Origin of the sequence: Neomesorhizobium albiziae, from assembly GCF_900114255.1 — a bacterium.
GTDB lineage: Bacteria > Pseudomonadota > Alphaproteobacteria > Rhizobiales > Rhizobiaceae > Neomesorhizobium > Neomesorhizobium albiziae.
Genome location: NZ_FOSL01000027.1, coordinates 1 through 56,138, shown reverse-complemented (window position 1 = coordinate 56,138; position 56,138 = coordinate 1). Strand labels below are relative to the sequence as shown.

Sequence of the window (56,138 nt, the reverse complement as noted above, 5' to 3'; positions counted from 1 at the left end):
GGTCCCGGCCAGCAGAACGACATGGCGCCGGCTTGCGGCCTCGTCACCGGGCTTGCCTCCGGCAAAGTCATCGCCGACCGCGCCTATGACGCCGACAGCCTCCACGACACCATCCTCGACGAAGGCGGCCAGCCCGTCATCCCGCCACGCCGCCATCGCAAATACCAGCACAGCTACGACAAGATCGCCTACCGGCAGCGCTGGGGGATCGAGGGATTCTTCGCCAAACTCAAGCAGTGGCGCCGCATCGCAACCCGCTACGACAAACTCGCCGCCACATTCCTCGGCTTCGTAAAGCTCGTCAGCATCATGCTCTGGCTCAAATAATTAAATCGTCACTACAACCTAGGACTCTTCCCGCGCGATAGAATGACCGATGGGCAAATAAAGAACTGAATAGCGTGACAGGAGCATGACTCCTCAGGTGCTCAACCATGCATTACGCAGAGATTTGTTAGAACATTGCTAATCGGACAAACTGTATTTTACCATCACTGGAACTGATATCCGCGGCGCAGGTTGTTGAAGTCCGGAAGCAACAATTCCGGTAAGGCGTCCCGGCTGATGGCGATACTCTCCCGCCACTCAGGCAACAAGCCGGGGCGTTTTTTGGGGTCACCGCCGCTCGATAGCTGGACGACGAGTTCCCATTCCGCGGGGAGATCGCGGTTGGCGCGATCAAGTTGACGGGCCAACGCTATACATGCGGGGCCGCTTTAATCGGGCGCGGGCAGGTTAGGGCGCCAGAAGCCCCAATCGAGGCTACTTGACCGATGGTTCCTGAAACTGAATACGCCGAAACCGTCGCTTTTTATGCTGCGGCGCTGCGCATGGTCCGAGAGGCCATCGAAGAACTGTTTGGCTCGATGGCAAACCTGGAAAACGAGGAAGCCGTTCTTTTGGGCGGGCCAGAACCGCAGCACCGAGCCGAAGCGATGATCGTAGCTCTCCATTATGTTTCGCACCATAGGCATGACTTCGCCAATGTCTGGAGAAACGTGAAAAGCGCCCCAAAGGACGGTCGCACATTCTTCATCGGCATCGGCGATCGCGTAATTTCCGACTACTGCAACAAGGATGGCGATTTTTGCTCTGCCTTGGACGGCGGCCCGATCCAAACGGATCGAGAAACTCTATGGCATCCTTACCCTTCCTCCCCACAGCGGAGGGAAGAGTCGGCCCGTTAACAATCTTCGGCAGAATTACTGGGCCAGCTTCCTTGTGGAGGCCCGGATCTGCACATGAGCGCCTCCCATGTCGTCATCGTCGGCGTTTTTCGCCATGTACAGAACATGCTCGACTGTCAGCGTTTGCTGCTCACCGCGTTGCGCTATCTGGATGCTGTCCCCGACACGCGGAACGGTCGCGAACGTGTGGAGATTCGCCGGTTGGGCCGTCTATAAAGACCAGGCAAGTGACGCCCATATCAAAATCTCCTGTTGGCTCCATCTCACGCCGCCGACCGGACCGCATTGCCATTTCAATCAGCCCTGTGGGTGATGTCGTCGAAGATAGAGCCGCTTTCGTGAGCTTGCGCAGTACTGCGGGCACCTGCACGTCACCCATCTTGTCACCCCAACTGTTCTGAATCACCAAGACTTCGAGGTTGTTGGCACCATATTGATATCCGCAAGATTCATCTCCGTTTTGATCTGTTCTCGGCGATCGAGGGGAAACGGGATGATGTCGTCGTCGCTCGTTGCCCAACAACAATAGCGCATCGTAATAGTTCCATGGCGCTAAAGGTCGTGTCGCGGTCCAGCTAAAGATAACGCTGGGCTGAGGCGGATTGTTTGGAACGGGCTGGCCGTAACACGATACTCTAGCATGTCGCAGGCGTAGCGACATCAAACGCCCGCCGACATTGCTTCGATCGGTTGCAAGCTGCTGGCTTGGCTAATACCGGGCCCGCCTGGAGGACGACACCAGATACCCCAAGGCAAGCGACATGGCAGCAAATGCAATGCCAGCGCAAATCACGCCGGCTGGCGTGATCCTGGCACTGCCCTGCAAGGAAATGTATTTCCCCACACGCAGGTCGAACACGGACTTGATTTCCTCGGGATGCGAGGGGACGTCCGGGAGGGTGGATGGTACATCGGGCAAGACTTCGGATGGGGCTTCTTCGTGAACAACTGACATTTCGTGCTCCTGTGGCGAACTTCTCTGGTTGGCTGCATGAACGGGGAAGCTGGAGGTAGTGGTTATGGCGTGTTCACTCCGCTTGAACGTGCGTGCGCCCGGTGTCGGAGAGCAAAACCGGGGTTCTCAGCGAGGAGGTGTGCCACGGCGATCTCCCATTGGCGGCCAATTTCCTCGCGAATAACGCGTCGGTTCTCGAAAGAGATCATGATGTCAGTAGCCATCGTCAGTAGCCATCGTCAGTCTGCCCTTTCGGGAGGGTATCGCCGATCTGGTTGATCTTGCGTAAGGCCGTTAGCACCTGCCGGTCGTCCATGGTGCCATGCCACTTGGCGGCTATAGCCATTATCTCGACGTTGTGCCCGAACCGCGCGACCGCACGGTGAATTTCAAGCTCGATTGCAACTCGGACATCCAAGGGAAATGGGATGATGTTGTCGCCACGCATGATCCACAACATTAGCCAAACGTAATTGTTCCGAGGCAACGGAATCCCACTTCGCGCATTTTCTCCGTCGTTGTTGGAGTTCCAGTATGCGTTTAGATGATTTGTCCAAGCCGCCGCCCGATACATCGTTTGAGAAGCCGGTAATGATCGAGCTGGTGCCGGGGAAGCCGCAGAAAATTCGTAATGCCCGCGATGCTATGGATGCGCTAGACGAGTTCAGGCCCAGCGCCACGGAGCCAGGCACGAAGCACATGATGGCTCGCCGTGCCTGTATGAACGCGCTGCTTGGTCTGCGGAAGTCAGCCATGGCTCGGAAGGCTTTCGAAGAGGCAGCATGGGAAAGCGACGTGCTGGTTGACGAAGATTAGCGTGGAGCCTGCCAGTCATGACGATCCCAGAATTAGTCGTCCGGAAAATCTCCGCAGACCGCTACGTCGTGGAAATGACTAATGAACTGGGTTCCATCGCCGTGTACGTGTCACTCGCAAAAATATATGACGACCGCGAATACAGCGAGGCAGAGCGGGAAACGCTGGCGTGCCTCCGCGCGCAAGAGCTTGCCTTGGATTTCGCCGAAGCAGCTGAGAGTAAGAGTACCCTGAGCTGACTTCGCCGCCGGGAACTACCCTCTTGCGCGAGCGTTGCGTAAGGGTCGGCTGTTGCGGCCCCATCCAATGTAACGCCGACAACCTGACCCAACTAAAGGCCGGTGCCCCCGGCCTTCTTTTTGTGGGAACAAGTACACAACGCGAGCGTTCGTTAAGGTCGGCGGTTTCGGCCCCTCACTGGACGCCGGCAGTTCTTGCCAGGAACGGGAAGGGCCGGCTGTAATGGCCGGCTCTTCTTTTTTGACCGGAATTTAGTCGACGGGGCGGTCATTGATTTAGTCGAATATCGTGCCTCGTCGAGGTGGAGTGCAGCCAGAAGCCTGTCGAGTGTCGGTAATGGTCATATGGTATCTGAGGGTTGCTGGCCGAGGCTGGCTGTGATCTTGTCCTCGTCCGTGATGCCTTGCTGGAAGATTGTGACTATAAGTGTGGCGATGGCCCGGCACCGTCGGAAGCATCCAGCATGCCGAAACGGCCGTGCCTTTCACACTGTTCGAGGCAATCAAATGACCCAGAATATGGAATCCGATCCCTTCAACGTCTCCTTGCGCAGGTTCCTCAAACAGGTCGGCGTGACCTCGCAGCAGGCGATCGAGAAAGCCGTGGAGCAGAGAGAGCTGAGAGGGCAGGGACGACTGGTGGTGAGGGCTGTGATAGCGTCCGAGGAAGCCGGGCTTCATCATGTTGTAGAAGGCGAAATTGATCTCGGATGAAATTGGCTGTGTCGATTTTCATCATCATCATTGAAATTCTGAGCAGCCCGAAGATGCTAATCTAATCCCCAAGCTTGCCGCTCACTGTATCATGGGCGAGGTTCGGCGTTGGCAAGGGCGCGCTTCGCAACGGAGAGGCATGGTGGAGGCGCTTCGGCAATTGAAGCTGAAGCGCTTCCAGCGGGCCTCCCTGAGTCAAGGACCGGGCAGCCCGAAGCGAGAAGCCGATCGCCGGTGTCGCGCCGCCTCGACATCAAATGTTCCGCTAGAACAATCTCACCGGCAGGCGGATCGCCCTACGGCTGCCAATCCGCCATTCGCGGATATGGGATAGAGACGGGGTGAGCCCATGTCGCGTTTACAACGCGAATGTCATTCCCAGGCGGGAGGCGTCCCAATTGTTTCACGCGACACATTGCTGATCTAGGCGCTTTTCCCAAAAGCGTGCGGTCAAGCGTTGGGTGAAGCCAAACGCCCCTCGTCGGCTCTCAGGAGCCGGCATACGGGAAATATCGGTTAATTTGGTGAACTGCTTCACATCGAGGGACCGTGGACAGGCGCACTTTCAGTCACAAGCAAGCTGTGTGAGACACGAATGATGTCGAAGCTTGTCGAAACCAATGGAGTATTCGACAACATGAAACGCCTTCTTTCGACCGTTCTTTTCACCATGATCCTCGCCACCCCAACGCTGGCGCAGACCACGACGACGGGTGGCGGTGCTAGTCTGCCCGTCCAAAATTCCAAGGGCAGCGGAACACTTAAGGATACGACATCGCATACTACGCACAGCAATGGCGTGGTGGTCTCGACATCAACCGGCAGTGATGGCCAACCGAACGGCGGTAGCGGTGGCGGCGGTAACGGTGGCGGCGGTGCGAATGGTGGAACCGCTGGTGGCGGCGCTGGCGATAGCAAAGAGGGCCATTAGAAATTAGATTCTTTTCTCCGAAATGCGGCCGGCGATGGCAATCGCCAGGTCCGCACCGCGACCTGACAGCGTGACGCGGACAGCCTCGCCGCCATGTGTCACCTGCTGCCGCGATTATCGAGCAGGCTTACGGCCACAGTGGCACCAAGGACGCCACCGAGGCGGCCTATCGGCGGCGCAAGGCGCTAAAGAAGGCGCGGCTGATCTTTGCCGACTGGACCTCCTACGCCAGCAATATCGTGCCGTTGCCTGCGTCAGAGGCGGCATAGCCGACACTTTTCGGCTCACCAGCGCGCGTACGTCGCGGCTTAGGGCAGATGCCCGGCCAAGCGCCCAGCACGCTGGAGAGCCCCCTGACTGAAAGACGTAAGAGATTTCGCGAAAGGCCGGATGGGCAACCCGCCAGCCATGACGCAAGCTCGGCCCGTTGCCGCTGCTTTTAGCTCAAGGCCCCCTCCCGGCGCGGCAACGCTCGGCGAGTCGGTTGCTCGGCTCGTCGGGTTTCCGGGCCCGCGCATTTATCGGGAATTGCCGCAGCCGATTCCGGGCATTCACCGGATAGCAGAGCGGTCGGAGAAACGTCAGTATCGTGCTACTGCCGCGCCACTGAATGGCCCCCCATGCCTCCTGTCCGGCAGAAAATGGCCCGGCACGGATCCCCATTGGCCCGCCGGGCCGCCTTCTAAAAAAGACCCGTCCTGGCGAGCCCCGGCTGACGGCAAGGCCGCTAGAATTTTTGCGACCTGCCCAACCTTTCCTTAACCATGCGCGGGCACGATCAGCGGATCGGGCACTGTAAGCGTGTATCGTCCGATCGAGCGGGCCGGCTGAAAACCCGGAGGCCGGCCCGCTTACCGTTGAACACGCGTGCTTGCGCCGGACCTCCTCAGTTAACGGACGCTGGTTCCAATAAAAGCCCTGCCTTACTCGCGCCGTCGCGCAACGTTGCAAGTGCTGCCGGCGCTGTTACCGGTCAGGTTCGAATGTAGCTTTCGAGAGAGAAATCCGGAAACTCGCGTCGGATGCGCGCAGCGAGCGAGGCGGCCTTTTCGTTTCTATCCTGAAGGAATCCGGGTTGGATTTTCATATTGCGTGCACGAGCGAAAGCGTCGCCGGTGTGCGTGCCGCGATCGCGTCGGGGATCGCCGTTGGTGTTCTCCCTGAAAGCTCGCTCACTCCCGACCTGCGCATTCTTTCCGAGCTGCCCGATCTCGGTTCTTCCCACCTTGTGCTTGGGGTGTCGCCTTCGGCACCGGACAGATTGGCAAAAGCGATGGCCGCCCCATTTCGGCAGCTCTCCAAGGCGTAGGTTGAGGACCGAAGCGCGTCTGCCGGCTCGCAATTTTTGCGACTCGCCAGGTGCCTTTGCATTCGTTGTGCTGTTCGGCTTGGGCTCAGGCCTTACAAGCATCGTTGGCGGCACGCTTCCGCTGTAGTTGTTCGGCCGAAAGGGCTATGGCGCGCGCCTCGGATGGGTCCCAGCGCTGCCCGCCAATTTACTTCTGCATTCGCACCGTTTGCGCTTGCCATGATGATTGCTAGAACCTCCGTGACGAGTGCGCTGTGGGTTCTCGCCGTGGTGAGCATGACGGGCGTCATTGCGTTTGTCTCGATTTCGCTCATCCGACGGTGTGAGCGCCTTTCCAGAGAGGTTATGAAACACGAGGAAGTATCCCCCATCGAGCGACACCAGGAAGAAGCCGAAGCAATCTAGCGGCAGCGCAAGGCACTGCCAGCATCTGGCGCAGTCTTCGCGAAAAATCGGACGAACGAACCAGCGTCTCGGTGCCGAAGACAAATGCCATGCAGTCGCTGCCTTCACCTATCGCGAGTCGCGCCGCCGGCCTGGCCCTTAGGGAATTTGCTCAAATGAAGATCGTGCCATTCTGTTCAAAGTTTCGATAGAAATCCGGACGTACTCCAGTAATTATTGCTGGAGCAAAGTACTGGCACCTGGCTCTAGCACATCCACGCCTCTAATCTGTAAAGGTCTGTTCACGCGCAAGATTTCAACGGATATTGTGGAGTAATGTTGCCAACCGGTTGTTTCATCACAAGGGGAACGATCATTTCATGGCGCAAGTCGTTGGACAAACTAAGCTTCATCCCAAGCTCCGCATGATTGGCAATGGCGATGAAGTCGTAAATTGCCTCCGGGCCGAGCAGTCGCAAAACTTGGTGTCGACCGCTCCACTCGACACCTTATTCACGGACACCAAGCTCGCCACGGTCGCGGCTACTACTGGCTTCTTACCCCTTGGTCTCGATACCGCAGACTTCTCGACAAGCGCCGCGCCGGCGGCGCGAAAGAAGTTGACGCCAGCTAACCGCGCCAGCCATGCATATGTCGGCGTCTTTATCGAAGTCCACCGCGATCGGCAGGTCGCGGGACCGGCCGGCACCGCCAGCGATGTCGAGTCGGTCAAGGACAAGATCGCCAAGTCGCTTGCGCCTGTTACCGAGATTGACCGCTGTGTTCTCTCAAAACGGAATTTCATTGCCGCTACCGTTCGCGTCTCTGACCTGCCAGCACTCGCCGCGGACGAACGCGTCGCTTTCATCCATCCCGCAGAGGCGCTCGCCTTGGACGTGCCTCGCCCCCGACGCGGCGTCGATAAGCTGAAGCCAACCGACCGGTCCGTTGCGGGTAAACACAATGGCGGGGCGGGCGTAATCATCGGTATCATCGACGTCGGGGGATATGATTTCTCGCATCGTGATTTCATCGCGAACGGCAAATCGCGCTTCCTCTCGATATGGGATCAAGGAGGTAAGCGCCGGTCACCGCCGTCGAAGCGGAGCGGCGCCGATTTCGCGCCCTTCGACTTCGGCTCTGAAATCCTTCAGGCCGATCTGGATAAGGCCCTTGCCGTTGAGCGCGCGGGCGGTCTGGCAGCAACTGCCCTCGAGCCCCAGTCGCAACAATCCCGATCCTCACATGCGACCCATGTCACGAGCATAGCAGCGGGCAACAGCGGGGTTTGTCCCAAAGCCGACATCGCGGCCGTTCTACTCAACGTTCCGTTCGATCCCGAGGACCTGAAAGCACGTCGGGAGACTTTCTCCGACAGCACGCGGCTCGTTCTCGCAATCGAATATCTGCTGGAGATCGCCAAGCGCGAAGACAAGCCGATCTCCATTAATATTAGCCTCGGCACCAATGGCGGCGCCCATGACGGCTCCGGCGGAGTCTCCCGATGGTTTGACGCGTTGCTCGCCACTGAGGGGCGATCAATCACAATCGCGGCGGGCAACGCTGGCCAAGAGGCAGCCACAGAAGAAAACCCGAACGGATGGATGATGGGCCGCATTCACGCGAGCGGTCGCATTGCCGCGCGCGGTTTGGTCGTCGATCTCGACTGGACCGTCGTCGGCGACCAAATCGTGGACCTGTCGGAAAATGAACTTGAGCTCTGGCATTCGCCGCAGGACCGCATCCGCATCGCCGTGCGACCGCCCGGCTCGAACAGCTGGATCGAGGTCGGACCGCGCCAGTATATCGAGAACAAGCGCCTCGCTTCCGGCACGTTCCTGTCAGTGTATAACGAACTCTACAACCCGGTGAATGGTGCAAACTGTTGCGCGGTGTACCTATCGCCCGACCTTCGTCCGGGATCGCTTACCGGCGTCGCGGCGGGGACCTGGACGATCCGCCTAATCGGCGAAGAAGTGCGCAACGGTGAGTTCCACTGCTGGATCGAACGCGATGACCCGTATCGGTATGGTCCTGGCGTTGGCGGTCAGCTCATGCGCATGCCGTCCTTCTTCTCCGCGGCATCGAACGTCGACTCCCATTCGATTAACTCGCTCGCTTGCGGACACAGGGTCATTGCCGTCGCCAATCTGGACGATCGGCGGCAGCGAATTGCCGCGACAAGCAGCCAAGGACCCACGAGGGACGCCCGGATGAAGCCCGACATCGCGGCGCCGGGCACGGGCATCGTTGCGGCCAATGGCTTGCTGAAGACCACGAACCCTGGGTCGCGATGAGCGGCACCAGCATGGCCAGCCCCTATGTGGCCGGGCTCGCCGGCCTAATGCTGTCGATCAACCGCAAGCTTACATCAGCGCAATGCTCCAGCATTCTGCAGCGAACCTCCTGGCCGCTGCCTGGAGGTTCGTACGAGTGGAAGAATGATGCGGGGTTTGGTGCCATCGACGCGGCAGCCGCGCTGGCCGAAGCTGCCTCGTTCGACGAGCGCACGGATATCGGGAAGGAAACCCAGGCATGAAGATCGAGATCTTTCAATCGTCGCATGGCGACTGCATGCTGCTCGAAAGCGCTGATGGAAAGCTTATGCTCTGCGACGGCGGCATGAGCTCCAGCATGATTGAATATGTCGCGCCCGAACTCGCGGAACGCCGCGAGCAAGAGCCGGACCGCCCCGTTGACCTCGTCTATGTCAGCCACATCGACGCCGACCACATCGGTGGCGTGCTGAAGCTTATCCAGGATCTGGTTGACTGGGAGGTGTGGGATCATCATCAGCGGGAAGACGACGACTTCGCGGAACCCGAGAGCGCGCGGCCGCCGAAAGTTTCCGCGATATGGCACAACGCCTTCCATGACCAGGTGCCTGAAAATGTGGGCCGGATCGAGGACATGCTGGCTGCGGCAGCCCCAGTCATGTTCGCGACGCAGGTGCCTGCTGGCATTCGTGCGGGCTTCGAGATGCAGAATGTCGCGCTTGGTGTTGACCATGCGATCCAGATGACGAAGCTGATCCGAGCCGGCTTACCAGGCGTGGCCGTCAATCGCTTGCCGGGCTCGCGCCGCGCCGAGAAGCTGCTGATGGCGCGCGCGCGCCAGCGGCCGATTGCTCTCGGGAGTTTCGAAATCAGGATCATCGGGCCAACCGCAAAGGAGCTCCAGCAGCTTCGCGAGGGCTGGAACAACTGGCTTCGCCGCAGCGAAGTGCGGGTGGCGGAGATCGAACGCCAAGTGCGCCGACGGGTCGAGGCGTTCGCGAGCGGGGAGGGGCCGGAGCTGCGCGAATGGGAGGGCATCGAAGACTTCAGGGGCGTGACGATCCCCAACGTCGCCTCGTTAGTACTGCTCGTACAGGAAGGCGACAAGCGCATCCTGCTCACTGGCGACGCGCAGCACGACATACTCCTTGAGCAGCTCGGCGAGGCGGGTCTGCTGCAAGGTGGCGCACTTCACCTCGACGTGCTTAAGATTCAACATCACGGGTCTGAGAACAATATGAGCCCCCAGTTCGCCCAGGCCGTCACGGCAGATCACTATCTTTTCTGTGGCGACGGCCAGAGCGGCAATCCAGAGCCCGAGGTAGTCGAGCAAATCTACGCCTCAAGGATGAGCAGAGATCGCGCAATCCGCGGAAGGGCACCCGAGGCGGCCGGCAGTCGTCCGTTCCACTTCTGGTTCAGCACGTCCACTGCAACGCCTTCACACGGCACCGCGGCGACCAATTTCAAGGAGGTTGCGCGCTTTGTCGACCGGCTCGCCGGTCGCTCGAACGGAAGGCTGACGGCACACTTCAACGCGGGCCGGTCAATCAACTTCTATCCGGACGATTTCAACTTCGAAGACGGTTAGGCGTGAGCGCGTGGCGACGTGATGCTCGAGTCCAATGCCGATGATGTCGGCGCACATGTCCCACTGATCGACGAAGTCAATCCCACTTCGAGAAGCGTCGCGAGGGGCGGCAGGTCCGTGGTACGCAACCCTGACATCGCTCTAGCTTGGCAGCCGAAGTGTCCACGGGATCGATCAACGAGGCTATTGACCGGGCCCCGTCAACCTTGATCCTTAGGTTCGCCGGACCATACGAGATCATACGAGGGAAATGGGTTTGCGAACCAGCCGCTAACATTTCTTGTAAAAGACGTTGTCCTCACGCGACTGACATAATCGTCATTAGGATCGGCTTCATCAAACGCATTTGGTATCTTATGCCGAAAGGCAGCTTCGCGCCGCAAGGCAGTCGTTCGGGCCAGAGGCACAGTTTCCCAAAAGCGGACGCTCAAACAGCAGCCACGTTTTTGCTGGCATTCTCTTGGCAATGCGCGCGCACGCGGGCGAGCCAACTGGCGAACCAGACCCATGTGTTCTTATGGTCGCCGGCCTTGCCGAACCCCTTTGTCGGGTCCTTGGCATCCAGTTCCTTCCAAAGTCTAGTGTGCGCGGCTTGGTTGAACTTCGGATATCCTTCGGCGCGCATCGCATCGATCACCTGCCCGGCGGTATGGCGAGCCTTGTCGACCTCCTTGAGCAGCACCGCATTGATCGCCCGCGCTTCAACTGAATTCGGCTTGATGAATTCGACGGCGGTGTCTGACCTGCTCGCTTTGCTGCCGACCTTCGGCACGAACGCGACGCGATAGGTGAAACGCAGGATCCTTGAGTTCGTCGTCGCTCATTTTCGCCTGGAAGGCATCCATCATCGACGCGATCGTTGGAGAAGGGAAAGGTGCCTTCTTGATGGTTTGGAACATTGAGGAGGCGCACACAACCGAGAAGTGAAAATTGACGTTGTTTGTTGCCCTGACATTGCCGGGCTTTCGCCCGCCACCAAGCGCCGATGTCAGCCAATGATAACTGAAAAGATGTTCGGCAGTTCGAATCTTGTGCTGTGATTTGGTGCACCGGTCGAGATGAAACCGGATCAAGACCCGAAGCTGGGCATCCCTTAACAACCCTGATTTGAACCGTTACGATGCGCTGTGAAGCGCAACAAAGATCACCAAGAAGCAGGCATAGGGTCTTTAACCCATCGAAGGAGTCATCCACAATGCATGCAATTCGCAAACTTCGTGAGTCAGGCCATGCCACCATAGCTGACTACGAAAAAATTCTTGCTGCAAATGTTGTTTTTCACAGTCCAGTATTGATACGAACCATAGAAGGTCGTGCGGTAGTCGCAAAGATATTCGCGACCTCGACCGAGCTGCGAGAAGGTGCTTATGCGGGTGAGTGGAAGCTGGACGACCGAAGAACCTTATTGAGATGGAAGGGAAAAATTCAGGGTCACGAACTAGAAAGTTTCGATATTATCGAGGAAGACGACGAGGGACTGGTCGTCGATCGCACAGTGGCTTTTCGTCCAATGCCCGCAGCGAGGCTTTTTCGGGATGCCATGCGGTCTGCCATCGGAACCTCTATTCCAGACGATTTCTGGGAATATTCGAATTAGAACCTCAGCGAATCGGCGATGCCGTCCGCTGCGATGTCGGTCGGGAAGCCGCATTCCAAATCGCACCACCCTCACCCATCATCGGCTTGGTGTAGGTCGTGGTCGTGAGCCGGGTCCTCCCGTCCCAAAGTCCTGCGGCACGCGCTGAATAGTGATGTTCGCGCTACCCCAGAAGGAAGGAGCTTTCGATGAACTTTGACTATGACGTCGTTGTTATCGGCTCTGGATTTGGCGGAAGCGTTGCCGCGCTCCGCGCCGCGGAGAAGGGATACCGCGTTGGCGTCATGGAGGCCGGCAGACGTTGGAGGGACGAGGACATTCCGAAGACCAACTGGGATCTGAAGGACTACGTGTGGTTCCCGGCGGCAGAGCTGTACGGAATCCAAAGGATCGAGTACCTCGATGATGTGCTCGTCCTCTGCGGCGCCGGCGTGGGCGGCGGCTCCCATGTCTATGGCAATACGCTCTATGTCCCTCCGAAACAGTTCTTCGATGCGCCCGGATGGGCGGGCATCACCGATTGGGCCGAGGAACTTGCACCTTGTTACGACCAGGCAAGGCGGATGCTCGGCGTCGTTCGCTACCCCTACATGCCTACTGACGTCGATCGGCATATGCATCAGGTCGCGCTCGACATGGGGAAGGGTGAAACCTTCAACAAGGCCCCGGTCGGAGTCTATTTCGGACAGCCGGGCGTCGAAGCCGAAGATCCATACTTCGGCGGAGTCGGACCCCGACGCACTGGATGCATTTCATGCGGCAACTGCCAGGTCGGCTGCGGCCGTAATGCCAAGAACAAGGTGACCACGAACTATCTCTACCTGGCGGAAAAGCTCGGCGTGGACGTCCATGAGCTACACGAGGTGCACGCCCTCGTGCAGCTCGATGGAGGCGGGTTCGAGGTGCACGCGCGGCATCCTGGTTGGGCGCAGAGGGCGGTGCATCTCCACCGTCACAAATACACTGCTGAGCATGTGATCGTTGCTGCCCACGCATACGGCTCATCGAAACTCCTTCATCACATGCAGCACCAGGGCAGCCTGACGGGCCTATCGAGTGAACTGGGGAAGAGAGCACGGACGAATTCCGAACAGCTTCTCGTAATCGACCGCCCCCACGAAAAGTGGGAGCGTGATCCGCAAAAGATTCACATCTCGCCGGGATCGGTCGCGATCACTTGCGGCGTTTGGCCGGATGCGGCAACGAGCATCGAGCCCGTGTACTATGGGGTCGGGAGCTCACTATTTGCGCTGCTATTCACCTATCATCAGCATGGCGAGCAGAAGCATCCCACCCTGTCCTGGCTCAAGGAACTGGCCAAACACCCGATCGACGTGCTTGGCATTAGTGATCCGCGTCACTGGTCCGAGCGGGCGGCCATCATGCTATGCATGCAGACAACCGACACCTCAATCGAGCTGTATTGGAATAACGGCCTGCTGAGAAGCCGACACGGCTCCGGCACACCTCCCTCGGTGCACATCCCGATCGTGGAGGAGTTCGCCGACCGGCTCGCCAAGAGGATGGACAGTAGCGAAGGCGCGCTGGCAACTGAAATCATCAACCGCACCGCGACAGCCCATTTCACGGGTGGGATCCCTATCGGCGAAAGCAGCAAGAACGGTGCCGTGGATCCCTACCAGCGGGTATTCGGGCGGCCGGGACTTCACGTCATGGATGGAAGCGTAATGCCGGCGAACCCGGGAGTGAACCCTTCACTGACCATTACAGCCCTGGCGGAGCGCGCAATGTCACTCTGGCCGAACAAGGGAGACGCGGACACCAGGCCACCTTTGGGCCTCGGCTACGAGCGGATCGCCCCAATCATGCCGCATCGTCCAGTTGTGCCGGCAGGTGCTCCAGGTGAGCTCCGGCTAGACGCGAAGAAGTCCGACATCATCCCTGATTACCCTTACTGAATCGACGCAATGAGAGGAGAGATCGATGAGCGGGCTTGCTACGAAAAACTTCCTCACGGTCGGTCCGGGCGACGCAATTCCCAACGACTTCGTTGTCCCATACTACCTGGATAATCTCAAACTGCGGATCTCGGTAGCGCGGGTCGGCGGCCATTTCTACGCGTTCGACGACCTGTGCACCTGCGCCGATGAAGCATGCCCGCTCTCCGGCGGCCTGCTCACAGGTACAACAATCATGTGCCAATGCCATGGCTCCCGGTTCGACATCACGACCGGAGCCGTGGTCAACGGCCCAGCAACTAGGTCAATCAAAATCTACGAAGCGAAGGAGGTCGAGGGCAGCATTCACATCCGCCCTGCCGGTTGATCGACCAAGTAAACAGGGATATGTCGAAGCCGTCGACTGATGGGAGGAAAGTTGCGAGGCGGGTGCCGAAAAGTCGTCGGCAAACTGAGTGCCGGCCGAGCGAACTCCGCCCTCAGCGAAAGAGGCTACGCCTGCTGGTGTGGGCCCGAATAGGCGATCTCCTGTGATAGTCAGCGGCGGCCTTGCTGAACTCTAATCAAAGGGATTGTCAGCATCATGAAGTTCATCAATTTTGCCAAATACAGAGACTTGGACCAGATCGCCGGGGCCCGTCCGGCCCACTTCGCATACGCGGATCGACTGCGGGCACAAGGCAAGCTGGCAATCGGCGGCCCCCTCCTGGATGATCAGGGACGTCGTATCGGGTTGCTGTTCGTCTAAGAAGCCGTCTCGCGGGACGAAGCGCTGGCCTTTGCGCAGGAAGACCCCCTTCACCATTGCAAACGCATTGAGCGGTTACGAGATCACCGAATGGCGTCTTCGCGAAGCGAATATCGATCTCCTCATCGAAGCAAATCGAGCGGTCCACCAGAGCGGCGACGAAAATATCCCACGTCGGTTGTTCGCGAACTACGCGAAATACTCCGCCGACAAATCGCGACTCGCGACCGTTCGCCCGATGCATTGGGAGTATAATCAAACTCTTGAGAACGCTGGCAAATTGGCCCTGGCGGGCACCTTCGCGGACGACGAGGGAGAGCTCTTTGTCTACAACGCGGTCCGCAGAGGGGAAGCAATGTCCAATCTCAAGCAAGATCCATTCGCTCTAGCAGGCGTGTTCGCAGCTTGCGAACTCCTCGAATGGCTTATTGAGGGCCTCAATCCTGATTTGCTCGCCACGAATCTCTCCCTGGGAACGAGTAAGGGTGCCTTCCGAAAGATGTCCGCCATTGGCACCGCGACATCTCGCGGCGAAGAGACAATTCGGTCGCTTTCGGATTGAAGCCGATCGTCAGCGAGTCACGCAGAGATGTAATGGAGCTGGTGACAGGTTCCAGCCTCAAATCTGGGTTGACATTGACTACTTTTGACCCGGCACCTTTCGACCTATACTTTGAGGTTACACAAACTTTGCATTGGATAATCAAAACGTCCTTTCTTGCTTATCCAGGTCTTGGAAGCTGCCGGTCTGTTTCCGGCCAAAGCCAAGCAGCAACGAATTGGGCATCGTTTAATTTAGCGAGGCGACGCCTGTATGTCGGTGGCCAGGCCGGGATTGATTTGTTCCGGATCCGGGGTCGCTTGTGCTTCCCATGCCGGGACCGATTGCCCCGGCTCGCTGTCGATCACCGGGGAGATGCAGTCAGGGTTCGCCGGGGGACTGCCCAGCACGTTGAAAAGGCTCGCGCGCGCGCTGAACAACCAGGAGTGATCGGCGGCTGAGTTGTCCCGGACAGTCACGGTTGCGGTCATGCCGGACACTAGCGGCACGCCGGGCGGCACTTCATCGATGGCGATGCGGACTGGAACGCGTTGGGCCAAACGCACCCACGTATAGATCGGATCCACGTTCGGAAGTCCTTGCGCGCCGGCAGCTGCGTTGGAAACGCTGAGGCCGCGGGTGATCGTATTGACATGCCCGACGATCGGCGCGGAATAGCCCATCAACTTTGCCTCGACCCGGGCTCCAGTGCATACGTGGGACATCTTGGTCTCTTCAAAATATCCGTCGATCCAGAAACTGTCGGTATCGATGATCGAAACATTGGTGACACCCTGGCGAGCATAGTCTCCAGCACGCAGCAGCAGGTTCGTCACATATCCATTCACCGGGCTGCGAACCTCAGTACGCTTCAGGTTTATTTCGGCCAGAGCGACCTGGTACTGCGCGGCTTCGAACGCGGCCTCGGCCTGGATCGCGTTGCCGGCGTATATCTGCTGCTGCTCAGGAGTAGTGGCGACGCTGGACAACTTCCGCTGTCGTTCGGATTGTCGCTCCTTCACCTGCAGGTCGGCCGCTCTTTGCTGCAGCATCGCCTTGCTGCCGTGCAGGGCGAGGTTAAAGTCGAACGGATCGATCACGAATAGCACATCGCCCTTGCGCACGAACTGGTTGTCGGCCACGCGCAGATCCTTGATCCTGCCTGAGATTTCGGGAGCTACGCTTGCGACCTGAACGCGGACGCGCCCGTCGCGGGTCCACGGAGCGGTCAGATAGCTGTCCCAGGCGAGGAGGGAGATCAACACTGCAACGAGCGCAAGGACCAGAGTGGTCAGCCTCTTCGCCGTCGCCAGCAGCACCTGTGGCACGAAGCGCCGCGGCCGGATCGATTGGCCCTGGGATAAAACAGCAACCTGATCGCGGTCTTGCAATGCGACCGGCGCAGGAAGCGTGGGGTTCGCCTCCTGCGCTGCCCCGTCCGCCGTTTGTGTCGATGGAGGATTAAGCGGTTCCGTCGCCGAGACCGGCGACGCCTCCCGAACAAGCTCTTCCTTGAGCGCTTCCATAGACTGTCTCCTTAGGCGAGAAGCACGAGGCTGCTCAGCACGACCACGTACAGGCTGAATTCGGCGATCGACACGTGGCTGAAGATCGTTGCGAAACCGATGAGGCGCAGGATCGGCCGAAGCACCAGGATGATGGCGAGCGCCGAAGCCGCGTAGGTGACGAACGGGGCAAACAGGACTCCGCCGATTATGAACTCATGGAAATCGTGCGTCATGACTCGCGTCCATGCGTTTGAGCGGCTCCGAAGCGGATCGCCGCGGCTTGATCGAAATACGCCAGCGCTTGCTCGACGGAAGTGCGGTACTCCGCGTCGTTGGGGCCAGCGCCTGCGATCTGCCCGACCCGCACGGCATCGCGAAATGCTGCCTCCTCGGGCGCGTAGCGTCGATCGGTGCGTTCCGCCAGCACGCGAAGGTCATGTCGAGCCGATGCGAGCAGCCAGCGTCTGCGTTGGCCGTCTGACACGGGAGGAATGAGGTACTGGGTTGCCAGCAGCACGCCCGCCGCGAGACAGACGAACAACGACGTGAAAAGAAATGACTGCGGATTGTAGGTTTGCGGATTGCTCGCTGCGAACAGGGCCGAAATGAAAATCAGGTTGACCTTCCCGAGACCCGACAAGACCGGGTTTGGCAGGGTCGCCACCAATGCCGCCCCGATCAGGAATGGAGCAAGGCCAATCGCCAGCAGCGGAAAGTCGGAGACGCCATTGAGAACGAAGAATTCGAGGATGCCCGTGAGAGCGACCGCAATCGGCGCCCCGACAAGACCGAGCGCCGTGAATGCCCGCGGCGCAGGTGTCGTCGCACCCAGTGCAAGGACGACCGCAACCAGCGAAAGCGATGAGCTCGCGCTCGGCCAGCCCGCCAGAACGAAAAAGAGCGAAGCTGCCGCAACGCACGCGGCCGCCCGGACACCGTTTTCGATTGCAATACGCTGCGAGTGGTAGAGTGGCGCCCGCCATGACCGCGATGGGCGCACGACCGACTTCAGCGCGGAAAGATGAAGGCGAACCTCTGCATCCCGCCGCAGCAGTTCGCGCAGCGCCCGCCCAAGTGATGTTGACGCGGCGCCGGGCAAGTCGACGTCATCGTCGCGGGACGAGGTTTGCAAAGACTGTTCGGTGCCCAAATGGAACAAGGATCCTTCGCGCAGTGCCTGATCGGTAATTGCGGGAAACGCGGCCAGGGCGCGCGCCGCCTGCAGCTCCGCCACGAGCGCCACCATCGCACTGCGAGCCGCCGCACTTCTCACCGGACCGCTGCTCGATTCGGCGGCGAGGCTCGAGATGTCCGGGCGGAGCGCAACGATCTCCCTGATCAGGGTCGCGACTGCCACCGTATCGGTGGCCTCGTGGCGAATGACCGCGCGAGCATAGTTTCGCACGCGGTGGTGAAGGGCTGCGAGCTGCGCACCAAGCCGCGGATGGCGATCGGGAGCAAACAGCAGATCGTTTACGAGCGTGATTGCCATTACGCCCACCGCAATAGCAGCACCGCGCTCCATCGCTACTTGAAAGACAAACTGCGGATTGTCGATTTGCTGGATGGCGATCAATGCGACGGTATAGCCCGATAGGACCGCCGCGTAGGCGCGGTAGCCATCAAGCAGTCCGCACGCATAGACGCATAGGCCCATCCATGCCGCGAAGGCCACGAGAAACAAGTCTCTCGTTTGGGACAGCGATCCCACGATTGCAATCGAGGCGAGCACCCCCAGGGCGGTCGCGATCAGACGATAGCCGGCCTTTTCCCGTACCTGCCCGCGGGTCGGCTCCGCTAGTATCATGACGGTGAGCATGGCCGAGGACGGCGCCTCGAGTTGGAGCCAGAAACTCGCCAACAAGGCGACCACCGCAGCCATCCAGATGCGAACCGCAAATGCCCAGGACTGCAGGGGGAAGCCTGCGATTTCGAAAGGCGACTGTTTCGCGGTTGGGGAATGCGCAATCATCAAACTTGCTCCGGCACCTCGTTTACGTGTCTGGTGTTGGCGGCGGCTCCTGGCTGGTCCTGGTTCGGACTGCGGGATGGCCGCCATATTTCGGCGCAGACCCCCTTCACGAAATTCCGCCTGCAGCGCTGAGTAGTGGCTCGAGGCCAGCGCGAGGGCCCGACGGGATCAGCCAGGGGTGCCATCGCGTGTTGCGCTCGCGCCGCCAGTTCGATGGACTTTGGCCAAAGGCTTGCCTGAAAAGCTTGCTCAAATGCGCCTGGTCGGAAAACCCGACGCTTAGGGCGATTTCGCTCAGCGGAGCCGTGCTGGTCAGCATAAGGTGACAGGCTTCCTCGAGCCGCCGCCTCACGATGTAGGCGTGCGGCGGTTCTCCGAACGCTTGTTTGAACGAGCGCGAAAAATGCGCCGTGCTCCGCCGCGCAACGGCGCTGAGGTCACTCGCGTGAATGGTCCGGTCCAGATTCCGGTCGATGAAGGAGCGGACACGCGCTATCTGCCAACCCGCCAATCCACCCGTTCTCGAGGCTTTAGCGCCTGAACGGCGCTCGACCTCCGATTGGAGGATGGATGACGCAGTGGCCAGCGATGTCCTAGCCGCTTCCCGATCATGCTCGAGATCGCTCTTGGCTGCTTCAAGGAGCAACACGAGGCTGTTTGCCAAGGAGCCAAACTCGAGATCGATTTGAGACGAAGCGTCTGCCGCCTCGCTGTATGGCCTTTCCATATCGAAACCTCACAACATCCTGTGCCAGCCGGGACGAATTACATACGGGCGTCGGCCGTGATGGGATGCAGTTTGATGATTTCGAATGCTGCGATCTATTGCGCTCAGGTATCGGCGAATAGCCTCATGGTTCACCGGGCTGAACTTTAGATTACATGGAAGGTCGGTCGATTTCGGGTTGGCAAACCGTCACTCATATAGCTTCGGCACCAAGTTCCTGGCGGCATGAATGTTAAATCATGCGCGAAACGTCAAAGGCGCGATCGCTTTGTCGAAGGCGGCAACCCCTTTCCATGATTAAGCGATCGTTCGTGATCGGCACCCGGAATTGAGACCCCGAGGCACGAACCTGCCTCCATGTTTGCGTCGATCCGTGCGGCACCTGGGGTGTTGAACAATAGGAGGCTCTCCATCCCATGATTGACTACGATCATCTATCCGATTTCATCGCGAGCCCCATCGTCCAGATTGGCATGCTGGCCGCGGGTGCATTGGTTACCCGCATTCTGCTCCGCGGCCGCCCGACGCTTCGCCTGGTCGGTCAACTGGCGTTCTTTTTGGTGCTAACGGCGCTGCTGCTCCATCACGGGATCATCCCCTATCAACTCGGCCCTGCCGGCATCTCCACATTGCAGCGCATATTGATCGGCATCGCCAAGGTGATCTGGTGGATCAATGCTGCATGGTCTTTGATCGGCGTGGTCCGCGTGTTCCTCATCCTCGAACGCCAGCCCCGTGAGGGACGGCTTCTTCAGGATCTCGTTGTGGGATTCATCTATGTCGGGGCGGCGCTATCCATCATCGCCTATGTGTTCAACGCCCCGGTCGGAACACTGATAGCCACGTCCGGCGCGGTCGCCATCGTCCTGGGCCTTGCACTGCAAAGTACACTCGGGGACCTCTTTTCAGGGATAGCTCTAAACCTCGCCAGGCCTTACGGAATTGGGGACTGGCTTGTGCTGAGCAACGGCATCGAAGGCAAGGTGGTCGAGATGAATTGGCGCGCCACCCATCTTCTCACAGATGCAAACGATCTGGTGATTGTTCCCAACAGCGACCTCGCGAAGGCAAGGCTGACAAACCTCAGCAGCCCCGAGAGGAGCCACGGTGTGTCGCTGACGGTCCGCTTTCGATCAAGCACCGCGCCGTCCGCGATGGTCGATGTGATGCGCTCGGTATTCTTGAGCAGCAATTCGATACTGGCGCAACCGGAGCCGAGTGTACAAATACTGTCGCTGGATGGAGGCGCCGTGGAGTTGCAGCTCGCTTTCAGAGTGGCAGAGATAGCCGTCGCCAGCAGGGCAAGAAGCGAGATCTTCGACCTGATCTACCGTCATTCAAAGGCGGCCGGACTCTCTCTCGCTGCGCCCGCCGAAGCCGTTAGCCCGGCATTCCCGAAAGTTGACGAGGTGCGGTTTGGCTTTCACACCACGCCGCGCCGACTTCTGGATTCGATCCCCCTTTTCGCCTCGCTGACCGAGGACGAGCGGGAATCTCTCGCCTCCACGATGGTGCGCCGAACCTTTCCAAAAGGCGAGGTCCTCGCCGCCCAGGGCGAGGTGTTGAAGTCGCTTATGATTGTACGTAGCGGCGTCGTATCCGTAAATCGCCGCGACGGCACGCGCGAGACGGAACTCGGCCGTCTGGCGCCTGGAGACTTCTTCGGCGACGGCGGTCTTCTCACTGGGGACGGTGAGTTTGGCAGCATCAAGGCGCTAACCTTTGTGGTCGTCTACGAGATTATACAGGAAGGCCTGGCCCCCTTGATGCGAGATCGCCCTGCCATTGTCGATGAGCTGGCCTCGCTTCTTTCGAAGCGGAGTGCATCGGAGCTGCTTCGGGTTGGGCAAGGCGAGGGGGTTGCGCCCGCAACGACGTTAAGGACCTTGCGGGCGCGTATCAGAGATTTGTTCAACCTCTGATCCAAATGACCCAGTTCTCCATCGCTGGCCTCGCGTCAGAACCCAAGCTCACGTTTCGAGCTTGAAACGCGAGCGTTCGATGGCAGGCACGCTGCCATCCTTGAAGGTCAGCCATCCGACCGATTGTCAGGATTAGGGAATCTTGTGTCGCGACTTGGCCGCTTGAGCGCGGACGCCTTCGGCTGTCGCGGCGCGATGCCACCGGCACGTTGAAGGCCTGGCGGGGCAATTATTCGTCACGCTGATTTCCGATCCCGTTGGTGTGCCGACACCTACGCCGAAGACAGCAAGAAATCGGGCACGTGCATCCTACCCGCGGCAGAGTTCTCCAAGAATAAAGCGCCGGCTGAGGCCATATTGCTGCGTACACACTTCATTCCAAGAGATCAGGATCGAGCAGGAGAAAGATGATGGCAATTGCAACCATCGCAATCAGGGAAGACAAGAAGTCGAAAGCGCTGCCGGCACCCAACGGCGACTTCTACCAAATCGAGCAGACATTGAGCGCCGATGAACAGGCGGTCCTCAACAAGGTGTGCGATTTCATGGAGACCAGGGTCGCGCCCATCATCAACGATTACTGGGTCAGAGACGCTTTCCCGTTCGAGCTGATCCCAGCCTTGAAGGAGCTCAACATCGGCGACCTCAACGTCGGAAGTTACAGCTCGAAGCTGAAGGGCATGGTGGCGATGGAGATGTCTCGCGTCGATCCGTCGTTCACCACTTTCTTTGGGGTTCACACCGGTCTTGCCATGGGGACGATCGCCCTGTTGGGCTCTGAGGAGCAGAAGCAGAAATGGCTTCCGCCCATGGCGCGTTGGGAGATGATAGGTTGCTTCGGCCTGACCGAACCGCTGGTCGGCTCGGGCACGGGCGGAGGGCTCCTCACGACCGCGAAACGCCAAGGCGATACGTGGGTCATCAACGGCGAGAAAAAGTGGATCGGCAACGCACCCTGGTGCGACGTGTCGATCATCTGGGCGCGCGACGTGGCCGATAACCAGGTCAAGGGCTTCATCGTCGAGAACAAGACGACGCCCGGCTTCAGCGTGGAGAAAATCCAGAACAAGATGGCTCTCAAGGTGGTTCAGAACGGCCTGATCACCATGAAGGAATGCCGGGTTCCGGAAGCCAACCGCCTGCAGAATGCCAATTCCTTCCGCGACACCGCGCACGTGCTGCGCGAGACGCGGTCCGGCGTCGGCTGGATGGCTACCGGAGTGCAGATGGGCGCCTACGAAGCCGCGGTGAAATATACGCAGCAGCGGCTGCAGTTCGGCAAGCCGATCGCTTCGTTCCAGCTCATGCAGGATCTCATCGCCCGAATGCTCGCAAATGTGACGGCGAGCCAGGCATTGATGCTGCGCCTCGAGCAACTCCACGAAGAGGGCAAGCTTTTGGACCAGCACGCCTCTCTGGCTAAGGCGTTCACGACCGCGAGAATGCGCGAGACCGTCGCCTGGGCACGCGAGGTGCACGGCGCCAACGGCATCATCGTCGACAACAATGTTGGACGCTTGTTCGCCGATGCCGAGGCGCTCTACTCGTACGAGGGCACCTTCCAGATGCAGAACCTCATCGTCGGCAAGGCTGCGACCGGGTTCAGCGCCTTCGTTTGAGCGCTGATCTGCCGGAACGGCCAAGTCCCCTTCATCCAGATCGAAACTCAGGAGACGATCCATGAGCTCGCCAGCTGCCGCCCATACACTTGAATACGACATGAGCTTGCCAGTCGGCGAGCTGAACACCGGACCGCGGCTCCGCAATGTCCTCTACGAAAAACGGAACGCAATCGCCTATGTGACGATCAATCGCCCGAAGGTGCTCAACGCGCTCAACCGGTCCACCTGGCTCGACCTTCGCTCGGCCTTCGAGGATGCGCGCGACGACGCCAGTGTGCGCGGCGTTATTCTTACCGGTGCGGGCGACAAGGCGTTTGTCGCTGGCGCCGATATCAGCGAGTTGGCGCATGTAAGTTCGGTCGAGGCAGAGGCATCGAGCCGCTTCGGACAGGCGGTGCTTTATCTGATCGAGGATCTCGGCAAGCCGGTCATCGCTGCCATCAACGGCTTTGCCCTGGGCGGCGGGTGCGAGGCGGCGATGGCCTGCACTATCCGAATCGCGGTCCCTCAGGCCAAGTTCGGCCAGCCTGAAGTGAAGCTGGGGTTGGTTCCCGGCGGCGGCGGCACCCAGCGGTTGCCCCGACTGATCGGCAAGGGTCGAGCGCTTCAGCTTATTTTGACCGGCGGCCTGATCAGCGCTGAGGAAGCGCACCGCATCGGACTTGTCAACGAAATCGTGCCAGCCACGGAGCTGATTCCGCGCGCGGAAGCGATCCTCCGCGAGATCGCCGCCAACGGACCCATAGCCGTGCGGTATGCGCTCGAAGCCACGAACAAGGGCATGGAAACGAGCCAGAGCGAAGGCCTCGCCCTCGAAGCCTCCTACTTCGGCCTGTGCGCCGGAACGGAGGACAAGAATGAGGGCACGTTGGCATTCCTCGAGAAGCGCGCACCCCAGTTCCACGGGCGCTGAACCGCTCGCCCGCAACATCAAGGATCAAACCAAATGGAAACCGAAAATATCTTCTCCGGACTGAAGGTGGCGGACTTCTCAAGCTTCGTCGCCGGCCCCAGCGCCGCCGTCATCCTATCGGACTTCGGCGCCGACGTCATCAAGATCGAGCCGCCGAGCGGCGACCCATGGAGACATGGGAACCGGGTCGCCCCGCAGCCGCTCGCGGAGGAGCCCTATCAGTGGCATCTCGCCAACCGCAACAAGCGAAGCATCACGCTCGATCTCAAATCGCCCGACGCTGAGCAGGTGCTCCAGAAGCTCGTCACCTGGGCCGACGTGCTCGTCGTCAATACGCCGCACCACGCCCGCCGCAAGCTGAAGCTTGAGTACAGCGATGTCGTGCAATGGAATCCGCGGTTGATCTATGCAGATCTCACTGGCTTCGGCGAGAAGGGCCCGGATGCCGATCTGCCCGGCTTCGACATCACCTCGTACTGGGCGCGCAGCGGTCTGCTGTCGATGACGCGCGACGCCGGCTCGCCGCCAACCTGGCCGGTCGGCGGAAGCGGTGACAACGCGACAGCCATGGGCCTCTACTCGGCCATCGTTACGGCGCTCTATCGCCGTGAACGTACCGGCGAGGGAGCGTATGTCACCACCTCGCTGCTTGCGGAAGGCGTCTGGTCGGCAAGCGTCTCGATCCAGGGCGCATTGGCCGGCGCGACGTTTGCCGCCCCCCATGATCGCAAGAATCCAGCGAATGCAGCGCTCAACGTCTATCGCGCCTCCGACGGAACCTGGTTCGTGCTCATCATCGCGCCCGACAGGTTCGTTGCCGTGGCGCAAGCCATCGGGCGCGAGGACCTCCTGACAGACCCGCGGTTCTCCGATCGCGCAAAGCTCGCGGCAAATCGGCCGCAGCTCACTGCAATTCTCGACGAAGTGTTCGGCGGCCAGCCGATGGCGCACTGGCATGAGGTTTTCAGCGGCGTCAACGTCACGTTCGGAGCCGTGCGCGGGCCGGAAGAGGTGATCAAGGATCCGCAGCTGACGCTCAACGAGATCGTCGTTCCGCTCGAGGGCGCTGGCGGCAAGCTCACCGAGACGATCAGCAGTCCGATCCAGGTGCATGGCGTCAAGAAAGTTCCTGCCCGGCGCGCGCCCGATCTTGGTGAACATACCGAAGAAGTACTGCAAGAGCTGGGGTTTGACGCCCGGGGCATCGAGGGGCTGCGCAGAGGCGGCGCCGCGCCGATGGCAAAGGAACGCGCGGCCTAGCGGACCGAAACGAACACACGGGAGTCAAGCAATGAACGACATCATCACCGAGCGTTCCGGCGGCATCCTGCGGATCGAGTTCAATCGGCCCGAGAAGAAGAACGCGATGACGAAAGCCATGTACACGCGCCTGGCGGAAATTTTCAACGAAGCCGCCGACGACGAAGAAACCGATGTCGTCCTCTGGCACAGCGCTGGAGACGCCTTCTGCGCCGGCAACGACGCCGCCGATTTCCTGAAGCCCCCGCCCGCGTCGGGGAAACCTCCGCAGGCCCAGCTGATGGAAGCATTCATCAAGTTCGAAAAGCCGATCGTCGTGGCCGTGCAAGGCGCGGCGATCGGCGGCGGAACCACGATGCTGACGCACTGCGATGTCGTCTACGCGGGCCAAGGCGCGCGGTTTCAGCTGCCATTCATCAACCTGGCGCTCACGCCGGAGTTCGGCTCGAGCTATTCGCTGCCGGCGCGCATCGGGCATATCCGGGCGGCGGAATTGTTCCTGTTGGGAGAGCCCTTCGGAGCCGCGCGAGCGGCAGAGCTGGGCCTGGTGACCCGCGTGGTGCCTGACGATCGCCTGTTCGCGACAGCAATGGAGACAGCGAAGAAGCTCGCAGCGAAACCAAGCGGAGCATTGTGGGCCAGCAAGCGGCTCTTGAAGCTGGGCTTCATCGACCAAGTCAAGGCGGCGATCGAAAAGGAAGGGCAAGAGTTCAGCCAGCGATTGCGCTCCGCCGATGCCAAGGAGGCGTTGTCTGCTTTCATCGAAAAGCGCCCGCCGAATTTCACGAAAGGGGCAGCGTCGGTCGCGGCGGAATAGTTGCTGCCTGCGCCATCCTGATCCGTTGGTCCCAGGCTCGCAACTTTTCTGGGCGCGACGGGGACACGAAAGGAAAAATCATGAGCGTACTAGAGACTACCAGGGCAAAAGTTTCATCGGGCGCGACCCGCATCGGCCGATTGTTCTTTCTGGAGCTGAGCGGCGGTCGCATTCACACGATGAATGCGGACGGCTCCGAACGAAGGGTCATCATCGCCGGCTGCCCGCTTCCCGACGGCATCGCGATCGACGTCGAGGCCGGCCATATCTACTGGACCAACATGGGGGTTCCCAACCTCAACGACGGGTCCATCGAACGCGCCGATTTCGACGGTGGAAATCGGAAGGTTATCGTCGCGCCGGGCCGCACCCACACGCCGAAGCAGCTTCATTTGGAGAAGCACAGCGGCAAGCTCTACTGGTCGGATCGCGAGGGCATGCGGGTGATGCGCGCAAATCTCGACGGCACGAATGTCGAGACGCTGGTAGAGACGGGCGAGGGCGACGACGATCGTCGCGACGCGACGCGATGGTGCGTCGGGATCACGGTGGACCCGGTTCGCCGACAGATCTACTGGACCCAGAAAGGCCCCGACAACTCCGAACTCGGCCGGATCTTCCGCGCGGGCATAGAGCTGCCTGAGGGGGAGGACGCCGCCAATCGCACGGATATCGAAGTGCTGTTCGACGACCTGCCGGAGCCAATCGACCTCGAGCTCGATCTGGAAAGCCGCGTCCTCTATTGGACCGATCGTGGCAATCCGCCCTTCGGCAATACCGTCAATCGCGCCCCGATCGACGCGCCGGCCGGCAGCGGTCGCCTGCCGGAGGTCGTGCTCACGGACCTCATGGAGGGCATCGGCATCGCCCTCGATGTCGCCGGCAACCGCATGTTCGTCACCGATCTCGGCGGGTCCGTCTATTGCGCGAAACTCGATGGATCGGAGAAGCGGACGCTTCTCTATGCCCAGGGCAACCTCAGCGGCATTGCTTATGCCTGACCATTTCCAAGGAGATCACACCATGTCCGACATCAAAACCATTCGCCAGGTCGCTGTCATCGGGACAGGGGTTATCGGCGCGAGCTGGACGGCGCTCTTCCTAGCCAAAGGACTCGACGTCGTCGCAACCGACGTCGCACCCAATGCCGAAGCCTCGTTAAGAGCGTTCGTTGACGCCGCCTGGCCAGCGCTCGAGAGGTTGGGTCTCACCCCTGGCGCCTCGCCACTCAGGCTCGTCTTTACGACCGATCTGGCAGAGGCCGTGAAGGACGTCGACCTCGTGCAGGAGAACGGGCCCGAGCGGCTCGATTTTAAGCAGAAGCTTTATGGCCAACTCGACGGGCTGTTGCCGCCCGACGTCATTATTGCCTCCAGTTCGTCGGGGCTTGCCATGAGCCAGATCCAGCTGGGCGCAATATCTCATCCCGAGCGCTGCGTCATCGGCCATCCGTTCAATCCGCCGCACCTGATGCCGCTGGTCGAGATTGTCGGCGGGGCAAAAACCTCCGAAGAAACAATCCGGCGCGCTGAGAAGTTCTATACGTCGATCGGCAAGCAGACGGTGCGCATCAACAAGGAGTTGCCCGGCCACGTCGCCAACCGTCTTCAGGCTGCGTTGGCGCGCGAGGTCTATTACCTGGTTGCCGAAGGGGTGCTGAGCGCAGCCGACGTCGATACGGCCCTGACCTACGGGCCGGGCCTGCGCTGGGGCATCATGGGCAACATGATGCTCAATCATCTCGGCGGCGGCCAGGGTGGCATCGAGCACTTCCTGGAACAGTTCGCGGCTCCAATGACCGCTTCGTGGAAGAGCCTGGGCTCGCCGGTGCTGACGCCGGAGGTGCAGAAGAGACTGATCGACAGCGTCCATGCCGAGGTCGGATCGCGCACAGTCGAAGAACTCGAAGCGGAGCGGGACGAACTCCTGCTCGGCCTGCTCGAACTGCGTGCCAAGGCTTCGGAAGGGGCTATCTCGGGCAGAATCGCAGCTGAGTGATCGGGGGCAGGGAGATCGAGTTCAGGTCGACGCGCAATGAGAGAACGAACGATGTTGCCGGACAGCTAGCATGGTTTGCTTGGCGGGGGGCTAAAAACACAGTGGTCCCCAACAAAACTTTGAAACTTGAAACTTGAGCGGCGACCGAATGTGACCGCGAGGAACCGAGGGCGCCGCCATGTCAGGCAGGCTTATACAAGTCACCGACTCCGCATATCGCTATCCACTGCTCATAAAGCAGCTATGGCATACGCCACTGCTGCAGGCTGCCGATCAGGAGATCGTATATCGTGATGTAAGCCGCTTCACCTATCGCCAGTTGCGCGAACGCATCGGGCGGCTGGCGTCCAGCCTCGCCGGGCTCGGCATCGCCGCCGGCGACACCGTCGGCGTGCTCGACTGGGACAGCAACCGGTTCCTGGAGGCCTATTTCGCAGTTCCAATGATGGGGGCTGTCCTACAGACCGTAAATGTCCGTCTGTCGCCGGAACAGCTCGCCTATACGATCAATTACGCGGGGTCGTCGGTGCTTTTGGTGAACGACGACTTTGTTCCGATTTTGGAAGGCATCAAGCAGCAGCTGCCCAAGGTGAAGACGCTGGTCCTGATGTCGGACCGAGCATCGCCCCAGACAGGCAGCCTCTCATTTGCAGGCGCATACGAGGAACTGCTGGCCGCCGCCTCGCCCGACTACAACTTCCCGGACTTCGACGAGAACACCCTTGCCACGACGTTCTATACGTCGGGGACAACTGGTGCGCCGAAAGGTGTCTATTTCAGTCATCGACAGCTGGTGCTCCATGCACTGGCCGAAATGGCCTTCTCGGGCGTTGCCGCGAAACAGGGCCGCTTCAGCCGCGATGATGTCTACATGCCGATCACGCCGATGTTTCATGTGCATGCATGGGGGCTTCCGTGGACGGCCACTCTTGCCGGCATAAAGCAGGTCTATCCCGGTCGCTACGATCCCGCGTTGCTGGTCAAGCTGATCAAATCCGAAGGCGTAACTGTCACGCACGGCGTTCCGACGATCCTGCAAATGCTCCTTGGCGCCGCCACGGCGGCAAACACCGATCTCGCCGGCTTGAAGATGGTGGTCGGCGGCTCTGAACTACCGAGGGCGCTCGCCAAGCAAGCGCTCGCGCTCGGCGTCGACGTCTATGCCGGCTACGGGATGTCGGAGAGCGCCCCTTTGCTTTGTCTGGCGCAGGTGAAGTCCGCGGACCTCTCGGGCGATCCCGAGAAAGAGGTGGAAATCCGAACCAAAGCCGGCATTTCGGCACCACTTGTCGATATTCGCTTGGTCGACAAAGACCAAAACGAAGTACCCCATGACGGTAAAACCCCAGGTGAAATCCTTGTTCGCGCGCCGTGGCTCACGCAGGGCTATGTCGACAACGCCGAAGCCTCCGAGCAATTGTGGGCTGGCGGATATCTGCACACCAGCGATATCGGCGTCATCGACGCGAGCGGTTACCTTCGCGTCGTCGACCGCATCAAGGACGTCATCAAGTCGGGCGGCGAATGGGTCTCTTCGCTGCAGATCGAGGATCTCATTTCGCAGTGCGAGGGTGTGTCGGAAGCCGCGGTGATCGGCGTGAAGGACGAGAAATGGGGCGAGCGACCCTTGGCGCTCGTCATCAGGAATCCCAGGTCCGGCGATCTTAGCGACATGCAAATAAAGGCACATCTGAAATCGTTTTCCGATGCCGGGGTGATTTCGAAGTTCGGCATCCCCGACAAGATCCTGTTTGTTGATGCACTGCCCAAGACGAGCGTCGGAAAATTCAACAAGAAGGAACTCAGAGAGACATACGGCAACGTGTAGTTTGGCCGACGATCGGCCGGCCGGAGCTTGCCCGGCGGTACGCGCAGCGCTCTGCTGGGCGTCTTTTTTGAAGTCGTGCCAAGATAGCCGGCTACATACCAAGCGACTCCTTGTAGAGCTTGATCTGGCTGTCGCGACCAATCTGGTCGGTGATCGTCTCCCAAGCAGCGGCGACCGCGTCGGCTGTCTCCTGAGCGGAGGCGTACTGGCCTGCAATGCCCTTCACCAGTTCGTCCTCGAAGATCGAGTAATACTGGAAGATGCCGGGGATGCGCGGCTCTATGGCGGCGTTCGGGTGATTGTAGCTCTCCGCGGTTGAGCCGAGATAGTCCTCGATATAGTCGCGATCGTAACCCGCGGCCGCCCATTCCTCGTAGTTGAAGTGCGAATTGCGATAGGGCTGGAAGCCGGACGGATACGCCGCCATCCAGAGCGAAATGTCCCTGCCGCCGAGATGAGCTGCCGCCGACCATGCCGCCTTACGCTTCTTCTCGTCGTTCGAGACACGGTTGGTGACGTAGATGCCCCAGCCGAGATGCGCCATGTTCGGTGCGAAGTTCGGGCTGGCGGGTTTCTCCCATTGGCTGGTCTTCGAGTTGTAGACCTCGTCGGCGCCGGGGTTGATCGAGAAACCGATGACATTGCCGACGACTGACGTGTCCGATGTGCGCGCATATGAGCCAATGTCTCCCCACCAGCAGAGCGCGCCGCCGGTGCCGGCCAGGAACTGCTGAGACGCAGTGGTGTTCGGATCGGCATTCACCTGGTCCAGCGGCTCGTCCGGCATCATGTCCATCACGTCCTGGATAGCCCGCACCCACGCCGGGTTGTTGACGCGCGGCTTCATGGTGTCGGGGTCGAACAGCCACGCCGGGTCGTCCGGATGCTTGGCGTAAGCCGCGGCGCGGTCGGCCAGGAAGTAGTAACCGAACCCGCCCCAAGTGTATTTCAATGGATCGAGGAACCCATAGGCATCGCGCCCGGTAAGCGGATCTTTCTTTCCCTTGAGGGCTTGGGAGAAGACCTTGATCTTGGCCCAGGTGTCTGGCGGATTGGTCATGCCGCTGATGGACCCGTCGCCCAAATAGTCCTTGCGGTAAAAGAAGGTGTGGCAATCGCCGTCGATCGTGACGCGGTAGGTCTTGCCATTCCAGGTTCCAACCGGCGGCTTCAGGTAGTCGACGATGTCATCGGCATCGACCTGCTTCGCCACCCAGTCAGGCATCTCGTCAAGAAAGCCTCTGCCAGCAGTGTCGCCCTCTAGCGGCGCACCCATCTCGATGATGTCGAAGTCGACCGTGCCCGTTGCAATCGACTGCTGCAGACGCGGGTTGTAGTCGGCCTGTGCGAGGTCGATCCAGTTGATCTTGGCGCCACTATAGGCCTCCCACGGCGCGAGGAAGCCGCGGAAGAGGAAGTTGTGCTTGTTCTGGTTGTTGAGACCCATGAAGGTGAGTTCGACCCCGGCGAATTCGCCTTCCGCCACATTTTTCTTGGTATCGCCCAGACACAACTCGCCGACCTTCTGCCAGTCCGCGTCCGTCGGCTCGCCAGCTCCAATTCCCGGGATCTTCAGGATTTGCGCGCGCAGGCCGTCTTGCGCGAAGGAGCGAGCGACGGCGCCGAGCACGCCGCCCGACGATCCGGTGGCGAGAGCGGCAGCGACCGCGGCTTGCTTCAGAACGCGGCGGCGGCTTGCCTGCATCCTCATCAGTTGTTCGTAGACGTCGAGCCTCATCGCTGTTTCCTCCCGGTTTATGACCAAGTTTGACAGTCGCGGAGCTATTCTACACCTTCGTTTGGCAGGGGTCTCTGGGTAACCGAGGCTGACCCGATAATATCATGGACCCTTCTTGGGGACCTATACTCTGCTTGCGACCTGCTCAGCCTGCTCCAACGGCCGAGCGGACGGCGGCTAAACAAATCCTATGCTTTGAAAAAACTCCGCTTTCAATGGTACAGAGATTGTATTGGCTGGGCGCGCGCCCTGCTAAGCTTGGCGACCGCGCTCTCGAAGCCGGCGGAGTCTGACCAATCATGGCGCACTCGCAGACCACCGCACACAACAGTGTCACCTCGCAGCTCTTGTGGGAGGACGGCGAACGCGTTGTCCGCCGTGATTGGCGCTTGGACGAGCACGGGCAACGGCGGCCGGTGCTGATCGTTGAACCAGCCACTGACCATCCGTCTCGATCGTTCCTCGATCGTCTCGCCCACGAATACGAACTTAGAGATCAACTCGATGGTTCCAGTGCAATTCGGCCGCTGGATCTCGTGCACGATGCCGGCCGGACCATCCTGGTGCTCGAAAATGCAGAGGGTGAACCACTCGACCGGCTGCTTGGCGCGCCTATGGGAGTAGGGCGCTTCCTGGGGCTCGCCATCGCTGTCGCGGCGTCTGTCGGCAAGCTTCACCAGCGGGACCTCGTTCACAAGGACATCAAGCCAGCCAATATCCTGGTCAACGTTGCGACCGACGAGGTGCGGCTGACCGGGTTTGGCATTGCCTCACGGTTGGCGCGCGAGCGCCAGTCCCCCCGTCCTCCCGAGACGATCGCCGGCACGCTGTCGCATATGGCACCCGAGCAGACCGGCCGGATGAATCGGTCAATCGATTCCCGCAGTGACCTCTACGCCCTCGGCGTCACCTTCTACCAGATGCTGACCGGAGCTTTGCCATTTACGGCGGCGGATCCCATGGAATGGGTGCACTGCCACCTCGCCAAGCGGCCGGTCGCACCTGCCGACCGGCGGAGGGAAATTCCCGGCGTCATTTCGTCGATCGTCATGAAGCTGCTCGCGAAGAGAGCCGAAGATCGCTATCAGACCGCCGCCGGTCTCGAATGGGACCTTCGCGGCTGTCAGGCCGTGTGGCAGGCGCACGGTCGAATCGACGAGTTTCCACTCGGCGAAAACGACACCCCGGACCGGCTCGTGATCCCCGAAAAACTTTACGGACGGCGAAAGGAAGTCGAAACCCTGCTCGCTTCCTTCAATCGCGTCGCCAGTGGCGGCCCTACGGAACTGGTGCTGGTTTCGGGCTATTCCGGAGTGGGCAAGTCGTCGGTTGTCAATGAACTGCAGCCGATCCTGGCGCCGCCGCGCGGCCTTTTTGCATCCGGCAAGTTCGATCAGTACAAGCGCGATATTCCCTACTCAACACTTGCACTGGCTTTTCAGAGCCTGGTTCGGCCGCTGCTCGGCAAGAGTGATGCCGACCTTGCGCCTTGGCGCGACGCGCTTCAGAAGGCGCTGGGACCGAACGCAGCGCTGATTATCGACCTCGTTCCCGAAGTCAAACTCATCATTGGCGAGCCGCCGCCGGTCCCCGAGCTTCCGCCACAGGACAAGCAACAGCGTTTCCAGCTGGTGTTCCGCCAGTTCGTCGGCGTCTTCGCCCGGCTGGAGCATCCCCTGGCACTCTTCCTTGACGACCTGCAATGGCTGGACGCAGGGACCCTCGACATCCTGGAAGATCTGCTAACCCGGTCTGACCTGCGCAATCTTCTCGTCATCGGCGCCTACCGCGACAACGAAGTCACGGTCGGACACCCGCTCATGGATCGGCTGGAGACGATACGCAGAGTTGGCAGGGTAAACACTATCCGGCTGGAACCACTGAGCATTGTAGAGGTGGGAAAACTTGTCGCGGACTCGCTTCATTGCGAACCGGACGACGCCACTGCGCTTGCGCAGGTGGTGCACGCCAAGACTGACGGCAATCCGTTCTTCGTGATCCAATTCCTTCAAGTCCTCGCCGACGAGGGTCTTTTGGGCTTCGATCACGAGCACGGGCGTTGGTCCTGGGATATCGTTGGCATCCACGCCAAACAGCAGACGGACAATGTTGTCGAACTGCTGACCCCGAAGCTGAAGCACCTCCCATTCAATACCCAAGGCGCGTTATGGCGGCTTGCCTGCCTCGGCAACATCGCCGATGTCGCGACACTCTCGATGGTTCTGGGGAAGCCGGAGGAGCAGGTGCACGCGGCTCTCTGGGAGGCGCTGCGCCAACAAATGATCGACCGGATCGATGGCACCTACAAGTTCGCGCACGACCGGGTGCAAGAAGCCGCCTACGCGTTGATACCGGAAAAGTCGCGCGCCAAAACGCATTTGAGTATCGGCCGGCTGCTCACCGCGAATACGCCAGCAGACAGGCGCGACGAGGCGGTCTTCAACATCGTCAACCAGTTTGATCGCGCCGCGGCGCTGATCACGGAGGAGGCCGAGCGCGAGCATGTCGCCGCACTCAACCTCGCTGCGGGCAGGCGAGCCAAGGCAGCAGGCGCCTCCGCGGCAGCGCTGCGGTATCTGGAAGCCGGCCGGGCCCTGATCGGGAATGACGGATGGGCGAGGCATTACAGGCTTACCTTCGACCTCGAGCTCCACCTCGCGGAGTGCGAGTATCTGGTCGGGCGACTGCCGGAGGCAGAGCAACGTCTCCTAGCGCTGTCAGAACAAGCTCAGACCCCCATCGACACCGGGGCGGTGGCTTACCTGCTAATCAACCTCTACATAATCCTGGATCGAAGTGACGACGCCGTCGCGGTCGGTCTCTCATATCTGCGCCAGCGTCAACCGCAATGGTCGCTACACCCAACAGCCGACGACATCAGGCAGGAATGCAGTCGATTGTGGCGCCAGATCGAGGGCGCTTCCATCCCTGCGTTGCTCGACTTGCCGCTGATGAACGATCCAGAGCAGCAGGCAACGATGAATGCGCTCACTGCGCTGATTTCGGCGGCGCAGTTCACCAATCTGAACCTGTTCCACCTCATCATCATTCGGATGGTGGCGCTTAGCCTTGAGCACGGGAACACCGAAGGCTCGTGCTTCGGGTATGCGCTACTTGGCAGCGTGCCAAGTCTCCACTCCGACCAAATTCATAATGGCTTTCGTGTTGGCGAAATCGCCTTGGATTTGGTCGAGAAGCACAGGTTTGATCGCATAAGGGGGACTGTCTACTACCTATTTGCGCTTTTCACCGCGCACTGGACGCAGCCTTTGGCGACTTGCCAAGGGCTGTTCCGACGCGCCTTCGAGGCCGCTCGCGATGTGGGTGATCTCAAAAATGCGTCCTTCTCACGTGTCGACCTAGTCACCAATCTCCTAGCAGCGGGAGAATCGCTGGACGAAGTGGAGCGTGAAGCGAGCAGTGCGCTCACCTTCGTGCAAAGCGTTAAGTTCGGCTTGATCAGCGATGTCATATCGGCGCAACTGGGATTAGTTCGGGCGCTTCGGGGACAAACGCCAAAGCTAAACTCTTTCAACGATGGGATATTTGACGAAAAAACCTTCGAGCAGCATCTGGAGGGCGATCCCCTTCTTGCCGTCGCCGCGTCGCGATATTGGATCCGGAAGCTGCAGCTCAAGGTTTACGCCGGCGACTACGACGACGCCGTAAAGGCTGCATTGAAAGCGGAATGGCTGCTTTGGACGCTACCCGCTCAACAGGAGCTGCCCGAGTATCATTTTTATGCGGGCCTCGCCTGGGCGGGGCACTGCGACGCCACGGCGACAGCAGGGCGGGATGACACCTTGCAAAGGCTGAGAACTCATCAGGAGAAATTCGCGTACTGGGCACTTAGCGGGCCGGAAAATTTCGTTCATCGGGCAGCATTGCTTGGCGCAGAATTGGCTCGACTCGAACGCCGGGAAAGCGACGCTACGCGCCTTTATGAGGAGGCGATATTTTCAGCGCGGGAGCACCGCTTCGTTCAACACGAAGGCCTCGCCAATGAACTGGCCGCCCGCTCTTACGCGGGGCGCGGCTTCGAAACGATTGCAAATGCTTATCTAAGTGAGGCGCGGTTCTGCTATTTGCGTTGGGGCGCCGACGGCAAAGTTCGGCAACTCGAAGCGCTTCATCCGTTCCTGCACGAGCCGGAATCAGGGCGTGCCGCGGCTACGACGATCGCCGTCCCGATCGAACATCTCGACTACGCGACGGTGGTTAAGGTGTCGCAAGCGGTGTCCGGCGAGATGGAGTTGGAGCGACTGATCGACACGCTTATGCGCTTGGCGATCGAGCACACCGGCGCCGAGCGCGGTGTCTTGCTGCTGTCGCGCGGGAGTGAGCTGCAGCTGGATGCGGAAGCGATGACCAGCAGGGATGGCATAGTCGTTCGCCGGAGCGGCGAGTCGGCAGACGTAGTTCCCGATTCACTGGTCCACTACGCCATGCGGTCTCGCGAAGTCGTGCTCCTCGACGACGCCTCGGCTCACCACACATATTCCTTGGACGCCTATGTGCGGGCGCGCCGGGCAAGGTCGGTGCTTTGCCTGCCGCTGGTCAATGAAGCCAAAGTGACCGGAGTCCTCTATCTTGAAAACAATCTGGCACCGAACGTTTTCACCCCTGACCGTGTCACGGTTTTGAAGGTGCTCGCGTCGCAGGCAGCAATCTCACTTGAGAATTCGCGCCTTTATCGCGACCTCGCAGACCGTGAGGCGAAGATTCGTCGACTGGTCGACGCCAACATCCTGGGCATCTGCATCTGGGACCTCGAGGGAAGGATCCTGTCGGCCAATGAAGCGTTTCTGCGCATGCTGCAATATGGGCGGGAGGATTACGCTTCAGGTCGCTTGCGCTGGACTGACATGACCCCGGATGAATTACGCGCGCGGGATGAACAAGCCGTGGCGGAACTGCGCTCCACCGGGACATTTCAGCCCTTTGAGAAGGAGTTTTTCCGCAAGGACGGAACCAGAATTCCCGTGCTGATCGGCGGCGCGCTGTTCGAAGTCGGCGGCAGCGACGGTGTCGCGTTCGTGCTCGATTTAACCGAGCGCAAGTGCGCTGAGACCGCGGTACGTGAGAGCGAGGGGCGGTTCCGCGACTATGCCGAAACTGCGTCGGATTGGTTTTGGGAGATCGACACCGACTACAGATTTACACACTTGACCGAGAACGCCTTTGGGTCTGACCCGGCGCCTCGGATCGGCACCGTGTGCTGGGATCACGCCCTCGACGTTGAAACGGAGCCGGACAAATGGCGGCTTGTTTGGGCAGCTCTTGAATCGCGCCAGCCGTTCCGCGATTTCACATATTGTGTCGCCGGCGGTAACGGCCCGATGTACGTGAAAGCAAGTGGCAAACCGGTGTTTGACACCAACGGAGAATTCCGCGGTTACCGCGGCACTGGCACAGACGTGACGGCAATCATTCGTGCGCAAGAGGCATTGCTTGAGAGCGAGCGAAGCTTGCGCTCGGCAATCGACGGGATACCGGGTCTCGTTGGTGTCTTGGCACCGGACGGTGACGTTCAGGCCATTAACAGACAAATCGTCGAGTACACAGGCCAGTCCCTGGAAGAACTCAAAAACTGGGGGACGAACGGAACTGTGCATGTTGACGACATTTCTCACGTTGCAGAAGTCTTCACGAGAGCGATCGCTTCCGGGATTCCCTACCAGATCGAACAACGGCTGCGACGCTTCGACGGCGAGTATCGGTGGTTCGACAATCGCGGCATTCCAATTCGTGACGACTCCGGCCGTATTATCCGCTGGTACGTTTTGCTGACGGACATAGAGGATCGCACACGAGCGTTGGCTCGTGTGCAGCAGATGCAGTCGGATTTCGCCCACATAAATCGCGTGAGCACGATGGGAGTATTGGCTGCATCGCTTTCTCACGAAATTACCCAACCGATCGCAAGTGCGCGCAACAACGCCCGCGCCGCGCTGAATTTTCTCGAGAAGCAACCTCCTGACCTAGCTGAGGTCAGGGAGGCGCTCGGCTGCATTGTGGGCGATGCCGATCGAGCTGGTAACATTGTCGACCGAATTCGCGAGCACATCAGAAAAGCGCCTCCACGAAAGAGTTATTTTGATCTTGGCGCGGCGATCAACGAGGTCCTCGTGTTGGCGCGAAGCACGATCATGAGGAACGGCGTGTCCGTGCAGACGCGGCTCGCGGACGGCCGGTCGCGTGTTTACGGCGATCGCGTTCAACTGCAACAAGTCATGCTGAACCTGATCCTGAACGCGGTTGAAGCGATGGCCGCGAGTGAGTTTGGCGCGCGAGAGCTGTCGATTTGTGCCCGGCAAGACCAAGAAGGCGCGCTTGTCGCAGTGGGCGATTCCGGGCCGGGTATTGATCCGGAGCAGCTGGAGAGTATTTTCGAGGCATTCTACACCACGAAGTCCAGCGGCACGGGGATGGGGCTCTTGATCTGCCGGTCGATCATCAGCGCCCATGGGGGCCGGCTGTGGGCAGAATCGAATGACTCTCGTGGCGCCGTGTTCCAGTTCACCTTGCCAGATGCGCACCCGACTCAATGAATTCCCCAGGTGCGCGGCAGTAAGATAGACGGCGCGCGAGGGAAGACGTTCGTGAAGGCGACCAGGAGCCCGACGGTTCAAAAGTTCTCATCAGATGACCCACCGGACACGAGAGCAGCGCGAAGACATTGTCTGAGTTGCTGTTCATCAACCGGCTTGCGAAGGTAACAGAGAACCCCGTCGTCTAAGGCGCGGACCCGGTCAGCATCATTCGGATAGGCTGTCATAAGGATTGTCGGGATCGCGTGGCCTGCATCCAGGAGGTGTCGGTGGAGTTCGACCCCGGTCATCGCAGGCATGTGGACGTCCGCGATGAGACAGGTCGTTTCCGTCACATGATTGGATGCGAGGAAATCTGCTGCCGATGCAAAAGGTTCCGCGGTATAGCCCAACGACTTCATCAGCCTTCCCATAGACTCTCGAAAGAACCGATTATCTTCAACAACCGCAATCAATGGCTTTTCGGCATGCCGCCTCTGGCAGTTGCGCTGGAACCCGCCCCTGCGACGGATCAACAACGCTGTTTCTCCGCAGGTACTACGCGGCTGCGCCAATAATGCCACTGGTTCGATGCCGCCACCCCGTAAACTTTAGCTTATTCCGGGACGAGATTAGCTTAGGTGGTCAAACCGATCGCTGAGCCGCGGCGGTGCGTTCAAGACTTCGGTGTGCGCTGCGCGCGCCTCTGACCGTATGGCACGCCTGATAAAGGCCGAAGCATCGCAGATAAATCTAGGTTTAGACAACGCAACGTTTCGATCATTTTGCGCGACTAGCGCGTAATAGCTCGCGCCACGGAAAACCGTCAAATTGCGTTTCACCATGATCTTGCCGGAAATGGCTCTTTTCCAACGCAATAGCATCCCTCGGCAAGATCACGATCGATCTTTGGCGGCCTGCAATGCTTCGCCGCCTGACGCCGGAAAGGAATGTCTGCGATGAAACTCCATGCTCTGCTTATGAACTGGTACTCCGCCGCTCACGATTTCGTAGCACCGCGCTATCGGCCAGAGCTTCACTACATGCGTGGTCCGGGCCCAGCCTTCGCGCGCCGCGCCGTGATGGTCGAGTCGTCACGCGTGCCGCCAATCATGCGTGCCCCGCGCCGATGATTGAGAATGGCCTTCGTGGAAGCGGCTGTTCACGTCTGCATTGCCCGAAGGTCGCGATCAGTCGAGCCAAAAAGGTAACCTGCAACAGACTGGATAATGCAATGTCTAACCGTCGAACCTCATCCTACGCGAATGCCGCAGCCTTGGCATGGGTCGCCGTTGCCATTTTCACGCCACCTCCCGCCCGTGCCCATCAGGCGCCGACCGGATGGACGTATCCATGGGCCTGCTGTTCCAGTATGGACTGCCAGGAGGTCGACGCAACAGCGATCAGCGAGAAGCCCCAGGGCTACGTCATCCAGAGTACCGGCGAGGTTGTCGCCTACGGCGACAAACGCGTGAAGAACTCGCCGGACGGCGAGTATCATTGGTGTGCCCATGTGGCCGGACTCGATGCCCACCACACTATCTGTCTCTTTGTGCCCCCGAAGGGTTTCTGAGCCATGGACGCCGGTGCGCAACCCATCTCTTTCGAGCATGTACACAGCCACCCGACGTTTTCGGAGGGTTCCGCGACTGCTTCGCGCGAACGAGGCGCGGACCGTTACAGTGGGACTGGCCGTTCGCACGCAAAGGGTGCTCCCATTCGCGCAGAAGCCCTGAGCCGAGAGGAAGAGCTCTCGCTTTTCTTTCTCTGGAGACACAGAGGCGATTACGGCGCACTGCAGAAATTGGTGCTGTCCTATGAACCGCTTGTTGCCAGAATTGTCCGTGATCTGCGCAGTGGCGGTCTTTCGATCGAGGATGCCAAGCAGGAAGCACGATGCGGCCTCCTCGAAGCCGCCCGTCGCTTCGATCCCAGCAAAGGCTTCCGGTTCGGGACATATGCGCGCTGGTGGATATTGTCAGAGGTCAGCAGCTATCAGATAGCGAACCGGGATATCCTTTCGAGCCGACGCATGAAGGGGAGGCCGAAATTGCCCCAGTCGAACTTCGTTTCCCTCGACACGCCGATTGGACCCGATGGGGAGTCGGTGGCCGCAATGATTCCTTCCAGTGACGCAGGGCCGGACTTGATTGCCGAACAGACCATCGACGGCGAACGGATGCATCTCGACCTGGAAAATGCGCTCAGTGCACTCAAGCCCCGGGAAATACTTGTTGTCCAACGCCGACATCTCAGCGATGAAGTCGAAACGCTTCAAACCGTTGCACAGGATATGCAGATCACCGCCGAGCGTGTGCGCCAGATCGAAAAAGCGGCACTTGCTCGGCTCCGCAACCTTCTCGCGGAGTCCGCCATACAACGCGCCTAGTCTCTCAACCGGCGCTATCGGCACCCCGCAAATCCGGTCGAAGCTGCCAGGCATCAGGTAACCGTTTGGAGGCTTTTGGACGGACGCTTTCCTCGACGCCTATAGAGGGGTGAGCGGAACTCCGATCCCGATTGGCGCATCGGAAGGATCGCAGTCAGCCCAACCCTATACTCCGGTATGGCCTGCATCCACACTTCAGATGGTCGATCGAAACCGCGCGCTCGCTGTAGTCTTTGTCCATGATCTCTCCTGCGCGGGACAACGGGCGAGGGAACAAGGCAGGAGCAAGGTTTCCGCCAGGAAGCCGGCGTGTCCCGCCGTGGCCTTTTAACAGGCGGCCTGACGGCCGCCGAGGAGATAGACATGGTCCAGTTTCAAACACGTCTGGTTGCGGGAGTCAGTGTCCCTGATACGGCGATGATCGCGGGGGCGCTCGAATATGCGCGAAGGCTTTCGGAGCCCTATCTCTTCAACCACGTCATGCGGTCGTGGTTGTTCGCGGCAAGGATCGGGCAATTAAAGAACATCGACTGCGACCTGGAGGTGGTCGCGGTCGGCACGATCCTCCACGACGTCGGGCTCACTGCCGGTGTATCCGGTCCGAACCGCTTCGAGGTCAATGGCGCCGACGCGGCTCGCTCCTTCATCAAGGAACGGGGCTTCTCGGACCACCGTGCGCAGCTGATTTGGGATCTCGTCGCGCTCAACTCGACTCCATCGATCGCGCTTCACAAGGAAGCGGAAGTGGCGCTCGGCACGATGGGTATTGGTCTCGACTGGGCAGGTTTTGGTCTTGATGTGATCCCCGCGGTCGAGATCGCCGAAATTGTCGGTGCATTTCCGCGCCTCAAAATGAAGCATGAATTTGCCGAGACGTGCTGCCATCTCGTCAAGACGAGGCCGGAGACAAGCTATGACAATTTCCTGCGGGATTTCGGCGAGCGCTTCGTCCCGGGCTACCAGTCGGCATCAACCGTCGACCTGTTGATGAACGCGCCCTTCGAGGATTGAAGGCTGGCGGTCACCCGGAAAAACTGGAGTCCTCCCGGCGAGCTGGGCTCGGACCTGTGGCAGTATGCCTCCGGTGCAACGCAGTAGCTTTTGTCTCGGGGCAGGCACAAAATGACGCTGCCGCGCTATCTCTGCACATGGCTTTAAGTCTACGCTGCATGTACTGGTTAAGCTTAAGCCTGTTCAGGTACAGGGATTGGGATTACAACTGTGCGGCCGGGCCAACCTGCGAACTGGGACAGAGTCACATCCCCGTGATGCTTCAATCCGAGTAGCAACGATGTCTGCTGCAAACTCCACCGTCTTAGTCATCGACGACGACGAGAATCTTCGAGCATCGGTCGGGCGTCTGTTGCGATCACTCGGCATAGATTTCCAGCTATTTGGGTCAATTCCTGACTTCCTCAAGTCCGATCCGCCCAACGGCCCTACGTGTCTGGTGCTCGATGTCAGACTGCCGGGGCAAAGCGGCCTCGATCTGCAGCGGGAGCTCGCTCGGGCAAAAAGGGAAGTCCCGATCATCTTTATCACGGGGCACGGCGACATCCCAATGTCGGTACAAGCGATGAAAGCAGGCGCCATTGAGTTTCTAACCAAGCCATTCCGTGACCAGGATCTTCTTGATGCCATCCAGGTCGGTCTTTCTCGCGATCTTGCACGGCGGGAAAGTGAACAGGACTTGGCCGCACTCAGGGAGCGTTTCGGCTCACTGAGCCCGAGGGAGCGGGAAATAATGGTTCAGGTCGCGCGTGGCCGTCTGAGCAAACAGATTGCTCATGACATCGGCATTGCCGAAGCGACCGTGAAGGTTCATCGCAGCAGGGCGATGCAGAAAATGAGCGCCGGATCGCTTCCAGAGCTCGGTCGAATGGCCGACAAGCTCAAGCTACTATCCGACGAACCACCAGGCTCCTGACTGTTTCGCATCGCGCGAAGCCTTTGCGCTGGTGATCACCCATCAGGTCCTATCCTCGTACCTGTCAACTACGGTCAGCTCCACACCACGCCACCTTGTAAACTTAGGCTTAGGTGACTCAGCCACATCGGTCATCTTGCGCTACCCGCGTGCAATAGCTCGCGCTCCTCCAAGCAGTCATATTACGCACCACCAACTTGATGGGACAAAGTTTTCGGCCCGCAATGCACCTTCGACTGAGGCGCGCCGGACTTGCATCAACTCGTATAAGTGATTGAAAAATGGAGAATATTGATGAACGCAGATCGACCTAATACCCCAGCTTCCGAAGGCAGCCATTCGCTTGCGTCGCAGAACGGAATCTCCAGACGCGCAACGCTTGCTCTTGCCACAGCCGGACTTGCCGCGCCGCTGTTGTCGACAGCCTCAATGGCCGGAACCAGGAAGGAGAGCAGCCCAACCAATTACATCAACGTCGGACAGGAAAACTCGCTACCCATCGATCTTTACTTCGAGGACCACGGTTCCGGACCACCGGTCGTTCTCATTCACGGCTGGCCGCTTAATGGCGACGCGTGGGAGAAGCAGACCGCCGCGCTGCTCGCAGCAGGCCATCGCGTGATCACGTATGACCGCCGCGGCTTCGGCCGATCAAGCAAACCCGGTGTCGGGTACAATTACGATACATTCGCGGCCGATCTCGATGCTCTGTTGAGCGCCTTGGATCTGACCGGCGTCTCGCTGGTCGGACACTCCATGGGCACCGGGGAAATCACGCGATACATCGGCAAATACGGCACCAAGCGGCTGAAGAAGGCCGTGCTAATCGGCACGATCGGTCCCTATCTCGTCAAGACACCCGACAACCCAGAAGGCGTCGACCGCAAGGGGTTCGAGGACACCAAGGCCGCCCTGAAGGCGGATCGACCAGCCGCGCTTAGGGAGTTCTTGAAGAATTTCTACAGTGTCGGCGGCGAGGACGAAAAGCGCGTCAGCGAGCATGTCATGGATGCCAATTGGGCGGTCGCCATCGGCGCCTCGCCAATCGGCACCGTGGCTTGCGTCGACGCCTGGATCGAGGATTTCCGCAATGACCTCCCCCGCAACGATATTCCCACTATGATCATCCATGGCGACGACGACCGTATCCTGCCGGTGGACGCGACCGCGCGGCGTCAGGCGAAAATGATCAAGAACGCTAAGTACGTGGAGCTCAAGGGAGCCTCCCACGGCCTGACGTGGACGCGCGCGGACGAGATCAACGCCCAACTCGTGCCTTTCCTAGCCTAGCGCGCAGCGACACAAGATCCAACTCGAGCCTGACAGGACATCCCCATGAGCATACCCGCGACAGTCACTACCCCAACCACCAGCGTCTACGCCACCGGCTTGTTCTGGGAGCGCTTGTGGCGCGCAAGCGGCATCAACTTCGCGGTCTTCCTTGTCATCTCGTACGCCATCTACGGCTACCAGCCGCAGATGGGAGCGTCGGCTGACGCGGTCGCTGCATTTTACGAGGCCGATCGCATATGGGTCCTGATCGCCGCGGTGATCTCGGGCATGGCGCTCCTCAACCTTATGTGGTTCGTTGCGGCGCTCAGGACCACCCTGGCGGATGCGGGGCAAGACGGTTGGGGCGGAGCGGCAACCGCCGCTAGCGCTATGGTCGGAGCGCTCTTCCTCGTGCTCATCACGGTGGGCGCGGCGCTTGCGTTCTCGATCGCTGGCGCCGGAAATGGCGCGCTGGCATCGGGACTGAACGACTTCGCGTGGGCGACTGTCGTGTTGAGTTCGTTCCCGCGCGCGATGCTGATCATGGCGTCGGCCTTTGGGCTCTGGCGGGCAAAGCTGATTTCGAACGCGCTGTTTGCGGCAGGCGTTGCAGCCATAGTGCTCGTCTTGCTGGGTGGCACCACCTGGCTGAACGGCGGATTCTGGGCGCCAGACGGTGGCTATTCGCGGTTCGTTTCGCCCGTCATCGGCCTCATCTGGGTTGGGGTCGTGAGTTGGGTCCTCCTGACCCGAACTCCTGCGGCACGCACAGGTTGGTGAGCCAATGCTACTAACTGTCTCGCCAATCAATGGATTCACAGGATGAGAGCGCTTTGATCATGACAAGGACCGCGACCACCGAGAAAATCGATCACCGGCGCCGCAGCGTCATTGGCGCTGCAGCGATTACGTTTGCCGCAGTTGAACTCGGCATAAGCGCATCGGCAAAAGCGGCGTCCTCATCGGCGTCGTCGCGAAGTTCATTCGACACACTGAAGCAGATAGATGCCGGTGCCCTGAATGTCGGATATGCCGAAGTCGGCCCTTCCGACGGCGCCCCTGTAATCCTCCTGCACGGCTGGCCCTACGACATCCACACCTATGTCGACGTCGCGCCAATTCTTGCATCCAAAGGATATCGCGTCATCGTTCCACATTTGCGCGGTTATGGCGCAACTCGCTTTCTTTCGGATGAGGCGTTACGCAATGGCCAGCCCTCCGCGCTAGCCGCCGACGTCATCGCCCTGATGGACGCACTGGGGCTTAAGAGCGCGACGATCGCCGGCTGCGACTGGGGCGCCCGCACCGCAAATATCGTCGCCGCCCTTTGGCCCGAGCGCTGTACGGCGATGGTTTCGGTAAGCGGCTATCTCATCGGCAGCCAGAAGCTCGGTGCGGTGCCGCTGCCGCCGAAGGCCGAGCTCCAGTGGTGGTATCAGTATTACTTTGCCACCGACCGCGGCCGCGACGGCTACGCAAAATACACCCGCGATTTCGCGAGGCTGATCTGGCAGATCGCGTCGCCGCAATGGGCCTTCGACGACGCCACTTTCGAGCGGTCGGCCGCATCCTTCGACAATCCGGACCATGTCGCGGTTGTGATCAACAACTATCGCTGGCGCCTCGGATTGGCCGAAGGCGAGCCCCAATACGACGATTTGGAAAAGCGGCTTGCCGAATTTCCTGTAATATCGGTGCCGACCATCACTCTTGAAGGTGATGCCAACGGTGCGCCGCACCCGGACCCTAGTGCCTATGCGAAAAAGTTTTCCGGCAAATATGAGTACCGGCTCATCGAGGGCGGGATCGGACACAACCTGCCGCAGGAAGCTCCGCAGGCTTTTGCAAAGGCCGTCATCGACGTCGATGGCTTTTGAGCAGGTGGACAAGAAGACAGTTGGTTTGGCCTTCAAGGAAGGAGAGATCAATGCGCCAACGAGCCGCGTGCCGATGATTTCGAGGGCGCCGGAGGTCGCGGAGGTGACTATCGAAGTAGCCAGAACCACCCCGTAATTCACGGGCCGCCGTGGCTCCTAGCGTTTCTTCCAGCCGCGGCATGCGCGTCAGCAACCGGGGAGTTAGCCAGAGGAGGAGAACCATGGTAGCGACGATCAAGGTAAATGGCGTGCCCCAAGCGGTGGATGTCGACGACGATACCCCTCTGTTGTGGGTGCTGCGCGACGTGCTCGGCATGACCGGCACGAAGTTCGGCTGCGGCTTGGCGCTGTGTGGCGCCTGCACTGTCCATGTCGACGGAGTTGCCACCCGTTCCTGCATAACCCCCATCGACAGCATCGGGGACTCCGAAGTCACCACGATCGAAGCGGTCGGCGCAACGGAAGCGGGCGCCAAGATTCAGACGGCGTGGCTCGATCGGGAAGTCGTTCAATGCGGTTACTGTCAGTCCGGCCAGATCATGTCGGCTTCCGCGCTCGTTGCCAGCAACCCGCATCCGACCGACGACGAAATCAATGAGGCGATGTCTGGCAATATTTGCCGCTGCGGGACCTATGTCCGCATTCGCGAAGCAATCAAGTTGGCGGCGGCGATCTGAGAGGGGAGGCAATCATGATCAGCAATCATCACGAGTCCCCGGTTTCAAGCCTGAGCAAACCGCCATTCGCCAACGCTCTTTCCCGGCGCAGATTTTTGCAAGTTGCAGCCACCGCAAGCGGGGGCCTTGTGCTCAGTCTCAGCATGCCTTTCACAGCCGAAGCGGCCGAAGGTGAAAGTTTTCAGCCCAATGCGTTCATCACGGTGGGAGGCGACGGGCGCATCGTTCTGACTATGCCTTATGTGGAGATGGGGCAGGGCACCTACACGTCGATCCCGATGCTGATCGCAGAAGAACTTGAGGTCGATCTGAAGCGCGTTGATCTTGAACACGCCCCGCCCAACGAAAAATTTTACGTCAACCCGCTGCTGGGGGTGCAAGCGACCGGCAACTCGAATGCCATCCGCGGGGCATGGGAACCAATGCGCAACGCGGGCGCAGTCGCCAGAACCATGCTGGTGGCCGCTGCGGCGAAACGCTGGGCTGTCGATCCGGCGACGTGTCATGCCGAAAGCGGTGAAGCGGTCCACGCGCCAACCGGGCGGCGCCTCGGCTACGGTGAGCTTGCCGCCGAAGCAGCGCGGATGCCAGTTCCGACAAGCATCGAACTCAAGCGGCCGCAGGATTTCAAACTCATCGGCACGCCGGCGAAGCGTCTCGACACGCCGGCGAAGGTCAACGGGACGGCCCTCTATGGCATCGATGCCCGCCCCCCGGGCGTGAAGGTCGCGACGCTCACGCAGTCGCCGGTGTTTGGTGGGCGCGTCAAGAGCGTCGACGCCGCCGCGGCCAAAGCCATCAACGGTGTGCGCCAGATCGTGCAGCTCGATGACGCCGTAGCCGTCGTGGCCGATCACATGGGAGCAGCCAAGAAGGGCCTCGAGGCGCTGGTGATCGAATGGGACGAAGGTCAACACGCCAAACTGGACACTGCTGCGATCCTCGGCGAACTTGAACAGGCGACGCTCAATCCGGGCGCGGTTGCCCAGAGCATCGGCGATGCCGACGGCGCAATGGCGGGTGCGGCGATCAAGGTCGAGGCAAACTACCAGGTTCCGTTCCTCGCGCATGCGACGATGGAGCCGATGAACTGTACGGTTCATGTGCGTGGCGATGGCTGCGAAATCTGGGTCGGCAACCAGGCTCTCGCACGTGTACAAGCGGCAGCGGCGGAGACCGCTGGTCTTCCGTTGCATAAGGTCGTCGTACACAATCACCTGATCGGCGGCGGTTTCGGGCGACGGCTCGAGGCCGACGGCGTTGTTCGCGCCGTCGAGATCGCCAAACAAGTCGACGGACCGGTCAAGGTCGTGTGGACCCGCGAGGAGGATATCCAGCATGATATGTACCGGCCTATGTTCTTCGACCGGCTGTCGGCTGGTCTCGACGCCAGAGGCATGCCGGTCGCGTGGAAAAACCACTTTGCCGGGTCCTCGATCCTAGCAAGGTGGTTGCCGCCCGCCTTCAGCAACGGCCTCGACCCCGACACGACCGAGGGCGCCATCCATCTCGTCTACGACCTTCCGAATCTCCACGTCGAATATGTGCGCGTAGAACCGCCCGGCATCCCGACCGCGTTCTGGCGTAGCGTCGGCCCGTCGCACAATGTGTTCGTGACCGAAAGCTTCATGGACGAGTTGGCAACAGCGGCAAAGCAGGACCCGGTCTCGTATCGCCTGGCGCTTCTCGACAAGACGCCTCGGGCCAAGGCCGTGTTGGCGCTCGCAGCCGAAAAAGCAGGCTGGGGACAAAAGCTCCCGTCGCGGGCCGGACGCGGCATCTCGATCCAGAACGCGTTTGCCAGCTACATGGCGCACGTGGCCGAAGTCGAAGTAGCCGACGACGGCGCGGTCCGCGTCCGACGCGTCGTCTGCGCGGTCGATTGTGGCACCGTCGTCAATCCCGACACCGTCAAGGCACAAGTCCAGAGCGCGGTCATGTTCGGCATTACCGCAGCGCTCTATGGCGAGATCACGCTGAAGGACGGCCGGGTCGAGCAAACCAATTTCGACACCTACCAGATCCTGCGGATGGATGAGGCGCCAGCCGTCGAGGTGCATATCGTCCAGAGCACCGAAGCGCCGGGCGGAATGGGCGAGGCCGGTACGTCATGCATTGTCCCCGCAGTGACCAATGCGATCTTCGCGGCAACTGGCAAGCGCCTGCGAAAGCTTCCCGTCGATCCAGCGGTGTTGAAGCGGGAGGGCTAAAAGCGGACTGACTTGCCGCCGTCGGCATTTGTCTGTGCAGGGAATCGGGGCAGTAAAGCCAAAGTAGGTGATGACCAGGTCAAAGTTGAACTTACCGACTGATGTTGCGTCGTGACGCCGTCCACGATCCAGGTTGTCGTAAAATGGCTGGGTGAAATCCATGACAAACACCGATTTGTTCATTAGCCATCCCCTTACCTTCGCCGAATTTTCGCCATGCTGGCCCTGCTGGTTTGCGCCACGCCTGCGCTCAATACATGCGCTGCAGCGCGGGATGTTTGCGATAGCCAAAGCCCGCATTGCGCCCGCCCGTTCGATAACGATGGCAAGCGGTCGCAAAATGATTCAGAGAGCCAGCCTTCCAACGGCTTCGGCAGCCAGAACGCGCATCGTGCGGGATCAGTGCGCTGTGGTTTGAGCGCCATCCGGAAAGTAGCGGAACGTTGGCGTCGGGCTAGGAAGCCAGCGGCTTGCTCCCGATGCAATGCCGCTACTCCGCAAAGTCAAAATCCTGCTCGCTGGCATTCAGCATGCGCGCCAGAGTCTGCAGCGCCTCTCGCAGCCTTTCCATGGGTGGCGCGGCCAATGCAAGGCGCACCGCATTTGGCGCGTAACCCGAGCTTACGGCAAACGCGCTGGATGGCGTAATGGCGATCCCATGCCGTGCAGCTGTTGTGACAAAGGCCTGCGAGCGCCAACGTTCTGGCAGCGTCAGCCACAAGTGATAGGAGCGGCTGTCTGATTGCACACTCTGGCCGGCAAGACAGTCAGCGGCGACACTCTGGCGCTGCCGCGCATCTTCGCGTTTGCGGTTCACCAGTTCGTTCGCCACACCGTCGGTTATCAAGCGCTGGGCAGCGGCGAAGGCAAAACCGCTGGCTGTCCACCCGCCCGAACGAATGGAGGCCATGAGCCGCTCGCGTAAGCTTACCGGGGCGCTGATGAAGCCCAGGGTGAGCCCCGGCGCGACCCGTTTCGACAGGCTGTCGACGAACACGCAGTGGTTTGGCGCCAGTCCAGCGAGTGGAATCTCATCGACAAGAAACCCGTACACGGCGTCCTCTATCATGGTGAGGGCAAGCCTTTCGGCCAGCCGCACCAGTTCCTCGCGTCGGGCAGGCGGCACGGTCACGCCGAGCGGGTTGTGCAGCGTTGGCTGGATATAAACCGCAGACAGACGTGCTTCGTGATGAGCCTTCTCAATGGCGTCCGGACGAATTCCATGGTCGTCCATGGCAATCGGCACAAGCGTTACCCCCAGCCGCATGGCGATGCCCTTGACGAGCGGATAGGTGAGTGCCTCGACGCCGCAACGCGCGCCTGCTGGCACCAGCGTCGCAATCGCAGCGGCAATGGATTGGCGGCCACCGCCGGTAAAGGCCATCCCCTCCGGATCCGGCATCCAGCCACCTCGGGCAAGGACTCGGGCGCCAAGCTCGCGTGCGGCCGAATTGCCCCGACTCGTCGCGGGCTTCAATGCAGTTTGCAAGGCGTCCGGATTGGATAGCCCGGCCAGACTTTTGGCCATCAGCTCGGCTTGTCCCGGCAGGATCGGAAAGTTGAATTCCAGATCGACTCGCGGGTCGCCTGGGTCCCTGGTTGCCGCATCGCCCCGACGCGATTGCCCCGAGATAAATGTTCCACGCCCCACTTCGCCGACGACGAGGCCACGCCGCAGCAATTCAGCATAGACCCGGCTGGCGGTTGAGGCAGCGATGCCGCGTTGGTACGCAAATGTGCGCTGAGGCGGGAGGCGATCGCCTGGTTTCAAGCGTCCGTCGACGATTTCGGAGGCGACTTCATCAGCCAGCTTCAGATACTCGCTTGTCGACATAATTGCACCGAGATCAATGTTTCTATTGCACCGAGATTTTTAGCATGCAATTTATTTGACAGCAACACCCGCATTGCACCGATTGATCGAAGATGATCCGAGGTGCCGGTGAATTCCATCTGATAACGGCCCACACAAGGGGCCAAACGAGCGCACTGTACGCGCAATCCTCCCGCTTGCCCTTAAGGGAAGCGGCGAAAAACCAAAGGAAGAAAGTAATGACCAATATCGAACAGTCCAAGCCCTTCCCGCTCGGTCGACACGGTGGTCCGCTGCCTGTCCCCGTACGATCGGTGTTTCAGCGCTTCCGCGTCCTCGCCAAGGAGATATCCCGGCGGCAAGCCATCGGCGCTTTGCGCGAGTTCGAGGACCACGAGCTACGGGACATTGGCCTCGCACGCTCCCAGATCGAAGCGGCGGTGCGCGGCTTCTTCACACTCTCCGAAACGGGGAGGATGTCATGATCGCCTCCGCAGTTGCGCCGCAGCTGACCGCTGCCACGATCTTTGTCGCTTTTGCCGCCGTGTTCCTGATCTCCTTCATGAGGGGAGCGTTCGGTGGCGGCTTCGCCATCATCGGCATTCCGCTTTTGTCGACGGTGATGGATCCGGTCACCGCAGGTGGGCTGCTCGCGCCGCTGTTCATTGCGATGGATCTGTTCGCGCTGCGCTATTGGAAGCCTTCGACCTGGTCGAAGCCGGACCTTGTCCTGCTCTTACCGGGGCTCGTGATCGGTATTGGGCTCGGCTTTGTGCTGTTCCGCAGTTTGGACCATCGGGCCATCGCGATCCTGATGGCGGCGATTACCCTGATCTTTGTCAGCCTATGGTTTGTGGGAGGCGGTAAGGTGGCGGTAGGTCCGCGTTCATCGCCGAAGGCGGTCGCTGCCGGTCTCACATCGGGAATCACGACCATGGTGGCTCATTCGGGCGGGCCGCCGTTGGCGATGTATCTGCTGCCGCTCGGTCTCAGCAAGGAAATCTATGCGGGAACCACGAGTCTGTTCTTTACCGTGGGCAATGCGATCAAGGCGGTGCCGTGGTTGCTGCTGGTGAAGCCGGCAGGCAACGACTGGATACTGATGATGGTTTGCCTGTTCGCTATTCCCGCAGGCATATGGCTTGGTTGGCGGCTTCACGCAAGGCTGGACCAGCGTCAGCTCTATCGGGCCTGCTACGGATTGCTGGTCGTGACCTCGTTCAAATTGTTGTGGGACGGCCTCTCCGGCTATCTCGCGTAAGAGGCCCGGGTTGAGCCGCCCGGTCAACCAGTGCGATACACGCGGTCATAGAGATCGATAATATCCTGGTTGATTAGCCTCGCGCAGCCCGAGGACACGGACTTACCAATTGACGACCATTCCGGCGATCCGTGCAGCCGATAGAGCGTGTCCTTGCCATCGTGGAAAACATAGAGCGCGCGCGCCCCGAGCGGATTCATGACACCCGGCTCCATGCCGCCCTCCCAATCGTTCGTGCCCGGGATCTGCCGCGCACGGTATTTCTCAAGCTCGGGCTGGCGGTCGATCATTTCGTCTGGCGGGAACCAGCGCGGCCATTTCTGTTTCCACTGGATCACTCCGCGGCCCGACCACTCAAAGCCCTCACGGCCGAGGCCAACGCCGTAGCGGAGTGCATCCCCCATATTACCCACGAAATAGAGAAAGTGGTTCGACGTGTCGACGACAACAGTTCCCGGCTGCTCGCCGGTCGGGTCCGGAACGACCTGCCGATAGTATTTCGGGTCAATCTCCTCGATTGGAACAGCCGGGATGTCATAGCTACGGTCCAGCGTGGCGGCATACATCTGGTGATAATCGCCGAAGAGGGGATCGACACCGAGCTGGGGAAGTTGCTCTGGCCGCGGGCCAAACGCTCTCTGGCCGTGTTCACGAACGCTCGTGCAAGCGGTCAGGGTGGCGAAGGCGGCGCATGTTGCAGCCGTTGCCAGGAGCCTGCGGCGGCTAAATTTTGACATCGGGTCTTTCTGCCGGGTCTGCACATACAGCAACGCGCGGAATGCTTGCACGTTCCTTCTGCATTCGATCCGAACTCACCAGCAAATGAGTGTCCGCTATCGTATTCCTGAGGTTAAATGCCGTCAGTCCGCTACCGGACCAAAGGCCGCCGGTCAGCAATGCGCCCAATATCGGCCGTAGGGGTGAGCTCTGCCTTGTTCATCCGGTGATCGCCTGGGTGGATGGCGGTCGTGGAGCACGCCTCGCAGTGCCCCCAAAGACCTCGCTGACCTGCGCCGCCAGCATGTCCGTGGCGGGCTGACGCGGCTCGCGCGCCGTGAGCATGAGGTAACGGCACTCTGGCAGTTCGGGCAGCCCCTCATCTGCCCGCACGATTCTCAATCCCTCGGCTAAGCGGTCGTCGGCGAGCGTGTTCGTCACTGCCAGCCCGGCTTGCGCGGCGGCCATCTGTCCCTGCGTCGTTGTGGATGTCGAAACGACGCGGTAGTTGCGTCCGCCTTGCTCCAGCGCTCGGATCACCATGCCGTGCCACAGGCATTCGCTGAATTCGGACGGACGCCACGGGCAATCCGCGGGCGAAATCGACAGCGGAAGTGGATCGCGCAGATGCTGGCGGTGCGTGTCCGATGTGACCCACCTCATCGGGCTGTGCCAGATCTCGACCGCGGGCCATTGCCGAGGCTCCAGGCCCGCCCTCAATAGGGCTAGGTCGAGCTCGCCGCTCTTCAACTTCAGGGCGAGGAAGCAGGACGCTGCGACCGCGACTTCGACCTCGACCGCAGGCGCGGCATGGGAGAAGCGATCGAGTATTCGCGGCAGATAGCGCGCCGACAGTTCTTCCGCGATGCCCAACCGTATCGTGCCGTGCACCGGAGTGGCGTGCAGCGACCGCATGATGTCGTCATTGAGCGCCAGGAGCTCGCGTGCTCGTCCGAGCAAATACTGCCCTTCCGGGTTCAGCTCGACGCTGCCACCCTTGCCTCGGATGATCACAGTCTGACCGAGAACCCCTTCGAGCCGCTGCATTTGCAGGGAGACTGCCGACTGCGTCCGCCCGACGCGGGCCGCTGCACGGGTAAAGCTCCTTTCCTCCGCGATAGCGACGAAGCTGCGGAGGAGATCGAGGTCAAAACCCACGGGCATGCCCATGGTCATCAAGCTCGCTCATCGACCGCATTTGCGCAACTCGTTTCCCTTGGCAGATCTCTCAGAGCATCCTCGATTTACGAAGAGGACGTTAAGATGCACATCAATCGAGACGCATCGGTTGCATTCCCGATCCCTTTGCACCCGCTCCTGAAGGCGGTTGCCATCGCGTCGCGCAAGACAATGAAACGCATCCGCGACAGCATCGAAGCTGCCCATTATGAGCGCGTCGTTTCAAAACTTGCGCCACACCTCAAACATGACATCGGAGACGTAGACTATATCCCGCCGCCGCCTCTGCCGCTTAGAGAAATTCAGTGTTCTTTTCAGCAGTCGCTTGAAGCCACGCGCCTACGCTATTTTTGATCATTGAGCGCAGGCGACGCTCACTAGCTCATTCCCGCAGCCGCTTCAAATGGCAAGGTTCCCCCCGAGCCGACCTTTCGACAGAATGGAGCAATACGGCTTCGGGTCAGGTCGAGACTCAAAGCCTCCAATGCAAAACGTCAGCTATTGGCATCCCAAGTTCCGAAGCTGCCAGTCCGCTTTCAGCCTAAACATGACGGAGCGCTATGCGCCCCTATGCTGTCGGACAGATCAAGATAGCGGCCGCCATCGCATTTCGAGTGCACATAATTTGGCGGCTTCCCACGGAAAAGCGCCGTGCAATTGTGCATTGCACAATCCAGCAACCAAATCCCTCGGCCGCCGCTGGGCGCGATAACGATTTCAGCTCAATGGTTTAGCCGAACAATGGGGTAGTTGGCACAGATGATGCCTTTTCTTTTGCAATGCGAAAGGAGGCATCGATGCCGAAAGCCACCGAAATTGACATTTGCGTCTGCACGTTTCGCCGCTCGGAAATCGCGGACACGCTTCGTTCGATCGCTGCCATGGATCAGCCGCCCGGATACCGGATCGGCGTGATCGTCGCCGACAATGACGACACGCCGACGGCGAAGCAACTCGTCGCGCAACTGACCCAAGGGCTCGGCCTGCCAATCCGCTACCTTTGTTGCCCGGCCCGGAATATTTCCATCGCGCGGAACGCCTGCCTTGACGCGAGCAGGGCTGATTTTGTCGCATTCATTGACGACGACGAAACAGCTTCCAGCCAATGGCTCGCCAAACTGGTCGAGACGGCGGAAATTACCGGCGCCGATGCGGTACTCGGCCCAGTCAAGGCACGATACCTGCCCGACGCTCCCGAGTGGATGAGCCTTGGAGATTTTCACTCGACCTTTCCGGTTTGGGTGGAGGGAGAGATCCGCACCGGTTACACCTGCAACGTTCTCTTGCGCATGGACGCGGAGAGCATTTCCGGACGGCGTTTCAACCTGGCGCGCGGGCAGACCGGTGGCGAGGACACGGAGTTCTTCGATCAGGTGCACAAGGCCGGTGGCATGGTCGCCTACGCCGCCAAGGCCTGGGTCGACGAACTCGTGACGCCCGAGCGCGCCACATTCGGCTGGCTCAGCAAGCGCCGTTACCGCGTGGGGCAGACGCATGGCCATCTGCTGCGGAGCAGGTCGGCGGGAAAAGCGCGCGCCAAACAATTCGCGCTGGCGTCGGCGAAAGTGGCCTTTTGCTTCGTGTCCGCCGTCCTGACGATGGTCTGGCCCGCCCGCCGGAACCGCAGCGTGCTTAGAGGCATCATGCATGTCGGCGTGTTGAGCGGCCTTTTGGGTGTTCACGAAATCCGCCAATACGGAATGCCGTTGCTGGACGAAGGACGGAACGGGACGGCCTGACATCGCCGTCGCGATCACCGGGTGTGGATAGAAGCCGTACCATTCCGGCACGGCTCCACGAAATTTCCGTTGTCGATCATGGCATGAAAGATTCTCGAAAATTCTTTTGTCCCTACCTCGCTGTGCTCCGCCGATAATGGATCCATCGCCCTCAGGGGAACCGGGTCTAGGCCGCAGTTCGGCAATGCGTCTCATGTCGGCCCCATAAGCTGCCGAGCAGCAATGCGCCGCACATGGCCGTCGTGACGGCTTTCAGCTAGTCACGTTTCGCCTCGCAGTCTGCCTTTTCAATGCCCACCTTGGGTCATGCGTCGCTAGAACGACGAAAAAGTCGCACACCTGCTCCGCCACCGTTCTCAGGAATAAACTCTATGCCAGCCGCCTCCAGAGCACGACGAATAGCAGAAAGATTGTTCCGGTGTGGGATGCGGATGCCCCTTTCGAAATCAACAACGGTTGTCCTTGATACCGCCGCGGCCTCAGCCAATTTGCCCTGGCTCCATCCAAGCATCGCTCTTGCTCCCCTACATTGCTCTACCGAAATCAAGCTCATTATTCAAAATCAGTATTTTTGTTTGACATTGGTCAAAAAAGTCGACTTTATTGCTGACGCTCGCAGATACGCGTGAAACGGTCGGACGAGGTGTTGGTCCACCTTGCCCGACCTGACCAAACCCAAGCTGGTTGGAGCTCGGATCATGGCTGATTCCGACAATACCACGACTTTGCCTTTCGTCACGTGCGGGCGGAAGACGGGAAGTTGTCGTGGTTGCGACTGAGCAGGCGCCAAATCTGATGGACAAGAACGGGGAGGGCGCAGCACCTGATCCCGCTCTCTTGCTGTCGCAGGCCTGGGTCGAAGCCCATGTTCGGACCTTGGCGCTTTGCCTCAAGCAGCAGCAGCTTGAAACTCAACTTGCAATCAGTGTCGGCTTTCCCGCCGCCGATGTTGCTTTGCCTGATGGCAGCCAACGCAAAGCGTCGTCCTTGGAGGATCTAGAGGAAGCTCTAGGTCGGGCGACCAGCGTGGAGATC

53 protein-coding genes and 1 pseudogene are annotated in these 56,138 nt (G+C 60.0%); 40 read left to right on the top strand and 14 right to left on the bottom strand.

The features are described from left to right. Positions 1-327 (top strand): transposase (locus tag F3H98_RS26360; protein WP_149763340.1); only part of this gene is annotated, 327 nt, incomplete at its 5' end. A 164-nt stretch (positions 328-491) separates the two neighbouring features. Here F3H98_RS26360 and F3H98_RS26355 read toward each other — a convergent pair. Then, positions 492-695: a hypothetical protein gene (locus F3H98_RS26355; protein ID WP_149763338.1), complete on the bottom strand. Its 204-nt coding sequence runs from the start codon at positions 693-695 to the stop codon at positions 492-494. Between the two features lie 78 nt (positions 696-773). On the opposite strand from F3H98_RS26355, the gene F3H98_RS26350 reads away from it, so the two are divergent. Next, on the top strand, positions 774-1,187 hold the full coding sequence (locus F3H98_RS26350) for a hypothetical protein (RefSeq protein ID WP_149763336.1): 414 nt from the start codon (positions 774-776) through the stop codon (positions 1,185-1,187). A gap of 54 nt (positions 1,188-1,241) precedes the next feature. After that, positions 1,242-1,403 carry a hypothetical protein gene (locus tag F3H98_RS31305; protein ID WP_188130570.1) on the top strand — a complete coding sequence of 54 codons (162 nt, stop codon included), beginning with the start codon at positions 1,242-1,244 and terminating at the stop codon, positions 1,401-1,403. Positions 1,404-1,896: 493 nt separating this feature from the next. Here the strand turns inward: F3H98_RS31305 and F3H98_RS26345 are convergent, their stop codons facing one another. After that, entirely contained in the window at positions 1,897-2,142 is a 246-nt protein-coding gene (locus F3H98_RS26345; RefSeq protein WP_149763334.1) for a hypothetical protein, read from the bottom strand. A gap of 226 nt (positions 2,143-2,368) precedes the next feature. Beyond that, complete coding sequence (locus F3H98_RS26340; protein WP_149763332.1) at positions 2,369-2,590, bottom strand: hypothetical protein; 222 nt, start codon at positions 2,588-2,590, stop codon at positions 2,369-2,371. An 86-nt stretch (positions 2,591-2,676) separates the two neighbouring features. Between F3H98_RS26340 and F3H98_RS26335 the strand changes: the two genes are divergently transcribed. From F3H98_RS26335 to F3H98_RS26295, 9 genes are all read left to right on the top strand, one after another. Beyond that, entirely contained in the window at positions 2,677-2,958 is a 282-nt protein-coding gene (locus F3H98_RS26335) for a DUF982 domain-containing protein (RefSeq protein WP_149763330.1), read from the top strand. A gap of 17 nt (positions 2,959-2,975) precedes the next feature. Beyond that, on the top strand, positions 2,976-3,197 hold the full coding sequence (locus tag F3H98_RS26330; RefSeq protein ID WP_149763328.1) for a hypothetical protein: 222 nt from the start codon (positions 2,976-2,978) through the stop codon (positions 3,195-3,197). Positions 3,198-3,704: 507 nt separating this feature from the next. After that, positions 3,705-3,911 (top strand): DUF6494 family protein, encoded by a 207-nt coding sequence (locus F3H98_RS26325; RefSeq protein ID WP_149763325.1) that lies wholly within the window; start codon positions 3,705-3,707, stop codon positions 3,909-3,911. A gap of 595 nt (positions 3,912-4,506) precedes the next feature. Beyond that, positions 4,507-4,842, top strand: a complete 336-nt coding sequence (locus F3H98_RS26320; RefSeq protein WP_149763323.1) for a hypothetical protein — start codon at positions 4,507-4,509, stop codon at positions 4,840-4,842. 95 nt (positions 4,843-4,937) lie between these two features. Next, positions 4,938-5,111, top strand: coding sequence for a hypothetical protein (locus tag F3H98_RS31300; RefSeq protein ID WP_188130569.1), 174 nt, complete (start codon positions 4,938-4,940; stop codon positions 5,109-5,111). A gap of 806 nt (positions 5,112-5,917) precedes the next feature. Continuing rightward, the gene (locus tag F3H98_RS26315; RefSeq protein ID WP_149763321.1) at positions 5,918-6,151 is read left to right on the top strand and encodes a type 2 periplasmic-binding domain-containing protein; all 234 of its coding nucleotides are present in this window, start codon (positions 5,918-5,920) and stop codon (positions 6,149-6,151) included. A gap of 764 nt (positions 6,152-6,915) precedes the next feature. Continuing rightward, positions 6,916-8,832: a S8 family serine peptidase gene (locus F3H98_RS26305; RefSeq protein WP_149763319.1), complete on the top strand. Its 1,917-nt coding sequence runs from the start codon at positions 6,916-6,918 to the stop codon at positions 8,830-8,832. Beyond that, positions 8,829-9,074, top strand: a complete 246-nt coding sequence (locus F3H98_RS32335; protein WP_149763317.1) for a S8 family serine peptidase — start codon at positions 8,829-8,831, stop codon at positions 9,072-9,074. Before F3H98_RS26305 ends, F3H98_RS32335 begins: the two co-directional genes overlap by 4 nt. Beyond that, complete coding sequence (locus F3H98_RS26295; RefSeq protein WP_149763314.1) at positions 9,071-10,402, top strand: MBL fold metallo-hydrolase; 1,332 nt, start codon at positions 9,071-9,073, stop codon at positions 10,400-10,402. Before F3H98_RS32335 ends, F3H98_RS26295 begins: the two co-directional genes overlap by 4 nt. 427 nt (positions 10,403-10,829) lie before the next feature. Here the strand turns inward: F3H98_RS26295 and F3H98_RS26290 are convergent, their stop codons facing one another. After that, positions 10,830-11,174: a hypothetical protein gene (locus F3H98_RS26290; RefSeq protein ID WP_149763312.1), complete on the bottom strand. Its 345-nt coding sequence runs from the start codon at positions 11,172-11,174 to the stop codon at positions 10,830-10,832. Between the two features lie 423 nt (positions 11,175-11,597). Here F3H98_RS26290 and F3H98_RS26285 point away from each other — a divergent pair, with 423 nt between their 5' ends. The 5 genes from F3H98_RS26285 (at position 11,598) to F3H98_RS26265 (ending at position 15,228) form a co-directional block, all read left to right on the top strand. After that, positions 11,598-11,999 carry a hypothetical protein gene (locus F3H98_RS26285; protein WP_149763310.1) on the top strand — a complete coding sequence of 134 codons (402 nt, stop codon included), beginning with the start codon at positions 11,598-11,600 and terminating at the stop codon, positions 11,997-11,999. Positions 12,000-12,187: 188 nt separating this feature from the next. After that, positions 12,188-13,918: a GMC oxidoreductase gene (locus tag F3H98_RS26280; protein WP_149763308.1), complete on the top strand. Its 1,731-nt coding sequence runs from the start codon at positions 12,188-12,190 to the stop codon at positions 13,916-13,918. Positions 13,919-13,943: 25 nt separating this feature from the next. Then, on the top strand, positions 13,944-14,285 hold the full coding sequence (locus F3H98_RS26275) for a Rieske (2Fe-2S) protein (protein ID WP_149763306.1): 342 nt from the start codon (positions 13,944-13,946) through the stop codon (positions 14,283-14,285). A 216-nt stretch (positions 14,286-14,501) separates the two neighbouring features. Continuing rightward, a complete protein-coding gene (locus tag F3H98_RS26270; protein WP_149763304.1) occupies positions 14,502-14,666 on the top strand; it encodes a YciI family protein in 165 nt (54 codons plus the stop codon). A gap of 31 nt (positions 14,667-14,697) precedes the next feature. Next, positions 14,698-15,228, top strand: a complete 531-nt coding sequence (locus F3H98_RS26265) for a YciI family protein (RefSeq protein ID WP_188130568.1) — start codon at positions 14,698-14,700, stop codon at positions 15,226-15,228. Positions 15,229-15,461: 233 nt separating this feature from the next. Here F3H98_RS26265 and F3H98_RS26260 read toward each other — a convergent pair whose 3' ends face one another. From F3H98_RS26260 to F3H98_RS32615, 4 genes are all read right to left on the bottom strand, one after another. Continuing rightward, positions 15,462-16,733: an HlyD family secretion protein gene (locus tag F3H98_RS26260; RefSeq protein WP_149763300.1), complete on the bottom strand. Its 1,272-nt coding sequence runs from the start codon at positions 16,731-16,733 to the stop codon at positions 15,462-15,464. A gap of 11 nt (positions 16,734-16,744) precedes the next feature. Beyond that, on the bottom strand, positions 16,745-16,948 hold the full coding sequence (locus F3H98_RS26255; RefSeq protein ID WP_149763298.1) for a DUF1656 domain-containing protein: 204 nt from the start codon (positions 16,946-16,948) through the stop codon (positions 16,745-16,747). After that, positions 16,945-18,687 (bottom strand): FUSC family protein, encoded by a 1,743-nt coding sequence (locus F3H98_RS26250; RefSeq protein WP_188130567.1) that lies wholly within the window; start codon positions 18,685-18,687, stop codon positions 16,945-16,947. The genes F3H98_RS26255 and F3H98_RS26250 overlap by 4 nt, the downstream gene beginning before the upstream one ends. A 106-nt stretch (positions 18,688-18,793) precedes the next feature. Further along, positions 18,794-19,414, bottom strand: coding sequence for a helix-turn-helix domain-containing protein (locus F3H98_RS32615; RefSeq protein WP_149763294.1), 621 nt, complete (start codon positions 19,412-19,414; stop codon positions 18,794-18,796). Positions 19,415-19,830: 416 nt separating this feature from the next. Between F3H98_RS32615 and F3H98_RS26240 the strand changes: the two genes are divergently transcribed. The 8 genes from F3H98_RS26240 to F3H98_RS26205 all read left to right on the top strand — a co-directional run bounded on the left by F3H98_RS26240 (position 19,831) and on the right by F3H98_RS26205 (position 29,774). Next, positions 19,831-21,336 (top strand): mechanosensitive ion channel family protein, encoded by a 1,506-nt coding sequence (locus F3H98_RS26240; protein WP_149763292.1) that lies wholly within the window; start codon positions 19,831-19,833, stop codon positions 21,334-21,336. A gap of 410 nt (positions 21,337-21,746) precedes the next feature. Next, positions 21,747-22,955, top strand: a complete 1,209-nt coding sequence (locus F3H98_RS26235) for an acyl-CoA dehydrogenase family protein (protein WP_149763290.1) — start codon at positions 21,747-21,749, stop codon at positions 22,953-22,955. Between the two features lie 61 nt (positions 22,956-23,016). Continuing rightward, the gene (locus tag F3H98_RS26230; RefSeq protein ID WP_149763288.1) at positions 23,017-23,871 is read left to right on the top strand and encodes an enoyl-CoA hydratase-related protein; all 855 of its coding nucleotides are present in this window, start codon (positions 23,017-23,019) and stop codon (positions 23,869-23,871) included. Between the two features lie 33 nt (positions 23,872-23,904). Then, positions 23,905-25,131, top strand: a complete 1,227-nt coding sequence (locus F3H98_RS26225) for a CaiB/BaiF CoA transferase family protein (protein WP_149763286.1) — start codon at positions 23,905-23,907, stop codon at positions 25,129-25,131. 31 nt (positions 25,132-25,162) lie between these two features. Beyond that, complete coding sequence (locus tag F3H98_RS26220) at positions 25,163-25,948, top strand: enoyl-CoA hydratase (RefSeq protein ID WP_149763284.1); 786 nt, start codon at positions 25,163-25,165, stop codon at positions 25,946-25,948. A gap of 80 nt (positions 25,949-26,028) precedes the next feature. Next, the gene (locus tag F3H98_RS26215; protein ID WP_149763282.1) at positions 26,029-26,949 is read left to right on the top strand and encodes a 3-hydroxyacyl-CoA dehydrogenase; all 921 of its coding nucleotides are present in this window, start codon (positions 26,029-26,031) and stop codon (positions 26,947-26,949) included. Between the two features lie 22 nt (positions 26,950-26,971). Further along, positions 26,972-27,946, top strand: coding sequence for a 3-hydroxyacyl-CoA dehydrogenase NAD-binding domain-containing protein (locus F3H98_RS26210; protein ID WP_149763280.1), 975 nt, complete (start codon positions 26,972-26,974; stop codon positions 27,944-27,946). A 178-nt stretch (positions 27,947-28,124) separates the two neighbouring features. After that, positions 28,125-29,774: a fatty acid--CoA ligase gene (locus F3H98_RS26205; protein ID WP_149763278.1), complete on the top strand. Its 1,650-nt coding sequence runs from the start codon at positions 28,125-28,127 to the stop codon at positions 29,772-29,774. A gap of 91 nt (positions 29,775-29,865) precedes the next feature. On the opposite strand, the gene F3H98_RS26200 is transcribed toward F3H98_RS26205, so the two are convergent. Further along, positions 29,866-31,512 (bottom strand): type 2 periplasmic-binding domain-containing protein, encoded by a 1,647-nt coding sequence (locus F3H98_RS26200; protein ID WP_149763276.1) that lies wholly within the window; start codon positions 31,510-31,512, stop codon positions 29,866-29,868. 299 nt (positions 31,513-31,811) lie between these two features. On the opposite strand from F3H98_RS26200, the gene F3H98_RS26195 reads away from it, so the two are divergent. After that, the gene (locus tag F3H98_RS26195) at positions 31,812-38,063 is read left to right on the top strand and encodes an AAA family ATPase (protein WP_149763274.1); all 6,252 of its coding nucleotides are present in this window, start codon (positions 31,812-31,814) and stop codon (positions 38,061-38,063) included. A 77-nt stretch (positions 38,064-38,140) separates the two neighbouring features. On the opposite strand, the gene F3H98_RS26190 is transcribed toward F3H98_RS26195, so the two are convergent. Beyond that, positions 38,141-38,581 carry a response regulator transcription factor gene (locus F3H98_RS26190; RefSeq protein ID WP_244621911.1) on the bottom strand — a complete coding sequence of 147 codons (441 nt, stop codon included), beginning with the start codon at positions 38,579-38,581 and terminating at the stop codon, positions 38,141-38,143. Positions 38,582-39,276: 695 nt separating this feature from the next. Between F3H98_RS26190 and F3H98_RS26185 the strand changes: the two genes are divergently transcribed. The 9 genes from F3H98_RS26185 to F3H98_RS26145 all read left to right on the top strand — a co-directional run bounded on the left by F3H98_RS26185 (position 39,277) and on the right by F3H98_RS26145 (position 48,394). After that, positions 39,277-39,615, top strand: coding sequence for a hypothetical protein (locus F3H98_RS26185; protein ID WP_188130565.1), 339 nt, complete (start codon positions 39,277-39,279; stop codon positions 39,613-39,615). A gap of 3 nt (positions 39,616-39,618) precedes the next feature. Further along, on the top strand, positions 39,619-40,431 hold the full coding sequence (locus F3H98_RS26180; RefSeq protein WP_149763272.1) for a sigma-70 family RNA polymerase sigma factor: 813 nt from the start codon (positions 39,619-39,621) through the stop codon (positions 40,429-40,431). A gap of 363 nt (positions 40,432-40,794) precedes the next feature. Then, positions 40,795-41,442 (top strand): HD domain-containing protein, encoded by a 648-nt coding sequence (locus F3H98_RS26175; protein WP_149763270.1) that lies wholly within the window; start codon positions 40,795-40,797, stop codon positions 41,440-41,442. A 280-nt stretch (positions 41,443-41,722) separates the two neighbouring features. After that, positions 41,723-42,358, top strand: a complete 636-nt coding sequence (locus F3H98_RS26170) for a response regulator transcription factor (RefSeq protein ID WP_149763268.1) — start codon at positions 41,723-41,725, stop codon at positions 42,356-42,358. Between the two features lie 294 nt (positions 42,359-42,652). Next, positions 42,653-43,648, top strand: a complete 996-nt coding sequence (locus F3H98_RS26165; protein ID WP_244621910.1) for an alpha/beta fold hydrolase — start codon at positions 42,653-42,655, stop codon at positions 43,646-43,648. A 45-nt stretch (positions 43,649-43,693) separates the two neighbouring features. Then, positions 43,694-44,410 (top strand): hypothetical protein, encoded by a 717-nt coding sequence (locus F3H98_RS26160; protein ID WP_149763266.1) that lies wholly within the window; start codon positions 43,694-43,696, stop codon positions 44,408-44,410. A gap of 59 nt (positions 44,411-44,469) precedes the next feature. After that, a complete protein-coding gene (locus tag F3H98_RS26155) occupies positions 44,470-45,507 on the top strand; it encodes an alpha/beta fold hydrolase (protein ID WP_149763265.1) in 1,038 nt (345 codons plus the stop codon). 221 nt (positions 45,508-45,728) lie between these two features. Then, complete coding sequence (locus tag F3H98_RS26150) at positions 45,729-46,184, top strand: (2Fe-2S)-binding protein (protein WP_149763264.1); 456 nt, start codon at positions 45,729-45,731, stop codon at positions 46,182-46,184. Positions 46,185-46,327: 143 nt separating this feature from the next. Then, entirely contained in the window at positions 46,328-48,394 is a 2,067-nt protein-coding gene (locus tag F3H98_RS26145) for a xanthine dehydrogenase family protein molybdopterin-binding subunit (protein ID WP_244621909.1), read from the top strand. A gap of 490 nt (positions 48,395-48,884) precedes the next feature. On the opposite strand, the gene F3H98_RS26140 is transcribed toward F3H98_RS26145, so the two are convergent. Continuing rightward, a complete protein-coding gene (locus tag F3H98_RS26140) occupies positions 48,885-50,228 on the bottom strand; it encodes an aminotransferase-like domain-containing protein (RefSeq protein ID WP_149763262.1) in 1,344 nt (447 codons plus the stop codon). 218 nt (positions 50,229-50,446) lie between these two features. Here F3H98_RS26140 and F3H98_RS26135 point away from each other — a divergent pair, with 218 nt between their 5' ends. Next, complete coding sequence (locus F3H98_RS26135) at positions 50,447-50,692, top strand: DUF1127 domain-containing protein (protein ID WP_149763261.1); 246 nt, start codon at positions 50,447-50,449, stop codon at positions 50,690-50,692. Then, positions 50,689-51,468, top strand: coding sequence for a sulfite exporter TauE/SafE family protein (locus F3H98_RS26130; RefSeq protein ID WP_149763260.1), 780 nt, complete (start codon positions 50,689-50,691; stop codon positions 51,466-51,468). Before F3H98_RS26135 ends, F3H98_RS26130 begins: the two co-directional genes overlap by 4 nt. 23 nt (positions 51,469-51,491) lie before the next feature. On the opposite strand, the gene F3H98_RS26125 is transcribed toward F3H98_RS26130, so the two are convergent. Together F3H98_RS26125 and F3H98_RS26120 are read right to left on the bottom strand one after the other, a co-directional pair. After that, positions 51,492-52,205, bottom strand: coding sequence for a L,D-transpeptidase (locus tag F3H98_RS26125; protein ID WP_149763344.1), 714 nt, complete (start codon positions 52,203-52,205; stop codon positions 51,492-51,494). Between the two features lie 199 nt (positions 52,206-52,404). Then, positions 52,405-53,361 carry a LysR substrate-binding domain-containing protein gene (locus tag F3H98_RS26120; RefSeq protein WP_149763259.1) on the bottom strand — a complete coding sequence of 319 codons (957 nt, stop codon included), beginning with the start codon at positions 53,359-53,361 and terminating at the stop codon, positions 52,405-52,407. Between the two features lie 87 nt (positions 53,362-53,448). On the opposite strand from F3H98_RS26120, the gene F3H98_RS26115 reads away from it, so the two are divergent. Both F3H98_RS26115 and F3H98_RS26110 read left to right on the top strand, forming a co-directional pair. Further along, a complete protein-coding gene (locus F3H98_RS26115; protein WP_149763258.1) occupies positions 53,449-53,718 on the top strand; it encodes a hypothetical protein in 270 nt (89 codons plus the stop codon). A 443-nt stretch (positions 53,719-54,161) separates the two neighbouring features. Beyond that, positions 54,162-55,103, top strand: coding sequence for a glycosyltransferase family 2 protein (locus tag F3H98_RS26110; RefSeq protein ID WP_149763257.1), 942 nt, complete (start codon positions 54,162-54,164; stop codon positions 55,101-55,103). 304 nt (positions 55,104-55,407) lie between these two features. Here the strand turns inward: F3H98_RS26110 and F3H98_RS26105 are convergent, their stop codons facing one another. Next, positions 55,408-55,614: a helix-turn-helix domain-containing protein gene (locus F3H98_RS26105; RefSeq protein ID WP_149763342.1), complete on the bottom strand. Its 207-nt coding sequence runs from the start codon at positions 55,612-55,614 to the stop codon at positions 55,408-55,410. 254 nt (positions 55,615-55,868) lie between these two features. On the opposite strand from F3H98_RS26105, the pseudogene F3H98_RS26100 reads away from it, so the two are divergent. Further along, positions 55,869-56,138 (top strand): annotated as a pseudogene (locus F3H98_RS26100) (hypothetical protein); the annotation flags it as partial.

Bases quoted from the DNA above. Each gene is read 5' to 3' on its own strand.
- F3H98_RS26350 (WP_149763336.1), top strand. From the start codon at position 774: ATGGTTCCTGAAACTGAATACGCCGAAACCGTCGCTTTTTATGCTGCG.
- F3H98_RS31305 (WP_188130570.1), top strand. From the start codon at position 1,242: ATGAGCGCCTCCCATGTCGTCATCGTCGGCGTTTTTCGCCATGTACAG.
- F3H98_RS26345 (WP_149763334.1), bottom strand. From the start codon at position 2,142: ATGTCAGTTGTTCACGAAGAAGCCCCATCCGAAGTCTTGCCCGATGTA.
- F3H98_RS26340 (WP_149763332.1), bottom strand. From the start codon at position 2,590: ATGCGTGGCGACAACATCATCCCATTTCCCTTGGATGTCCGAGTTGCA.
- F3H98_RS26335 (WP_149763330.1), top strand. From the start codon at position 2,677: ATGCGTTTAGATGATTTGTCCAAGCCGCCGCCCGATACATCGTTTGAG.
- F3H98_RS26330 (WP_149763328.1), top strand. From the start codon at position 2,976: ATGACGATCCCAGAATTAGTCGTCCGGAAAATCTCCGCAGACCGCTAC.
- F3H98_RS26325 (WP_149763325.1), top strand. From the start codon at position 3,705: ATGACCCAGAATATGGAATCCGATCCCTTCAACGTCTCCTTGCGCAGG.
- F3H98_RS26320 (WP_149763323.1), top strand. From the start codon at position 4,507: ATGATGTCGAAGCTTGTCGAAACCAATGGAGTATTCGACAACATGAAA.
- F3H98_RS26305 (WP_149763319.1), top strand. From the start codon at position 6,916: ATGGCGCAAGTCGTTGGACAAACTAAGCTTCATCCCAAGCTCCGCATG.
- F3H98_RS32335 (WP_149763317.1), top strand. From the start codon at position 8,829: ATGAGCGGCACCAGCATGGCCAGCCCCTATGTGGCCGGGCTCGCCGGC.
- F3H98_RS26295 (WP_149763314.1), top strand. From the start codon at position 9,071: ATGAAGATCGAGATCTTTCAATCGTCGCATGGCGACTGCATGCTGCTC.
- F3H98_RS26285 (WP_149763310.1), top strand. From the start codon at position 11,598: ATGCATGCAATTCGCAAACTTCGTGAGTCAGGCCATGCCACCATAGCT.
- F3H98_RS26280 (WP_149763308.1), top strand. From the start codon at position 12,188: ATGAACTTTGACTATGACGTCGTTGTTATCGGCTCTGGATTTGGCGGA.
- F3H98_RS26275 (WP_149763306.1), top strand. From the start codon at position 13,944: ATGAGCGGGCTTGCTACGAAAAACTTCCTCACGGTCGGTCCGGGCGAC.
- F3H98_RS26270 (WP_149763304.1), top strand. From the start codon at position 14,502: ATGAAGTTCATCAATTTTGCCAAATACAGAGACTTGGACCAGATCGCC.
- F3H98_RS26260 (WP_149763300.1), bottom strand. From the start codon at position 16,733: ATGGAAGCGCTCAAGGAAGAGCTTGTTCGGGAGGCGTCGCCGGTCTCG.
- F3H98_RS26255 (WP_149763298.1), bottom strand. From the start codon at position 16,948: ATGACGCACGATTTCCATGAGTTCATAATCGGCGGAGTCCTGTTTGCC.
- F3H98_RS26250 (WP_188130567.1), bottom strand. From the start codon at position 18,687: ATGATTGCGCATTCCCCAACCGCGAAACAGTCGCCTTTCGAAATCGCA.
- F3H98_RS32615 (WP_149763294.1), bottom strand. From the start codon at position 19,414: ATGGAAAGGCCATACAGCGAGGCGGCAGACGCTTCGTCTCAAATCGAT.
- F3H98_RS26240 (WP_149763292.1), top strand. From the start codon at position 19,831: ATGATTGACTACGATCATCTATCCGATTTCATCGCGAGCCCCATCGTC.
- F3H98_RS26235 (WP_149763290.1), top strand. From the start codon at position 21,747: ATGGCAATTGCAACCATCGCAATCAGGGAAGACAAGAAGTCGAAAGCG.
- F3H98_RS26230 (WP_149763288.1), top strand. From the start codon at position 23,017: ATGAGCTCGCCAGCTGCCGCCCATACACTTGAATACGACATGAGCTTG.
- F3H98_RS26225 (WP_149763286.1), top strand. From the start codon at position 23,905: ATGGAAACCGAAAATATCTTCTCCGGACTGAAGGTGGCGGACTTCTCA.
- F3H98_RS26220 (WP_149763284.1), top strand. From the start codon at position 25,163: ATGAACGACATCATCACCGAGCGTTCCGGCGGCATCCTGCGGATCGAG.
- F3H98_RS26215 (WP_149763282.1), top strand. From the start codon at position 26,029: ATGAGCGTACTAGAGACTACCAGGGCAAAAGTTTCATCGGGCGCGACC.
- F3H98_RS26210 (WP_149763280.1), top strand. From the start codon at position 26,972: ATGTCCGACATCAAAACCATTCGCCAGGTCGCTGTCATCGGGACAGGG.
- F3H98_RS26205 (WP_149763278.1), top strand. From the start codon at position 28,125: ATGTCAGGCAGGCTTATACAAGTCACCGACTCCGCATATCGCTATCCA.
- F3H98_RS26200 (WP_149763276.1), bottom strand. From the start codon at position 31,512: ATGAGGCTCGACGTCTACGAACAACTGATGAGGATGCAGGCAAGCCGC.
- F3H98_RS26195 (WP_149763274.1), top strand. From the start codon at position 31,812: ATGGCGCACTCGCAGACCACCGCACACAACAGTGTCACCTCGCAGCTC.
- F3H98_RS26185 (WP_188130565.1), top strand. From the start codon at position 39,277: ATGTCTAACCGTCGAACCTCATCCTACGCGAATGCCGCAGCCTTGGCA.
- F3H98_RS26180 (WP_149763272.1), top strand. From the start codon at position 39,619: ATGGACGCCGGTGCGCAACCCATCTCTTTCGAGCATGTACACAGCCAC.
- F3H98_RS26175 (WP_149763270.1), top strand. From the start codon at position 40,795: ATGGTCCAGTTTCAAACACGTCTGGTTGCGGGAGTCAGTGTCCCTGAT.
- F3H98_RS26170 (WP_149763268.1), top strand. From the start codon at position 41,723: ATGTCTGCTGCAAACTCCACCGTCTTAGTCATCGACGACGACGAGAAT.
- F3H98_RS26165 (WP_244621910.1), top strand. From the start codon at position 42,653: ATGAACGCAGATCGACCTAATACCCCAGCTTCCGAAGGCAGCCATTCG.
- F3H98_RS26160 (WP_149763266.1), top strand. From the start codon at position 43,694: ATGAGCATACCCGCGACAGTCACTACCCCAACCACCAGCGTCTACGCC.
- F3H98_RS26155 (WP_149763265.1), top strand. From the start codon at position 44,470: ATGACAAGGACCGCGACCACCGAGAAAATCGATCACCGGCGCCGCAGC.
- F3H98_RS26150 (WP_149763264.1), top strand. From the start codon at position 45,729: ATGGTAGCGACGATCAAGGTAAATGGCGTGCCCCAAGCGGTGGATGTC.
- F3H98_RS26145 (WP_244621909.1), top strand. From the start codon at position 46,328: ATGCCTTTCACAGCCGAAGCGGCCGAAGGTGAAAGTTTTCAGCCCAAT.
- F3H98_RS26140 (WP_149763262.1), bottom strand. From the start codon at position 50,228: ATGTCGACAAGCGAGTATCTGAAGCTGGCTGATGAAGTCGCCTCCGAA.
- F3H98_RS26135 (WP_149763261.1), top strand. From the start codon at position 50,447: ATGACCAATATCGAACAGTCCAAGCCCTTCCCGCTCGGTCGACACGGT.
- F3H98_RS26130 (WP_149763260.1), top strand. From the start codon at position 50,689: ATGATCGCCTCCGCAGTTGCGCCGCAGCTGACCGCTGCCACGATCTTT.
- F3H98_RS26125 (WP_149763344.1), bottom strand. From the start codon at position 52,205: ATGTCAAAATTTAGCCGCCGCAGGCTCCTGGCAACGGCTGCAACATGC.
- F3H98_RS26120 (WP_149763259.1), bottom strand. From the start codon at position 53,361: ATGACCATGGGCATGCCCGTGGGTTTTGACCTCGATCTCCTCCGCAGC.
- F3H98_RS26115 (WP_149763258.1), top strand. From the start codon at position 53,449: ATGCACATCAATCGAGACGCATCGGTTGCATTCCCGATCCCTTTGCAC.
- F3H98_RS26110 (WP_149763257.1), top strand. From the start codon at position 54,162: ATGCCGAAAGCCACCGAAATTGACATTTGCGTCTGCACGTTTCGCCGC.
- F3H98_RS26105 (WP_149763342.1), bottom strand. From the start codon at position 55,614: ATGCTTGGATGGAGCCAGGGCAAATTGGCTGAGGCCGCGGCGGTATCA.